Consider the following 56,206-nt stretch of genomic DNA (forward strand, 5'->3'; position numbering starts at 1 on the left):
CCGTCCGGGCGGTCCGCGCCCCAACCCCGGCATGATGCCGGGCCGCACGTCGAGCGGCGTCGGTCGTCCCGGCGAGCGTCCGGCAGGCCCCGGTGGCCGTGGCGGACCCGGCGGTGCCGGTGGCGGTGCCCGCGGCGGCTACGCGGGTCGTCCCGGTGGCGGCGGCGGTGCGCCCGGTGGCGCTCCCGGTGGCGGCGGCGGATTCGCCGGTCGTCCCGGTGGCGGCGGCGGTCGTCCCGGCGGTGCCGGTCGCGGCAGCACGCAGGGTGCCTTCGGTCGTGCGGGCGGTCGTCCCGTCCGTGGCCGCAAGTCGAAGCGTGCGAAGCGTCAAGAGTTCGAGCAGATGCAGGCCCCCTCGCTGGGTGGCGTGCAGGTTCCTCGCGGCAACGGCAAGACCGTCGTCCGCCTGCGCCACGGCTCGTCGCTGAACGACTTCGCCGACAAGATCGACGCCAACCCGGCCGCGCTGGTCACCGTGCTGTTCCACCTCGGTGAGATGGCCACGGCGACGCAGTCGCTGGACGAGGACACGTTCGGCACGCTGGCCGAGGAGCTCGGCTACATCATCGAGATGGTGTCGGCCGAGGAGGAGGACCGCGAGCTGCTCGGGGCCTTCGACATCGACCTGGACGCCGAGCTCGAGGCCGAGGGCGACGACGACCTGACGGCGCGTCCGCCGGTCGTCACTGTCATGGGTCACGTCGACCACGGAAAGACCAAGCTTCTCGACGCCATCCGTCAGACGGACGTCGTCGCGGGCGAGGCCGGCGGGATCACCCAGCACATCGGTGCCTACCAGGTGCACACCACCCACGAGGGCATCGACCGTGCGGTCACGTTCATCGACACCCCGGGCCACGAGGCGTTCACCGCCATGCGTGCCCGTGGTGCGCAGGTGACCGACATCGCGATCCTCGTGGTCGCAGCCGACGACGGCGTGATGCCGCAGACCATCGAGGCGCTCAACCACGCCCAGGCGGCCGGCGTCCCGATCGTGGTCGCGGTCAACAAGGTGGACAAGGAGGGGGCCAACCCCGACAAGATCCGCCAGCAGCTCACCGAGTACAACCTGGTGGCCGAGGAGTACGGCGGCGACACGATGTTCGTCGACGTCTCCGCGAAGCAGAACGTCGGCATCGACCAGCTGCTCGAGGCGGTCCTCCTCACGGCGGACGCGGCCCTCGACCTGCGGGCCAACGCCGACAAGGACGCTCGTGGCGTCGCCATCGAGGCGAACCTCGACAAGGGCCGCGGTGCCGTCGCGACGGTGCTCGTGCAGTCCGGAACGCTGAACGTCGGCGACTCGATCGTCGCCGGTACGGCGTACGGCCGTGTCCGCGCGATGTTCGACGAGCACGGTGAGCCGGTCCTCGTGGCCGGTCCGTCGCGCCCCGTCCAGGTGCTCGGCCTGACCTCGGTGCCCCGCGCCGGCGACACGTTCATCGTGGCTCCGGACGACCGCACCGCACGTCAGATCGGCGAGAAGCGCGAGGCGGCCGAGCGTGCCGCCCTCCTGGCCAAGCGTCGCAAGCGCATCAGCCTCGAGGACTTCACGCAGGCGCTCCAGCAGGGCAAGGTCGAGACCCTCAACCTGGTCCTCAAGGGCGATGTCTCCGGTGCCGTCGAGGCGCTCGAGGACGCCCTGCTCAAGATCGACGTGGGCGAGGAGGTCGAGCTGCGCGTCATCCACCGTGGGGTGGGTGCTATCACGCAGAACGACGTCAACCTGGCCACCGTCGACTCGGCGATCATCATCGGCTTCAACGTCAAGTACGCGGAGCGCGTCGAGGAGCTGGCGGACCGCGAGGGCGTCGACGTGCGCTTCTACTCGGTCATCTACCAGGCGATCGACGACGTCGAGGCGGCCCTCAAGGGCATGCTCAAGCCGGAGTACGAGGAGGTGCAGCTCGGTTCCGCCGAGGTGCGCGAGGTCTTCCGGTCGTCGAAGTTCGGCAACATCGCCGGCTCCATCGTCCGGTCGGGCCTCATCCGACGGAACACGAAGGCGCGCGTCACACGTGGCGGCAAGGTCGTCGGCGACAACCTGACGATCGAGTCGCTCAAGCGGTTCAAGGACGACGCCACGGAGGTCCGCGAGGGCTTCGAGTGCGGTATCGGCCTCGGCTCGTTCAACGACGTCGAGATCGGCGACACCATCGAGACCTGGGAGATGCGCGAGAAGCCTCGCGCCTGACCCAGTGATCAACGCCCGCAGGGCGGGCGAGGAATCCTCCTCGCCCGCCCTGCGGTCTCTCACCCCGAAAGGAACGGCCCGATGGCGGACACCGCCCGCGCCCGCAAGCTCTCCGAGCGCATCCAGCAGGTCGTCGCGCAGATGCTCGACACCCGGATCAAGGACCCTCGGCTGGGCTTCGTCACGGTCACCGACGTGCGCGTCACCGGTGACCTGCAGCACGCCGACGTCTTCTACACGGTGCTGGGCGACGACGCCGCGCGCACCGACACCGCCGCCGCGCTGGAGAGCGCGAAGGGCATCATCCGGTCCGAGGTGGGCAAGCAGACCGGCATCCGGCTGACGCCGTCGCTCGACTTCCACCTCGACGCGCTGCCGGACACGTCCGCGCAGCTCGACGCGGCGCTGCTCGAGGCCGCTCGACGCGACCGCGAGGTCGCCGCGCTGGCCGCGCAGGCGAGCTTCGCCGGGGACGCGGACCCGTACAAGAAGGCGGACGACGACGAGTCGGACGACTGACGCACGCATGACGGCGCCCCCGAGGAGATCTCCTCGGGGGCGCCGTCGTGTCGTCAGGCGGTGACGCGCCCGGTCTCCCGCGGCATCCACAGGAGCACCATGAGCGCGCCCAGGGCCGTGACCGCGGCCGCGACCAGGGCCGCCGGCTGCAGTCCCGCCACGTAGCCGTCCGGAGTGAGGGTCCCGTCGGCCGCGGTGAACACCGCCACCAGTGCCGCGACGCCCAGCGCCCCGCCGATCTCCCGGATCGTGGCGTTCACCGAGCTCGCGGTGCCGTGGTCGTCCGGCGCCATGTCGAAGAGGACGGCCGTGGCGCTCGGCGCGAAGGTCAGTCCCATGCCGATCCCGGCCAGGGCGAGCCCGGGCACCAGGTCGGCGTAGACGAGCCCGTCGGTGCCGACGATCAGACCCTGCCAGGCCAGTCCGGCCGCCTGGAGGGCGAGGCCCGCGGTGAGCAGCGGACGCACCCCGATCCGGGGAGCCAGCATGCCGGCGATCGGTGCGAAGATCATGGGCGCTGCCGTCCACGGCAGCGTCCGGATGCCCGCCTCCAGCGGCGTGAAGCCCATCCCGATCTGCAGGTACTGCGCGAGCAGGAAGACCAGCCCGAACACCCCGAACGAGAAGGCCAGAGCGCTGCCGTTGGCCACGGCGAAGGACCGGACGCGGAACAGGCGCAGCGGCACGAGAGGGTGATCCGTGCGGGACTCGCGCACCAGGAACGCGCCGAGGAGCAGGACGCCGAGGGCAAGCCCGCCGACCACGCGGGTGGAGCCCCAGCCGTCGTCGTTGCCGCGCACGATCGACCAGACCAGCGCGAGGATGCCGGAACCGGCAAGGGCGAGGCCGGCCAGGTCGAGCGGCTGGCGCCGGCCGCGCGACTCGGGCAGGGCCCAGAGCACGAGCGGGATGGCCACCACGGCGACCGGGACGTTGATCCAGAAGATCGCCTCCCACGAGATGCCGTCCACGACCGCGCCGCCGATCACCGGGCCGAGCGCGACACCGAGGCCGGACGTGGCGCCCCAGATCCCGATCGCCATGGCGCGGCGGGAGGCGGGCACGGCGGCGGCGAGCAGGGTGAGGGACAGCGGCATGATCGCCGCTGCGCCGGCGCCCTGCACCGCGCGGGCGGCGATGAGCATCTCGGCGCTCGTGGACAGGGCGGACGCGATCGAGGCGAGGGCGAACACCACGATCCCGGCGACGAACACGCGGCGACGGCCCCATCGGTCGCCGAGCGTGGACGCCGCGATCATCAGGGTCGCGAAGCTGAGCGTGTAGGCGTTCACCATCCACTGCAGCTGCTCGAGCGAGGCCGAGAGCTCGGTGCGCAGGACGGGGAGCGCGGTCGTCATGACCAGGTTGTCGAGCGTGGCCATGAACATCGGGACGGAGGCCGCGATCAGGGCGATCGCGGTGCCCCGGCGGCGCCCGGAGGAGGGCGGCGCGACGGGTACCTGTGGGGGTGCCGGCATCGTGACGGTCACGGGAGCTCCTTGTTGGCATTGATTGATTACTAACAAGAGGAGACCGTAGGCATCGGCTGATAACATGTCAACCATGTCTCTCGACCAGATCGCGGAGCTGGCAGCGAAGAAGCCGACCCAGCGCATGTCCGGTGCCCAGCGACGCGAGGAGATCCTCGTCGCCGCGCGCACGGTGTTCGCCGAGCGCGGCTACGCCGCGAGCACCGACGAGGTGGCGCGCGCGGCAGGCGTGTCGCAGCCCTACGTCGTACGGCTGTTCGGCACCAAGCGCGAGCTGTTCCTCGAGGCCTACAAGGTCGCCAGCGCGCAGATCGTCGAGGCCCTGACAGCCGTCCCCGCGGGGCCCGACGCCGCCATGCGGATGGGCGACGCCTACATCGGCCTGCTCGCGGACCGCGACCTGCTGCGGATGGTCATGCACGGCTTCATCGCCGGTGCGGACGAGGAGGTCGGGCGCGTGGCGCGCCACACGCTCGGGGAGGCGTTCCGGCTGTTCCAGGAGCGTTCGGGCGAGGACGAGCAGGCTGCCCGACTCTTCGTCGCACAGGGCATGCTCATCAACGTGCTGCTCGCCGTCGACGCACCGGCCCACGCCGGCGAGGACGCCGGGCTGGACGCCCTGGTGCAGTGCGTCCAGGACGACATCGCCGACCGGCGCACCGCGTGACGCGCGGCACGGCCGACCGACAGCCACGCGAGAGACGGCCCACCGCCGCGGACGGCGTCGTCGTCGTCGACAAGCCCGCCGACTGGACCAGCCACGACGTCGTCGCCCGCATGCGCCGCCTGGCGAGCACCCGCAAGGTCGGCCACGCCGGGACCCTGGACCCCATGGCGACGGGCGTGCTGGTCATCGGCATCGGTCGGGCGACCCGGCTGCTCACGTACATCGTGGGCGCGGACAAGGAGTACACGGCGACCGTCCGGCTCGGGGTGTCGACCACGACGGACGACGCCGAGGGGGAGACGCTCGCGGTCGTCGACGCCTCCCACCTCACCGCCGCAGACGTCGAGACGGCCGTCGGCGGGCTGACGGGGACGATCCAGCAGGTGCCCAGCGCGGTCTCCGCGATCAAGATCGACGGCCAGCGGGCCTACGCCCGGGTCCGCGCGGGCGAGGACGTCGAGCTCGCCGCGCGCCCGGTGACCGTGAGCCGGTTCGACGTGCACGAGGTGCGGCCGGCACGGACGGACGACGGCTCCCCGGTGCTCGACGTCGACGTCACGGTGGTGGTCTCGTCCGGCACCTACGTCCGCGCGCTCGCCCGCGACCTCGGAGCGACGCTCGGGGTCGGCGGGCACCTCACGGCACTGCGCCGGACCCGTGTCGGCGGCTACGGCCTCGACGTCGCCCGGTCGCTGGACGACCTCGGCGCACTGCCGATGGATGTGCCGATCGACGTCGTCTCCCTGGCGGACTCCGCGCGGGCGACGTTCCCGGTCCGCGAGCTGACGGCCGACGAGGCGAGAGCCCTGTCCTACGGCCAGTCGATCGACCTCGCCGAGCCTCAGCCCGCGGAGACGGTGGCGGGCATCGCGCCGGGCGGGGAGCTGGTCGCCCTGCTCGAGGAGCGCGGCGGCAAGGTGCGTCCGGCGCTGGTGTTCGCACCCGCCTGACCGCACGGTGGCGGGCACGGGGTGGCGGGGATGGCAGGCTTGTCCGTCGGGCCCCGGTCTCGGGACGGGGGACGGACGACGAGGAGCAGGTGTGCAGGTCTGGAGGGAGCTGTCCGAGGTGCCCGCGGACTTCGGTCCGTCGGTGGTCACGATCGGCAACTTCGACGGTGTCCACCGGGGGCACGTGAGCGTGCTGCGCCGGATGTGCGCCGACGCGCGCACCGCGGGGGCCCAGGCCGTCGCGGTGACGTTCAGTCCGCACCCGCAGCAGGTGCACCGGCCCGACACCGCGCCGCCGCTGCTCACCGGTGACGCGGACCGCCTCGAGCTGCTGGAGCAGACCGGGCTCGACGCGGTCCTCCTGCTCGAGTACACGCTCGAGTTCGCCCGGCAGACGCCCGAGGAGTTCGTGCGGCGCTACCTCGTGGAGATCCTGCACGCGCAGACGGTGGTCGTCGGGCGGGACGTGCGCTTCGGCCGGGACAACTCCGGCGACCTGTCGACGATGGTCGAGCTCGGGCGCCAGCACGGGTTCGACGTCGAGGTGATCGAGGACGTGACGCCCGCCGAGTCGGCGGACCCGGGCAGCCCCGAGGACCGGGCGGCGGACCCGCTGCGGCGTCGCTGGTCGTCGACCTGGGTGCGTGAGCTGCTCGACGCGGGCGACGTGGTCCAGGCCGCTCGCGTGCTGGGCCGGCCGCACCGCGTGCGCGGGGTCGTCGTGCACGGCGACGCGCGCGGCCGAGACCTGGGCTTCCCGACCGCGAACCTGAGCCAGGACGCCGAGGGCATGGTGCCCGCCGACGGCGTCTACGCGGGCTGGCTGCGCCGCGTGCTCGGCGCGGACGGCGCCGTCGTGGACGCCGCGGACCCGGATCGCGTGCTCCCGGCAGCCGTGTCCATCGGCACCAACCCCACGTTCGACGGCGTCCAGCGCCGCGTCGAGGCGTACGTGCTCGACCGCACCGACCTCGACCTCTACGACGAGGTCGTGGTGCTCGAGCTGGTCGAACGGCTCCGGCCGACGCTGCGGTTCGACTCGATCGACGAGCTGCTCGTGCAGATGGCGGACGACGTCACCCGGGTGCGCGCGATCCTCGACGGGGCCGGCGTCACGCCGCCCGATGCGGGGAGCGCGCCCGCAGCCTGATAGTCTGTGTGCGCCGTACGAACGGCCGCGGAACGAGAGAGCCCGGGTGGACATGCCCCGGCGCACCGCGCAACGAGACAACCTGGAGAACCGTGCCGCTCGAAAGTGCCGTCAAGCAGTCCATCATGACCGAACACGCCACCCACGAGGGTGACACCGGTTCCCCCGAGGTCCAGATCGCGATGCTCACGCAGCGCATCAAGGACCTCACGGAGCACCTCAAGACCCACAAGCACGACCACCACAGCCGCCGCGGCCTGCTGCTGCTCGTCGGCAAGCGTCGTCGCCTGCTGGGTTACCTCCAGAAGGTCGACATCAACCGCTACCGCAGCCTCATCGAGAAGCTCGGCCTGCGCCGATAACGCCTCGCACCAGCCCGGACCCGCTGATGGGTCCGGGCTGGTGTGTCGTCACGGCACGCTGCCCCACGGCACGACCAGTACGACCAGCACCACACACCGCGTCGGTCCGCTCGGTCCGGTCCTCGGTAGTGGCTTCCGGAAGCTCTTCACGGCGCGTCCGGTGGCCTCGATCGAAGATCGCTCGCGGACGGCCGGCGCCTTCTAGAAAGAGGAGGGCACCCATGGAGGGTCCCGAGATCCAGTTCGCTGAGGCACTGATCGACAACGGTCGCTTCGGCACCCGCACCGTCCGCTTCGAGACCGGCCGCATCGCCAAGCAGGCCGCCGGTGCCGCTGTCGCCTACCTCGACGGCGAGACCACGCTGCTCGCCGCCACCACGGCCGGCAAGCACCCGAAGGAGCAGTTCGACTTCTTCCCCCTGACGATCGACGTCGAGGAGCGGTCGTACGCGGCCGGCAAGATCCCCGGCTCGTTCTTCCGCCGCGAGGGCCGCCCCAGCACCGAGGCCATCCTCGCGTGCCGCCTGATCGACCGCCCGCTGCGCCCCCTGTTCGTCAAGGGCCTGCGCAACGAGGTCCAGGTCGTCATCACCGTCCTGTCGATCCACCCGGACGACTCGTACGACACGCTCGCCATCAACGCCGCGTCCATCTCGACGCAGCTGTCGGGCCTGCCGTTCTCCGGCCCCGTCGCCGGTGTGCGCGTCGCCCTCGTCGAGGGCCAGTGGGTCGCGTTCCCGCGGTACTCCGAGCGCGAGCGCGCGACGTTCGACATGGTCGTCGCCGGCCGCGTCGTGGGTGACGACGTCGCGATCGCCATGATCGAGGCCGAGGCGCCCGAGAAGTCCTGGAACATCATCAAGTTCGAGGGTGGCACCGCCCCCACGGAGGAGATCGTGTCGCAGGGCATCGAGGCGGCGAAGCCCTTCATCAAGGTGCTCGTCCAGGCCCAGCAGGAGCTGGCGTCGAAGGCCGCCAAGGAGACCCAGGCGTTCCCGACGTTCCCGGACTACCAGGACGACGCCTACGCGGCCGTCGAGTCTGCCTCGACGCAGTCGCTGAGCGACGCGCTGGGCATCGCGGACAAGCAGAACCGCGAGAACCGCCTCGACGAGATCAAGGCCGAGGTCGTCGCGCAGCTCTCCGAGCAGTTCGAGGGTCGCGAGAAGGAGCTCTCCGCCGCGTACCGCTCGGTGCAGAAGAAGCTCATCCGCCAGCGCATCCTCACGGACGGCTTCCGCATCGACGGCCGTGGCCTGCGGGACATCCGCACGCTCTCGGCCGAGGTCGAGGTGCTGCCCCGCGTGCACGGCTCGGCGATCTTCGAGCGCGGCGAGACCCAGATCCTGGGCGTCACCACGCTGAACATGCTGCGGATGGAGCAGCAGCTCGACACGCTCTCCCCGGAGACGCGCAAGCGCTACATGCACAACTACAACTTCCCGCCCTACTCCACGGGCGAGACGGGTCGCGTCGGTTCGCCGAAGCGTCGCGAGATCGGTCACGGGGCGCTCGCCGAGCGCGCGCTCATGCCGGTCCTGCCCAGCCGCGAGGAGTTCCCGTACGCCATCCGCCAGGTCTCCGAGGCGCTGAGCTCCAACGGTTCCACGTCCATGGGCTCGGTCTGCGCGTCCACCCTGTCGCTGCTCAACGCCGGTGTGCCGCTGCGCGCGCCGGTCGCCGGCATCGCGATGGGCCTCGTCTCCGACACGGTGAACGGTGAGACGCGCTACGCGGCGCTCACGGACATCCTCGGTGCCGAGGACGCGTTCGGTGACATGGACTTCAAGGTCGCCGGTACCCGCGAGTTCGTCACGGCCATCCAGCTCGACACCAAGCTCGAGGGCATCCCCGCCTCGGTGCTGGCCGGCGCGCTGACGCAGGCCAAGGAGGCTCGCCTGGCGATCCTCGACGTCATCGCCGAGGCGATCGACGTGCCCGACGAGATGAGCCCGTTCGCTCCTCGCGTCATCACGGTGAAGGTCCCCGTCGACAAGATCGGCGAGGTCATCGGGCCGAAGGGCAAGATGATCAACCAGATCCAGGAGGAGACCGGCGCCGACATCTCCATCGAGGACGACGGCACGGTCTACATCGGCGCCACCGACGGTCCGTCGGCGGAGGCCGCGCGTGCGGCGATCAACGCGATCGCCAACCCGCACATGCCCGAGATCGGTGAGCGCTTCGTCGGCACGGTCGTCAAGACCACGACGTTCGGCGCGTTCATCTCGCTCTCGCCGGGCAAGGACGGTCTGCTGCACATCTCGCAGATCCGCAAGCTCGTCGGTGGTCGTCGCGTCGAGAACGTCGAGGACGTCCTGGCCGTGGGCCAGAAGGTCCAGGTCGAGATCGGCGAGATCGACCCGCGCGGCAAGCTGTCGCTGCACGCCGTCATCGAGGGTGAGGAGTCCGAGGCTCCGGCCGAGGGCGCGTCCGAGCCGGTCGACGCCTGACGATGCCGCTGGACCTCCCGCTCGTCCGCCCGGGTCAGCCCGGGGCCGAGCAGTCCGTCGGGCAGGACGGCGACGCCATCGTGCGTCGTTCCGTCCTGCCCGGCGGGGTCCGCGTGCTCACCGAGCACATGCCGGGCCTGCGTTCGGCGACCGTGGGCGCGTGGGTGGGGGTCGGCTCGCGCGACGAGTCCGACGGCCACCACGGCTCGACGCACTTCCTCGAGCACCTGCTGTTCAAGGGCACCGCGCGCCGCACCGCGATGGACATCGCGGAGGCGTTCGACGCCGTCGGTGGTGAGGCCAACGCCGCCACCGGCAAGGAGCACACCTGCTACTACGCGCGGGTGCTCGACACGGACCTCCCGATGGCGGTCGACGTCATCGCGGACATGGTCACCTCCGCGCGCCTCGACACCGACGAGCTCGAGACCGAGCGCGGCGTGATCCTCGAAGAGCTCGCGATGAACGACGACGACCCCAGCGACGTCGTCCACGAGCAGTTCGCCGCCGCGGTGCTGGGCGCCCACGCGCTCGGTCGGCCCATCGGCGGCACCCCCGACACCATCCGCGCCGTCCCGCGCGCCGCGGTGTGGGAGCACTACCGCGAGCACTACCGCCCCTCGACGCTGGTCGTCACGGCCGCCGGGGGAGTCGACCACGACGTGCTGTGCGCGCAGGTCAGCGAGGCGCTCACCACCGGCGGCTGGGCGCTCGACGCCGGTGCCGAGCCGCGCAGCCGGCGCATCCCCACCGACGTCGCGGTGCAGGCCGGCCAGGACGGCATCCCCGCGCAGGGCGTCGAGCTGACGATCCGGCGGCAGACCGAGCAGGCGAACGTCATCATCGGCGGCACCTCGCTCACGGCGACGGACCCGAAGCGGTTCACCCTGTCGGTGCTCAACGCGGTCCTCGGCGGCGGCATGTCGTCGCGGCTGTTCCAGGAGATCCGCGAGCGCCGCGGACTGGCCTACTCCACGTACTCCTTCGCCTCCGGTCACGCCGACACCGGTGTCTTCGGCCTCTACGCCGGCTGCACGCCGGGCAAGGTCGACGAGGTCGTCGCCCTCATGGTCGCGGAGTGGGAGCGGATGGCGGACGCGCCGATCACGCAGGCCGAGCTGGAGCGGTCCATGGGGCAGCTCTCCGGCGGGCTGGTGCTCGGCATGGAGGACTCGGGCTCGCGCATGAGCAGGCTCGGCAAGTCCGAGCTGGTGCACGGGTCGCTGCTGAGCATCGACGAGTCGCTCGACCTGATCCGCTCGGTGACCGTCCAGGACGTGCAGGAGCTGGCCGCCGAGCTGGCGTCACGTCCGCGCTCGGTCGTCCGCGTCGGCCCCTTCGGCGACTGACCCCGGCGCGCTCGCCGGGACCGGCCTGCGCGGAGCGGTGAGCCACTCGATCCCGCGCGCCGTCGGCACGAGGGCGAGCGCGCACCCGACGGCGAAGAACGGCAGGTAGGCCGCCGGTCGCCACAGCAGCGACAGCCCCGTCAGGAGCAGCAGCCCGAGCAGCACCGCGACCGTGCTCGTGCGCCCGCCGCCCGACGCTGCCAGCGCGGCGAGGGCGACGAGCACGAAGGGCAGCCCCGACACGACGAGGGCGTCACCCACCCCGAAAGCCGAGGCCGTGAGCGCGACCGCCGCGAAGGCGAGGCTGACGAGGGGGATGGCGACGAGCGCGCCGGCCTCGAGCAGCGGGGCCGTGGCCGGTGCCGACGAGGGCCGGGCGCCGCGTCGTGCGAGCCAGCAGGTCACCAGCAGCGCCACGCTGACGACGACGGGACCGGACACGCCCCACCACCACGACCGCGCGAACGTCAGGAGGCCTCCGTCCAGCAGACCGACGGGACCTGCCCAGACGAGACCGGGACCGCCGAGGAGCGACGAGGTGAGCGACGCGGCGACGAGGACGAGGCCGACACCGAGCGGGACGTGCACGGCCCGTGACCCCGTGGACGCGAGCCGGCGCGTCGCCGCCCACACGAGCACCAGCCACCCGACGATCTCCAGCGGCCAGCGGGACGCGTACCACCAGAGCTCGCCGGTCCTCGTGGGACGCTGCCCCCAGGCGGCGGCGAGATCGGCCTCCCAGTCGCGCACGGCGAGCAGCCCGAACGCGGAGACGGTGAGCACGACCAGCGCAGCCCAGCAGGCCTGAGCCAGGGCGTGGGGAGGTGGGCGGGTCACGAGAGTCTCATCGGCGCCTGCGGGTACCGGGATGAGACGAGGGCGATGGAGTTCCTCCCGGAGGCGTGCCACGCGCGCGATGATGGGGCATGGCCCCCGACCAGGTCGTCTACCACCGGTACCCGCCTCCGCCGAGCGCGCACGGGATCGTCGAGCACCTCTGGGTGGTGCGCCTGGCCGAGGGCGCCGTGGAGCGCGAGGTGCTGCTGCCGGACGGGCACGGGCTCGTCACGGTGGCGGTCGGCACGCCGGGCGAGCACATCGACCCGCACACGCTCGCCCGGACGCCCGACGGGAGCGGCGTCCGCGGGCTCGCCGACCGGGCGTTCGTCCGCGAGCAGGTCGGCCCCGCCGTCCGGCTCGGTGCCCAGCTGGACCCGGTCGCGCTCGCGCGGATGGGGGTGCGCGCACCGGCCCACGATCCCGTGTCCGTGTCCTCCGTGCTGGGTGCGCGGGTGGAGGAGGAGTGCGTCGCCGCGCTCGAGCAGGGGCGGGACGCCGACGCCGCTGCTCTGCTGGGCGCGGCGGTGGCGGCCCACGCCGTCGTCCCCCTCGTCGGCTCGCCGCTCGACGCGATCGCGCCGGTGCTGCGCAGCGTGATCGCCCAGCGCGGCCTCGTCCGGGCGTCGGACCTCGCGCGGGAGGCCGATCTCGCGGTCGGGGTCCTCTACCGGGAGGTGGAGCAGACGCTCGGCATCACCCCGGAGGCGTTCCTCGCCGCGGTCCGGTTCTCGGCCTTCGTACGGGACGCGGTCGGCCCCGGCCCGGTGCGACCGGGCGACGTGCTCGCGGTCCTGCGGTGGTACCTGCGCGCCGGCTACCCGCCGCGAGAGGTCGAGCGGTTCACGGGGCTGACGCACGTGGAGCTGCGACGCCTGGAGGAAGGGATCGCCGCGGCACTCGGCGTCGCCGCCTGACGTTAGGGTTTCTCCTCGTGAGCGAGCGCATCAGGGTGGCCGTGCTGGGTGCGGCGGGACGCATGGGAGCGACCGTCGTCCGGGCCGTCGAGGACGCCCCCGACCTCGACCTCGTCGCCACCGTCGACGCCGACGGGGACCTGTCCGCCGTGGTCGACGCGGGCGCGCAGGTCGCCGTCGACTTCACGGTCCCTGCCGTCACGGAGGGCAACGTGCACGCGCTCGTCGACGCCGGGGTGCACCTGGTCGTCGGCACCACCGGGTGGGACGACGAGTCGCTCTCGCGCGTGCGGGACCACCTGGCCGACCGCCCGGGCGTCGGCGTGCTGGTGGCCCCGAACTTCGCGCTCGGCGCCGTCCTGGCCATGGCGTTCGCGGCGAAGGCCGCGCGCTGGTTCGAGTCCGCCGAGGTGATCGAGCTGCACCACCCGGACAAGGTCGACGCACCCTCGGGCACCGCGCGGCACACCGCCTCGGCGATCGCGGCGGCACGCGCGGCCGCCGGTCTCGGACCCGTGCCGGACGCCACCACCCAGGCGCTCGAGGGGGCGCGAGGCGCGGACGTCGACGGCGTCCGGGTGCACGCCGTGCGGCTCCGGGGGCTGGTCGCGCACGAGGAGATCCTGCTGGGCAACGCCGGCGAGCAGCTGACCATCCGGCACGACTCGTTCGACCGGGTGAGCTTCATGCCCGGTGTCCTGCTGGCAGTCCGCCAGGTGGGCTCGCGGCCGGGGCTCACCGTCGGGCTCGACCACCTGCTCGACCTGGCCTGATCGTGGCAGCGCGCTCGAGTCGACTCCGCTGGGCGTCCCTCGCCGGTGCCCTGGCCCTCACCGGCCTGCTGGGCCTGTACGTGTGGCTGGTCGCCACCCGGGCGACGGCCCTGATCCAGACCGGGGAGCCGGTCGGGATCGGCCTGGGGATCGCGTTCTGGATCCTGCCGCCGCTGGTGATCTGGCTGGTGGCCCGGGAGTGGCGGCTGGCCATCGACGTCCAGCGGATGGCCGACGAGCTCGCCGCGGCCGACGAGCTGCCGATCGACGACCTGCCGCGCTCACCGGGCGGACGCATCGACCGCGCGGCCGCACGCGAGGCGTTCGAGCCGGCCCGCGAGCTCGCCGAGGCCGAGCCGGACGACTGGCGCTCCTGGTACCACCTGGCGTTCGCGTACGACGCGGCGGGGGACCGGCGCCGCGCGCGCGAGTCGCTGCGCACGGCCAGCCGGCTGCACCGGGGCTAGATCGAGGCCGACCAGCGGTGCTCGGTCACCGTGCGGGTGGAGCCGTCGGGCATCCGCCCGGAGACGAGCTCGCGCGCGACGTCATCAGGTCCGAGGCCGGCCGACGACAGGAACCGGGCGCGAGCCTCGTCACCGTCGAGCACCCAGGTGTGCACCTGGTCAGCGCCGTCCTCGCGGAGCGTGTCGACCGCCGCGGCGAGCAGTCGCGAGCCGTGCCCCACGCGCTGGTGCGCGGGCTCGACCTCGAGCGCGAGGATGGCGCCGCCCGGGGCGTCGAGCGGGCTGCCCTCGGGAGCAGGGACCGGTGCCACCGACACGACGCCCACCACGGTCGGTCCGTCGCACGCGACCAGCACGCGGTAGCCCGCGCCGGGCGGGGCGGTGACCGCGGACGCCCACTGCGCCTCGATCGCCGACGTGTCGAGCTGGTCGAGCGCGCCCTGGCCCAGGACCTCGGCGTGCGACAGCTGCCACGCCTCGACCTGGAGGTGCGCGATCGCGTGCTCGTCCCCCCGGACCGCGGGGCGGACCGAGACGTCGGCGTTCTCGCTGAACAGGGGCATCAGAGCACGCTCACCGGGTCGTGTCGGTCGTCGCTGACCTTGGGCGGGTTCGGGACGGGCCCTCGAACGCTGCTGTCGACCACGGGCACCGCCTTGGGCGGGTGCTTGGCCGAGACCTTGTCGATCCAGGCGAGCGCCACGGCGGACACGATGAACGCGAGGTGGATGGCGGTCTGCCACAGGAGCACGGAGCTGCCGTGCGGCTCCGTCAGGATGCTCTCCGCACGGATGAAGCTGGCCAGCAGGTGGATCGACGAGATGCCGATGATCGACATCGCCAGCTTGGTCTTGAGCACGTTCGCGTTCACGTGCGAGAGCCACTCCGGCTGGTCCGGGTGGTCGTCCAGCTTGATCCGGGACACGAACGTCTCGTAGCCGCCGATGATCACCATGATCAGCAGGTTGGCGATCATCACGACATCGACCAGGCCCAGGACGGCGAGCATGATCGCCGCCTCGTCCATCCCGCCGTGGAAGAACACCTCCGAGAAGATGTGCCCGAGCTCGACCATGAACTGCCACACGTAGATGGCCTGCGCGACGATCAGCCCGAGGTAGAGGGGCACCTGCAGCCAGCGCGACAGGAAGATGAGCGAGCCGAGCGAGCTGCGCTGGGCGGGAGTGGCCACGGGGTCCTCCGAGACGGGTGCGTGCCGGGCGCGCGAACCGCTGCGCCGGCGGGGTGTTCGGACACCCAACGGTCAAGTGTCGCCGATCGTGCCCGCGAGTCTCACGGCATGCCCAGGGCTCGGAGCACGGCTGCGGTGATCGCCGCGAGCAGGACGACGACGATGAACGGCGCCCGCAGGGCCAGCGCGATCGCCGCGACGACGAGCGCGGGGAGGCGGGCGTCCAGCACGAGCTCGTTGCCCCGGGTGGCGGTCTGCACGGCGACGAGCGCGGACAGCAGAGCCACGGTGACCAGGGCGGCGGTGCGCGCGACGCGGGGCTCGGCGAGCCAGTGCTTGGGTGCCAGGTGGCCGGCCAGCTTGAGCGCGAACACGACGGCGCTGGCCGCCAGGAGCGCGATCCACGTCCCGACGGAGCTCATGCGACCGGCTCCGGCTGGCGCGCGACGAGGCCGGCGACGATGGCGACCACGGCGGCGAGCAGCACCGGGATGCCCGCCGGCACCAGGGGGGTGAGCCCCAGGGCGACGACGACCGCGCCCACCGCCACGGTCTGCGCCAGCCCGGACCCGGGGCCGGTGACGCGCGGCCACACCAGGCCGAGGAACGCCGCGGCGGCAGCCGCGTCGAGGCCGTACCGCGCCGGGTCGCCCATCCGGTCGCCCGCGACGGCGCCGACGAGCGTGAACACGTTCCAGAGCACGAACACCCCGACACCGGTCCACCAGAAGCCGAGCTGGGCGGCGTGGGGCGCCTTGTGCGCGGTCGCCACGGCGGTCGACTCGTCGATGGTCAGCTGCGCGGCGAGCGGGCGGCGCCAGCCCCGGGCGTCGATGAGCGGCGCCACCTGCGGCCCGTAGAGCCCGTTGCGCACCCCGAGCAGCCCGGCGGTCGCGATGGCCGCCCCGGCGAGCCCGCCCGCCCCGACGACGCCGATGAACGCGAACTGCGAGCCGCCCGAGAACATGAGCAGGCTGAGGGCCATGGCCTGCGGCACGGACAGCCCGGCGGCGACGGCCAGGGCGCCGAACGAGACCCCGTACAGGCCGGTGGCCAGCGCGACCGAGACGGCCTGCCGGACGGCTGCCCGTCCCTCGTCGTCCCGTGTCACGCGGGCCACTGTGACACAGGCGCCCCCGATTAGATCGCCACGTACACGCTGTCGAGATACTCCTCGAGCCCCGCCTCGCCGCCCTCGCGGCCCAGCCCGGAGGACTTCACGCCGCCGAAGGGTGCGCTCGCGTCCGACACGAGCCCGCGGTTCACGCCCAGCATCCCGGTCTCGACGGACTCCGCCAGCCGCATGACCCGCGCGATGTCCCGTGTGTAGGCGTAGGCCACCAGCCCGAACGGCGTGGAGTTGGCCAGCGCGACCCCCTCCTCCTCCGAGCCGAACGTGACCACGGGGGCGACCGGGCCGAAGGTCTCCTCGGTGATCACGCGCAGGTCGGCGGACACGCGGTCGAGGACGGTCGGCGCGTAGAAGTAGCCGCGCCGGTGCGGCCGGTCACCGCCGATGCGGATGCGCGCCCCGGCGTCGACCGCCTCGGCGACGACCTCCTCGACCCGGTCGACGGCGGAGGCCTCGATCAGCGGACCGACCGTGGTGCCCTCGTCGGCACCGTGCCCGACGACGAGCTTGTCGAACGCCTCGGTGAGCCCCGCGGTGAACTCCTCGGCGACGGACGCGTGCACGAGGAACCGGTTGGCGGCGACGCAGGTCTGCCCGGCGTTGCGCATCTTCGCCTGCACGGCGCCCTGCACCGCGGCGGGGATGTCCGCGTCCTCGAACACCAGGAACGGCGCGTTGCCGCCGAGCTCCATCGACGTGCGCAGGATGTTGTCCGCCGACGCCTTGAGCAGCGCGGCGCCGACCTCCGTCGACCCGGTGAACGACAGCTTGCGCAGCCGCGGGTCCGCCAGCAGGGGGCCGGAGATGGTCCGGGCCGACGCCGACGGCACGACGTTGATCACGCCCGTCGGCAGTCCGCGGCCCTCCAGCTCCTCGCGGATGATCTCGGCGACGTACGCGGTGGTGAGCGGGGTCAGCTGGGCCGGCTTGATGACGACCGTGCAGCCGGCCGCCAGCGCGGGGGCCACCTTGCGCGCGATCATCGCGATCGGGAAGTTCCACGGCGTGATCAGCAGGGCGGGGCCGACCGGGCGCCGCAGGACGAGCTGGTGGTTCGCGCCGGACGGGGCGCGCCGGGCGAGACCGTCGAAGCGGACGGCCTGCTCGGAGTACCACCGGACGTAGTCGGCGCCGTACGCGACCTCCGCGCGGGACTCGGCCAGCGGCTTGCCGCCCTCGGCCGTCACCAGCGCGGCGATGTCCTCGGTGCGCGCGGTGAGCGTCTCGTAGACCGCCCGCAGCAGCTCCGCCCGCACCCGGGGAGCGGTCGCGCGCCACTCGGGGAACGCGCCGTCGGCCGCGGTCAGGGCGTCGAGCGCGTCCTGCTCGCCACCGTCGGCCACGTCGAACAGCGTCTCGGTGGTGGCGGGGTCGGCGACCTCGAACGTCCGGCCGGTGCTCGCGGGGCGCCACGCCCCGTCGATCAGGATCCCGGTGGGGACGTGGGCGGCGACGGTGGGGGGCAGCGACGGCGGCGTCATACCGAGGAGTATCGCGTCCACGCCGCGCTCGCGCACGGATCTCGGTCCGCCCGCGACCTACGATGACGCCATGACGGACGCGCCTGTGCCTTCCCCGTACGAGGACCTCCTGCGGCTCGTGCTCGAGACCGGCACCCCCAAGGCGGACCGCACGGGCACCGGGACCCGCAGCGTGTTCGGTCACCAGATGCGGTTCGACCTGTCGGCCGGGTTCCCCCTGGTCACGACGAAGCGCGTGCACCTGCGCTCGATCGTCCACGAGCTGCTCTGGTTCCTGCGCGGCGAGTCCAACGTGGCCTACCTGCGCGAGAACAACGTGACCATCTGGGACGAGTGGGCGGGCCCGGACGGCGAGCTGGGACCCGTGTACGGCGTGCAGTGGCGGAGCTGGCCGACGCCCGACGGCGGCCACGTCGACCAGATCACCCAGCTGCTGGAGAACCTGCGCCGCGACCCCGACTCGCGCCGGCACATCGTCTCCGCCTGGAACGTCGCGGACATCCCCTCGATGGCGCTCGCGCCGTGCCACGCGTTCTTCCAGTTCTACGTCGCCGACGGCCGGCTCTCCTGCCAGCTGTACCAACGGTCCGCCGACCTGTTCCTCGGGGTCCCGTTCAACATCGCGTCGTACGCGCTGCTCACGCACATGGTCGCCCAGCAGGTCGGGCTCCAGGTCGGCGACTTCGTGTGGACGGGCGGTGACTGCCACATCTACGACAACCACGTGGACCAGGTCCGCGAGCAGCTGAGCCGGACCCCGTACCCCGCGCCGCGGCTCGAGCTGCGCCAGGCCGACTCGCTGTTCGACTACACGTTCGACGACGTGCAGGTGGTCGACTACCAGTACCACCCGGCCATCAAGGCCCCGGTGGCCGTGTGAGCCTGTCGCTCATCTGGGCGCAGACTCCGACCGGCGTCATCGGCCGCGACGGCACCCTGCCCTGGCACGTGCCGGAGGACATGGCGCACTTCCGCGAGCTCACCCGCGGGCATCCCGTGCTCATGGGTCGCGCCACGTGGGCCTCGCTGCCGCCGCGCTTCCGCCCGCTGCCCGGTCGCGACAACATCGTCCTGTCGCGCACCCCGGGGTTCGAGCCGGCCGGCGCGATGGTCGTGCGCGGGATCGACGAGGCGCTGCGGCTGGTGGGCAACCGCGACGCGTGGGTCATCGGCGGGGGAGAGATCTACGCAGCGCTCCTGCCGCGAGCCCAGCGCGTCGAGGTCACGGTCGTGTCCCTCGACGTCGGCGGGGACACCCGTGCGCCGGCGCTCGACCCGTCCACGTGGCGGCGCGCCGGCGTGGACCCCGACCGCGGCTGGCACGTGTCGACCGCCGGCGGCACGCGGTACCGCTTCGAGACGTACCTGCGCGCCTGAGGCGCGGACCCGCACGACGGCGGGCAGGCGTGGGGCGGTACCGTGGCCCCATGCCGCGCACCTCCACGCCCACGCGCCCGTTCGGGTCCGTGCTCACCGCGATGGTCACGCCGATGACGGCGGACGGCGCGGTCGACCTCGGCCGGGCAGTGCAGCTGGCGACGCACCTGGTGGAGCACGGCAACGACGGGCTCGTGCTCAACGGCACCACGGGCGAGGCGTCCACGACGCACGCACCCGAGAAGGCGGAGCTGGTCCAGGCCGTCGTCGAGGCCGTCGGCCGGGACGCGTGGATCATCGCCGGCGCGGGGTCCAACGACACCGCGCACGCGGTGCGGATGGCCGAGCAGGCGGCGGAGGCGGGTGCCCACGGGCTGCTCGTCGTGAGTCCCTACTACTCGCGCCCCTCGCAGGAGGGTGTGCGCCGGCACGTCGAGTCCGTCGCGGACGCGACCGACCTGCCCGTGATGCTCTACGACGTCCCCGGCCGCACGGGTGTGCGGTTCGCGCCCGCCACCATCGAGGCGCTCGCCGGCCACGACCGCGTCGTGGCCATGAAGGACGCCGGGGGCGACTCCTACGCCGCCGCCAAGGCCATCGCCGCCACGGGGCTGGGCTGGTACTCGGGCGACGACAGCGCGCTGCTGTCCCTGCTGGCGCACGGCGCCGCGGGCATCGTCAGCGTCTCCGGGCACGTCGTCGGTCCGCAGCTGGCCGGCATCGTCGCCGCCTTCGACGCCGGCGACCACGCCGAGGCCCTCCGCATCTTCCGATCGATCATCCCCGCGATCGACGCACTCAACGGCGCCGGCTTCCAGGCCGTCGCCGCGAAGGCCGCGCTCCAGGTGCTGGGCGTCCTGCCCGAGCGCTCGGTGCGCCTTCCGCTCGTCCCCGCGTCCGACGACGAGCTCGCGCTGATCCGCGACGGCCTGCGGGCCGCCGGGCTGCTCGGTTTGACGTCGGCTGACCGCATCTGATCCCACCAGGAGCCCCATGAGTCACCCGCATCCCGAGCTCACCCTGCCCCCGGCTCTCGCCGCCGGCGCCCTGCGCGTCGTCGCACTGGGCGGGCTCGGAGAGGTCGGCCGCAACATGGCCGTCCTCGAGCACGACGGCCGCCTGCTCGTCATCGACTGCGGCGTCCTGTTCCCCGAGGACCACCAGCCCGGCGTCGACCTGATCCTGCCCGACTTCGAGTACATCAAGGACCGCCTGGACGACATCGAGGCGATCATCCTCACGCACGGCCACGAGGACCACATCGGCGCGGTCCCGTACCTGCTGCGGCTCCGCAAGAACATCCCGCTCGTCGGTTCCAAGCTCACGCTGGCGTTCATCGACGCCAAGCTCAAGGAGCACCGCATCCAGCCGGTCCTGCGCGAGGTCCGCGAGGGGCAGACGGCGACGTTCGGCGGCTTCGAGTGCGAGTTCATCGCCGTGAACCACTCGATCCCCGACGCGCTCGCGGTCGCGGTGCACACCGGCGCCGGCACGGTCCTGCACACCGGTGACTTCAAGATGGACCAGCTGCCGCTCGACGGCCGGATCACCGACCTGCGGGCATTCGCGCGCCTCGGCGAGAAGGGGGTCGACCTGTTCATGGTCGACTCCACCAACGCCGAGGTGCCCGGGTTCGTCGCGCAGGAGCGCGGGATCGGGCCCGTGCTCGACCAGGTGTTCGCCGACTCGACCAAGCGGATCATCGTCGCGTCGTTCGCGTCCCACGTGCACCGCGTCCAGCAGGTGCTCGACGCGGCGTACACGCACAACCGCCGGGTGGCGCTGGTCGGCCGCTCGATGGTGCGCAACATGGGCATCGCCGCCGACCTGGGCTACCTCAAGGTGCCCGAGGGCGTGCTGATCGACCAGAAGCAGGTCGACACGCTGCGGGACGACGAGATCGTGCTCATGTGCACCGGGTCGCAGGGCGAGCCCATGGCTGCGCTGTCCCGGATCGCCAACAACGACCACAAGGTCTCGGTCGGCCCCGGCGACACCGTGATCATGGCGTCCTCGCTGATCCCCGGGAACGAGAACGCCGTCTTCCGCGTGATCAACGGCCTGACCCGCCTCGGCGCGCGCGTCGTGCACTCCGGCAACGCCAAGGTGCACGTCTCCGGGCACGCCAGCGCCGGCGAGCTCCTGTACTGCTACAACATCCTCAAGCCGCGCAACGTCATGCCCGTGCACGGCGAGATCCGGCACCTCGTGGCCAACGCGGCGCTCGCGGTGCAGACCGGCATCCCCGCCGACCGCGTGGTGCTCGCCGAGGACGGCGTGGTGGTCGACCTGGTCGACGGGCGTGCCCGGATCGTCGGCGCCGTGCCCTGCGGGTACGTGTACGTCGACGGGTCGAGCGTCGGGGAGATCACGGAGGTCGAGCTCAAGGACCGCCGGATCCTCGGGGACGAGGGGTTCATCTCGATCTTCGCGGTGGTCAGCTCCGCCGACGGCAAGGTGCTGGCCGGCCCGCAGATCCACGCTCGCGGGTTCGCCGAGCAGGACGCCGTGTTCGACGACATCCTCCCGGAGCTGACCGCGGCCCTCGAGGAGTCGGCGCGCAACGGGAACTCCGACGCGCACGTGCTGCAGCAGGTCATGCGCCGGGTGGTCGGCCGCTGGGTGTCCAACCGCCTGCGCCGCCGCCCGATGATCATCCCGGTGGTCGTCGAGGCCTGACCGGCCCGATCCGCGCGGCCCCGTCCTGCTCGCCAGGGCGGGGCCGTCGTCGTCGGCGCTCGGCTCAGGTCGGCGTGACGCGGGTGACCTCGTCGGCGGTGACGTTCTCGTCGGGGGGCGGCAGGACGTCCGGCTCGCGGGGCCGCCGCGAGGCTGCGGCGGAGCCGAGGAGGATCAGCGCGGTCGCGCCGAGCACCCCGGCGGTGATCGCCTCGTCGAGCACGAGGGCGCCGAGCGCGACGGCGACGACGGGGTTCAGGTACGCGACGAGGGTGGACCGGGCCGCGCCCACCTCGACGATGAGCCGGAAGAACAGGACGAACGCGAGGGCGGTGCACAGGGCGCCGAGTCCGACGAGTGCGAGCACCGCGTCGACGGGCGGCCAGGGGTGCGGTCCGGTCAGGAGCACCACCGGGGCGTACGCCAGCGCGGTGAGCCCGAGGCAGGTGGCCGTCAGGGGGATCGCGGGGACGTCGCGCAGCGCACGGTCGGCGATGATCGGCGCGGTGGCGTAGCCGAGCGCCGCCAGGAGCACCTGGGTGACCGCCCACGGATCACCCCCGGCAGCTCCCGGTCCGAGCAGCAGGGCCACACCGCCGAGGCCGACGAGCAGGCCGATCCAGCGGATCAGCGCCACGGGACGCCGGTCGCCGACCAGTCGTCCCAGCACCACCGCGGCGATCGGCACGGTTGCGACGAGCAGCCCCGTGGTCGAGCTCGACAGGGTGCGCTCGGCGTTGGACAGCAGGATCCACGGCAGGACGATCTCCAGCACCGCGAAGCCGAGGACGGCACGCCAGCGCCCGCGCAGCACCCGCAGCCCGCCACCGCGCACCGCGAAGGGCAGGAGCAGCAGGGCACCCAGCGCCGTGCGCACGAACACCACCATGACCGGCGTGACGTCCGTGACGGCGATCTTGATGAGCAGGTACGGGATGCCCCAGATGACGCCGACGGCGACCAGGAGGAGCCAGCCGCGGCGGCTCACGTGGGCACCGCGCAGGACCAGGAACGCATGGTGCCACCGTAGGACGGACCCCTGACACGCGGGCGTGAGGTCACCCGGCCAGCGGGACCTGGCGCGTGCTCGGGGGAGGAGACGATCATCCCGGGGTGGCGCCACGGAACGCCGCGAGACGCTCGTGCTCGACCTCCACGGCCTTCCTCGTGCGCGACGACCACGGCACCCACTCGTCCAGCTCGAGCGCGAGCGTCGCGCCCTTCGCGCGCGGCCGCCAGGTGCCGACCACCTCACCGTCCGCCAGGACCGCCCCAGGCCGGCCGATGCTGGGCCAGAGTGCCTTGTGGTGGGTCCTGTCCGGGACCAGGAGCTCGCGGTCGCGACCCTGCAGGAAGAGGTCGTACGGGCCGAGCAGCCGCACGAACGGGTCGCCGGGCGGGTCCTGGAGGGCCGGGAGGTCGTCGTCGAGGATCTCGGCCGGAGTCCCGTCGACGTCCACCTCGACCGCGTCGTCGGGCCATCGGGCGGACACGTCACCGAGCGTCGAGTCGAGGTAGACCGCAGCCTGCTTGCGGGTCAGTGGACCCAGCAGGTGCAGGAGGCCGCGCAGCACGTCGAGCGGGCCGTCGTCGCCGGCGGCGGGCCTGTCGAGCACCCCCACCTGACCGGCCGGCCACCGGGGGATGCGCCTCACGACCGGGGGAGACGTCCCGGGCTCGAGCTCGAGACCGGCGTGCAGGGCGGCGAGCCGGAACGTCATCTCGTACATGTGCGTCGCGCCGCAGCCCTCGCACCAGCGCAGGTAGGGCTCGGGCAGCTCGGCCGTCATCCGGGTGGACAGCGCGCCCTTGGCCATCGGCTCGTCCACGACCTCGTGCATGGTCCGCGAGACGGTGGCGAGCGCGTCGAGCACCTGGATGTCCGCGGCCGCGAGGGAGGCCGAGGCGTTGATCACGCGCTTCGCCGCGTCGGTCTCGGAGTACGGGCGCAGCGCCTTCTCGACGGCCGTCAGGTCCGACCGACGGTAGGCGTGCGGGGCGCCCCGCAGCGTCCACGCCAGCGCGAGCTCGTGCGGCCAGTCGCGTGCCGAGACGGGGACACCACGCACGGCCAGCGCCCACAGCGCGCCGTCCGGACCGGTGTCCTGCACGCCGTGGTCGAGGATCGCGGCGTCGTCGGGGCGTCGTCGGCTGCTGAGCGGGCGGTCCAGCTGCTGCGCGTGCACGCGGTACCGGAGGACCTTCTCTCGGGTCACGGCCATGGCTCCACCGTGGCACGAGGCGCCGACACGAGCAGGTCAGCCGCCGAGGATCCCCGGCCCGGCGGCACGGAGCACGCGGGTGTACCGGTCCGCCGCGCCGTCGGGGAGCATGCCGTCCAGCTCGAGCTCGACGAGCCCGTGCACCAGCGCCCACAGCCCGAGCGCAGGCTCCTGCGCAGCGGGAGGCTCCACCCCCAGCACGCGGGCGACGGCGTCGCGCAGGACGGAGAACGTCGCGCTCGCCGTGGCCGGACCCCGCGTCCCGTCCTGCAGCCCCGCACCGGCGGCGCCGAACATCACGCGGTAGAAGTGCGGACCGTCGAGCGCGTTCGCGCGGTACGCGAGCCCGAGCCCGAGCAGGTCGGCGGCCGCGTCGTCGGTGCGGGGGACCGCGGCGAGCCGCTCGGCGAAGCGCGCGAACGCCTCGTCGCCGACGGCACGCACCAGGTCCTCCCGGCTGCCGAACAGCGAGTAGACCGCGGACGCCGACGTGCCGGCGCGAGCGGCGAGGTCGCGGACGGTGAGCGCACCCGCTCCTGCGGTCGCGACGATCGCACCCGCCTCCTCGAGGAGGCGGGTGCGCAGGGCGTCGTCGTGCACGCGGGGCCGGGCCACCGGGCGAGTCTAGGGGGTTGACGCGGGTTTGTGAACGCTGTTCTATAACACTGTTCACAAACGAGGAGACTCCGATGATCGAGCTGACCGACGCCGCCAGGATCACCGCCGGGGCCGTGGCGCTCTCGGTGGTCGCGATCGAGTCCGGGGGCGCCTTCCTGCTGCGCGTCGCCACCGGGAAGGAGCAGGCGACCGCGTTCCAGAAGAGCTTCTACCGGGCCGGCCACGCGCACGCCGGGGTGCTGGTCACGCTCGGGCTCGTCTGCCTGCTGCTGGGGGAGGCCACGTCGCTGGACGGGTTCTGGCGCTGGCTGGCGCAGACGGGGGTGCTGCTCGCGGCGATCGTGATGTCCGCCGGGTTCTTCCTCTCCGCCCTGGGCCGCGGCCGGGAGACGCCGAACAGGGCCGTGGTGCTCCTCGGGGTGGGGGCCGTGCTGCTCGCTGCGGGGGTCGTGACCCTGGGCGTCGGGCTGCTGCTCGGGTGATCGCGCGGCCGACACGCGCCCCGGCGCGCCCGTCTGGTCGGTCGCCCGGCTACTTTGAGGACCATGGCGACTCGTACGTCCACCCCTCGCGCCCGCTCCGGTGCGCCGGCGACGTCGCGCGCCTCCGGCAAGCCCACCGGCAAGGCGACCGGATCGTCCCGCCCGCAGGGGCGCAGACCCGCTCCGCCGCCGTCCCGGCCGGCCCTGCCGGTGCGCATCGTCAAGGGCGTCTTCATGGGCACCGCGCACCTCGTCGGGGGCACCGCGCGCCGCGTCGGCAAGGGTGCTCGAGACCTGGACCCCTCGCACCGGCGCGACGGCCTGGCGTTCACGCTCCTCGGCCTGGCCATCGTCATCGCCGCGCGTGAGTGGTGGGACCTGTCCGGCACCGCGGGCACGGTCGTGCACAACGTCGTGGCGGGGACCTTCGGCATGGTCGGCGTCGTCGTCCCGCTCGTCCTGCTCGGGCTCGCCATCCGGCTGATGCGCCACCCGGAGCGGGTCGAGGCCAACGGGCGCATCGTGATCGGGCTCGGCGCGATCACGCTCGCGGTGTGCGGGCTCGTGCAGATCGCCGCCAGCCTGCCCAACACGGACGACTTCCCCGCCCTGCGGCTGGCGGGCGGCATGGTCGGATTCCTGGTCGGCACGCCGCTGGCCAGCCTGATCACCCCCGGTGTGGCGGTCGCTCTGCTGATCCTCCTGGCGTTCTTCGGGGTCCTCGTCGTCACCGCGACGCCCGTGCACCAGGTGATCCCGCGGCTGCGCGGCGTCTACGACAAGCTCACCGGCAACCACCGCGACCCTGCCGCGGACGCGGAGGTCGAGGACGACGCGCCCCTCGTCATCAACGCCTTGCACACCGCCGTCCCCGAGATCGAGGCACCGCCGAAGAAGCGCGGGCTGCTCGGGCGCAAGCGTGCGCGGGCGGACCAGGTGGACGAGCCCGAGGACACCCGGCTCGACGGGTACGACGGCGACGAGGCGTTCGCCCGCGCGGCCATCGTCGCGGCCGCGGAGGCCGAGGCGGAGGCGCAGCTCGCGCGCGACGCCGCGCCGGACACGGTGCCCACCACGGTCGTCGCCAAGACCCCGCTCGTCGCACCCGAGACCACGCCCGTGCCGCGCGGTGAGCAGCCGATGCTGGGCGGCGACGTGCTCTACACGCTGCCCGCGGAGGACGCCCTGGCCAAGGGTGCGCCGCACAAGGTGCGCTCGGCCGCCAACGACCGCGTCGTCGAGTCGCTCACCTCCGTGCTCGAGGCGTTCGAGATCGACGCCCAGGTCACAGGCTTCACGCGCGGTCCGACCGTCACGCGGTACGAGGTCGAGCTGGGTCGGTCGGTCAAGGTCGAGCGGGTCACCGCGCTGAGCAAGAACATCGCCTACGCGGTGGCCAGTGCGGACGTGCGCATCCTGTCGCCGATCCCCGGCAAGTCGGCCATCGGCATCGAGATCCCCAACACCGACCGCGAGACCGTGTCGCTGGGTGACGTGCTGCGCTCCAGCGCGGCCAAGCGCACCGAGCACCCGATGGTGATCGGCGTCGGCAAGGACGTCGAGGGCGGGTACGTCACCGCCAACCTGGCCAAGATGCCCCACCTGCTGGTGGCCGGCGCCACCGGCGCGGGCAAGTCCAGCTTCGTCAACTCGATGATCGTCTCGATCCTCATGCGCGCCACGCCCGACGAGGTGCGCATGGTGCTCGTCGACCCCAAGCGCGTCGAGCTGACCGTCTACGAGGGCATCCCGCACCTGATCACCCCGATCATCACGAACCCGAAGAAGGCCGCCGAGGCGCTCGAGTGGGTGGTGCGCGAGATGGAGGCGCGCTACGACGACCTCGCGAACTTCGGCTTCAAGCACATCGACGACTTCAACACCGCCGTCCGCGCGGGCAAGGTCAAGCCGCTGCCGGGGTCCGAGCGCAAGATCGCCACGTACCCGTACCTGCTGGTGGTCGTCGACGAGCTCGCCGACCTGATGATGGTGGCCCCGCGCGACGTCGAGGCCTCCATCCAGCGCATCACGCAGCTGGCCCGTGCAGCCGGCATCCACCTGGTGCTCGCCACGCAGCGCCCGAGCGTGGACGTGGTCACCGGCCTGATCAAGGCGAACGTGCCGTCCCGGCTGGCGTTCGCGACCAGCTCCCTCACCGACTCCCGCGTGGTGCTCGACCAGCCCGGCGCCGAGAAGCTCATCGGGCAGGGTGACGCGCTGTTCCTGCCGATGGGTGCGGCCAAGCCGATGCGTACGCAGGGCGCCTGGGTGTCCGAGTCGGAGATCCACGCGGTCGTCGAGCACGTGAAGAAGCAGCTCAAGCCCTCGTACCGCAAGGACGTCGTCGTCGCGGCGGTGAAGAAGACGGTCGACGAGGACATCGGCGACGACCTCGACCTGCTGCTCCAGGCCGCCGAGCTGGTGGTCACGACGCAGTTCGGGTCGACGTCCATGCTCCAGCGCAAGCTGCGGGTCGGCTTCGCCAAGGCGGGCCGCCTGATGGACCTGCTCGAGTCGCGCGAGATCGTGGGGCCGTCCGAGGGCTCCAAGGCGCGCGAGGTGCTGGTCCAGGCCGACGACCTGCCGGGGACGCTCGCCATGCTGCGGGGCGCGCCCGGCGAGGAGGAGGACGACCGGTACGCCATGGGCGCTGACGGCGCCCTGCCGGGCGAGCCGCCGGTGGCGACCGACTACTTCGACGGTGCGGAGGAGGACGACGCCGGGCAGTGGTCCGGCGGGGGTCGGTGAACGGCCCGTTCTCCGGCCCCTGGGGGGTCGTCAGCACGGTGATCGCGATCGTCGCGATCGCGGCGCTCATCGCCGTCCTCATCCTGCTCGGCAAGCAGCGCGCGCAGGTCCGTCGGGCGAACGAGCTGCTGGAGCTGTCCCGGGAGCTACGGCACCGCTACGACGCCCTGCAGGCCGTGACCAAGGAGGGCGTCCTCGTCCAGTCGTTGTCCGGCCGGGTGCTGGACATCTCGGAGCGCGCGGCGGCGATCCTCGGCATCGACGCCGCCTCGGCCGTGGGTCGCTCGGTGGCCGACCTGCCGGTCGTCCTCGTCAACGAGATGGGTCTGGCCATGAACCCGGCGGCGGTCCTCGGGCACCGCTCGGGCGTCGCGCGCGCGGGGTGGACCGTGGACTCGGAGCTCGTCGGCGTCGCGCTCCCCGGGACCGACACCACGCAGGCGCGCATGGTGCAGGTGGCCAGCCAGCTGGTGCCGGCCGGCGACGGCGACGCCGCGGCGGTGCTGACCACGCTCGTCGACGTCACCGGCAGGCGCGAGGTCGAGGCGGCCCTGTCTCGCAGCGAGATGCAGTTCCGGGTCGCGATGGAGAACGCGCCGATCGGCATGGCGCTCGTCGACGTCGAGTGGCGGATCGTCGAGGCGAACGCCGCGTTCGCCGAGCTGCTGGGCACGAGCGTCGGAGCCCTGCGCGGGTACCGGATGGAGGACCTCAGCACGCCCGAGGGCCGCCCCGCCGAGCGCCTCGAGGTCGACCGGCTGCTCGGCGGCGGGCAGCACCGGTTCTCGCTCGAGAAGCGCTACCAGCGGGCCGACGGGCACGAGGTCTGGGTCGCGCTCGACGCCGCACTGGTGCGGACACCCACCGGGGCCCCCGACCACTTCGTCGTCCAGGTGCGGGACTCCACCGAGTCGCGGCTGCAGGCCGAGATGCTCACCCACCGCGCCATGCACGACCCCCTGACCGGGCTGGCCAACCGCACGCTGCTCCAGGAGGTGCTGCAGGCGGTGCTGGAGCAGCCGGGGGTGGTCGACCGCGTGGCGGTGCTGGCCTGCGACCTGGACGGGTTCAAGGAGATCAACGACCGGTACGGGCACGCGGCGGGCGACGAGGTGCTGGTGCACGTCGCCGGCGTGCTGCGCGCCGCGACCGCCCGACGCGGCACGGTCGCGCGGCTCGGTGGCGACGAGTTCGTGGTCGTCGTGCAGGACCTCGACGGTCCACGGGCGGTGTTCGAGGTGGCTTCCGCCATCCATGCCGGGCTGCAGGAGGCGGTCCGGGTGGGCCGGCGCCGGCTGAACGTGGCCGCGAGCATCGGCATCGCGATCGCGGACCCCGACTCGATCGAGGGTGGCGCGCCGGGCCTGCTGGCCGCCGCGGACGCCGCCCTCTACCGCGCCAAGGGCTCGGGCCGCGGTCGCACGGAGGTCTACGAGTCCTCGATGACGATGGGGTCGGCCTCCGACCTGCACCGCGAGCTCGCGGCGGCGATCGCCGAGGACCAGCTGGTGGTCCACTACCAGCCGATCGTCGACCTCTCCGACGCGCGCGTCGTCGGCTACGAGGCCTTGGTGCGGTGGGAGCACCCGCAGCGGGGTCTCCTGCTGCCGGCCTCGTTCCTCTCGCTCATCCAGGAGGCGGGGATGTCGGTCGCGCTCGGGCAGCTGGTGGCCACGCGCGTCGTCGAGTTCGTCGCCTCCATCCACGACCGCACGCGCTGGGTGTCCGTGAACGTCTCGGCGGACCAGCTGGGCGACGGGGAGTTCGCGACGACCCTGCTGGCGGAGATCTCCCGGCACCGGCTCACCGCGGGCCGGATCGTCGTGGAGCTCACCGAGTCCTCGCTCGTCGCGTCCGGCACGCGCATCCGCCACGAGCTCACGCAGCTGTCCGCGGCGGGCGTGCCCATCCTGCTCGACGACTTCGGCACCGGCGTCTCACCGCTCTCGTACCTGCGGGACCTTCCGGTGGCGGGCGTGAAGCTCGACATGTCGTTCACGTCCGGGATCCCCGAGGACCCCACCGCCGGCAAGGTCGCGCGGGCGCTCGGTGCGCTGGCGCGCGAGCTGGCGATGGTGACCATCGCCGAGGGCATCGAGCACGAGGAGCAGGCCGAGTACCTGCACCGCAACGGCTGGCGCTACGGGCAGGGCTGGCTGTACGGCAGCGCCCAGCCGGGCGACATCAGCCGCTGACGCGAGGGACCACGTACGGCACGACGCCGGTGGGCGTGAGCGGGGTGACGCGCTGCGGTGCTCCAGTGCCCGCCGCCTCGACGACCGCCGCGGTCCGGTCCGCCACCTGCGCGGCGCTCAGCGTGCTGGTCCCACCGGCGATGTCGACGAGCGCGTGCACCTGGTGGCCACCCAGTCGGTCGACGGTGATGGGGGTCCACTCCACCCCGGTGACCCGCGCCGGGCCGGCGGGCCGCCCTTCGGCCGGGAACGCGCCGGTGGCTTCGACGTGCGCCGTGAGCAGCAGGCCCGAGGACGTCTTCGGCGAGCAGCACTCGCCGTCCTGGTTCGAGACGTAGTTGCCGAGGCCGTACGCCACCCACATGCCCTCGCCGCGGGGTCCGCCGGTCAGGTGCGCCACCGGCTGCGGGACGTGCGCGTGGTGGCCGATGACCAGGTCGAACACCCCGGAGTCGGCCAGCTGCTGGTCGATCGCCACCTGCTCGGGCGTCGGCTCCGTCTGGTACTCGACGCAGCAGTGGACGCTGGCGATCACCAGGTCGGCACCCGCCGCACGCGCCGCGGTCGCCTGCGCCACCATCGCCGGCACGTCGACGAGGTTCACCGACCACGGCTTGTCGGCGTCGACCGGCATACCGTTGGTCCCGTAGGTCGCGGCGATCTGGGCGACCGTGATCGTGCGACCGCCGCGGTCGAGCCGGTAGAGCTGCGGCTGGGACTGCTCGACCGCGTTCCGCGCGGTGCCGACGTGCCCCAGACCCGCCGCGTCGAGCGCGTCCAGCGTGGCCGTCACCCCGGCGAACCCGCGGTCGACCGAGTGGTTCGACGCCGTCGAGCACCCGTCCCACCCCTGGGCCTTCAGCGAGCTCGCGATCTGCGGGGGCGTGCCGAACAGCGGGTAGCCGCTCGGCGTGGTGCCGGGGGGCGTGACGGCGACCTCGAGATGGCACAGCGCGAGATCGGCGCCCTGGATCCACGGGTTCATCGGGCCGAGCACGGGGCCGAAGTCGTAGCCCGAGGCGGTGCGGGCGCTCGAGAGCACCGGCAGGTGGGGGAGCACGTCTCCGGCGGCGACGATCGAGAACGCGGCGTCGGGGTCGGGGGTGGGCGTCGGCGTGGGCGTCGGCGAGCCGTCGGGGCTCTGCGACGGCGCGGCGGTGGTCGCTGCGATGACCGGCGGGCGCGAGGGGTGCAGTGCGGCCGCCACCGCTCCGAGACTCACGAGGAGCAGCAGGAGGAGTGCGAGGCCTGCGACGAGGGGACGCCGACGTCCGGCGCGGGCGTGGCGAGTCACACGCGGACTCTATGCGGTGAACGGGGCATGACCTGCGCCCCTCTAGGCTGTCCGGGTGGTCGACGCCGTACCCTCCGCCTGGAACCTGGCGAACGTAGTCACGGTGCTGCGCATCGCGCTGGTGCCGTTCTTCGCCTGGGCTCTCCTGGTCGACGGCGGGCACACCACCACCGGCCGGCTGATCGCGACCGCGCTGTTCGTGGTGGCGGCCGCGACCGACCGCGTCGACGGCTGGCTCGCTCGCCGCTCTGGCCAGGTCACCGACCTCGGCAAGATGCTCGACCCCATCGCGGACAAGGTGCTCATCGGCACCGCCCTCGTCCTGCTGTCGTGGCTCGGCGACCTGCCGTGGTGGGTGACCGTGGTCATCCTCGTGCGCGAGCTCGGCATCACGGCGATGCGGTTCTTCCTCCTGCGGTTCGTGGTGCTCCCGGCCTCCCGCGGCGGCAAGCTGAAGACGGTGCTGCAGTCGGTGGCGATCGGGCTCTACCTCCTGCCGCTGGACGTGCTGCCCGGGTTCGTCGAGGTCGTCGCCGCGATCGTCATGGGTGCGGCGCTGGTGGTGACCGTGGTGACCGGCCTGGACTACGCGCGGACGGGCCTGCAGATCCGCCGGACCGCCAGCCACCCACCCGCCGCAGGGCTGTGACGTGTCGCTCGCGGCCGACCTCCTCGCGGCCCTCGGCGCCCGCGGCTGGTCGCTGGGCGTCGCCGAGTCGCTGACCGGTGGGCTCGTGTCCGCCGCCCTCGTCGACGTGCCCGGGGCCTCGACGGTCCTGCGTGGGGCTGTCGTGGCCTACGCGACCGATCTCAAAGGCGCTCTGCTCGACGTGGACCGCGCGCTGCTGGCGGCCAGGGGCGCCGTCGACCCGGACGTCGCCCGCGCCATGGCGGCGGGGGCACGCCGGCGGCTCGGGGCGGACGTCGGACTGGCGACCACCGGCGTCGCCGGGCCTGATCCGCAGGACGGGCACCCGCCCGGAACGGTCCACGTCGCGGTCGCGACACCGGAGGGAACCCGCGTGGAGTCGCTCCAGCTCGTCGGGTCCCGAGCAGCCGTCAGGGCGCAGACGGTGGACGCCGTCCTGGCGCTGGGGGTGGAGTTCGTGCGGCGTTCGGGGTGAATCTGGGCGCGGCGACGGGCCGTGGGTCTCCGGAGCGGGAACACTCCGAGGTGTCGCATCGTTGGAACGTCCGTGATGAGCACTCGACCCCCGGCACGACGCATGCCGTCGCGTGTCGGCGGTGCAAGGTACGGTGGAATCCTCCCGGCGAAGGTTTCTGGGGTTCCAGTGGTCCCGGGTCCCCAGCGGATCCCGGTTCCCGGCAAGGATGTGGCACGTGACGCGAGAGGGGGAGCCCGGATGGTTGTACTCCGTCGAGAGATCGGCGATGTGCTGCGGGATGCGCGACAGCGCCAGGGGCGCACCCTGCGCGAGGTGTCGTCGGCAGCCCGCGTCTCGCTCGGGTATCTGAGCGAGGTGGAGCGGGGCCAGAAGGAGGCGTCCTCGGAGCTGCTCAACAGCATCTGCGAGGCGCTCGACGTCCCGATGTCGCTCGTCCTGCGCGAGGTCAGTGACCGCGTGGCCGTCGCCGAGGGTCTGCTGATCCCCGACACGGTGCCCGCGGACCTCGCGGCGTCGGTGGCCAGCGCCACCGACTTCGGGTGGGCGCGGTCGCGGTCGGAGCTCGCCGCCATCAGCTGAGGTAGTTCGTGGATGATCGGGCGGGTTCCCCGTCCGGTCGACGGGTCGTCTTCGGGCGCCCGCGACGACGGACAGCGATGTCCGTTCGTCCACCTGCACGGTCCGTGGGCCCCCGCCCGCGGGCCGTTGCGCGTTCCGGGGTCAGCCAGGGTTCGCCTGGCACCGCGGGCAGTAGAAGATCGGGCGCTCCATCGGCGGCCTGCGCGCCTGCCCGACGGCGATCGGCCTCCCGCAGCGGTGGCACGGCTGTCGCGCCCTGCCGTGCACGTGCCCGGGTGGCCTGCCGTCGGCGACCGCCCGTTGCAGCTGCCGGCGAGCGACCGACAGCAGCCGACCCGGCTCCTCGACCTCGTCGGCAGGCGTCCACGGCCAGAGCCGCTCCGCGAACAGGGACTCGGCCGCGAAGATCGTGCCGATGCCCGCGGCGACGGTCTGGTCCAGCAGCACCTCCGCCGCGGGGGTCGACCCGCGGGCCGCCCACCGCCGCAGCGCCTCGTCCAGGTCGAACGCCTCCGCCAGCATGTCCGGCCCCAGGTGCCCGATCAGGGTGTGCTCGTCGCGGGTGCGCACCACGTCGAGCATGCCCAGGTGGTACCCGACCGTGGTCCAGTCCGCGGTGGCCAGCACCGCGCGGACCTGGGGGGACCGGGCGGCCGCCTCGGGTGAGCCGGTGCGGGCGATGCGCCAGTACCCCTCCATGCGCAGGTGCGTGTGCAGGGTGCGGCCGTCGTCGAACCGGGTGAGCAGGTGCTTGCCGTACGACCGGGTCTCGAGAACGGTGCGGCCGACGAGGTCCACGGTCGCGGCGGTCGGCCAGCGCAGGTCGGACCGCACCAGCTGCTGTCCGCCGAGCGCGAGCTGGAACCGGTCGGCGGTCCGGCGCAGGATGTCGCCCTCAGGCACGGCGCCTCACGACTGGCGCAGCCGCAGGCCGCGCGGGGTGGTGGCGAACCCGGCGGCGCCGAGCGCCTTCCCGAGCGGGCTGTGCAGGGCGCCCTCGAGGACGTCGACGCCGTCGACCCGCACGATCGTGAGCCGGCCGGTGTGCCGGGTCCGGACCGTCGTCGCGAGCCCCTCGGCGGCGGCCTCCAGGACGCCGGCGTCGGACGTGAACGACAGCGCGGTCCGTCCGCCGCGCTCCAGGTAGAGCACGAGCGCGCCGTCGACGAGCACCACGAGCGCGCCTGCCTTGCGACCGGGTCGGTGCCGACCTGCGCCGTTGTCGGTGGTGTCGGGACCGGCGACCGGCCACGGCAGCGACGCGCCGTACGGGTTCGCGGGGTCCGTCGCTGCGAGCACGACGACCTGGAGATCGGTGGGGCCGTCCTCGTCGGCGGAGCGCTCGACCACCTGGGCGTCGACCCGCAGGCGGTCGACCGCCCCCGGTAGCGCGAACTGGGAGCCGCCGAGCCGTTCGACGAAGTAGCCGCGGCGCACCTGTCCGCCCTGCTCCAGCGCCGAGAGCACGCGATAGACGTCGGCGAACCGGGCGCCGATCCCCTCGGCCGGGGCGACCGCGCGGGTGAGGATGCCGTGCCGGTCGAGCAGCTGTGCGGCCAGGGCGTGCGCGCGGAGGGTCGGGTCGGACTCGCGCGCGGGCAGGAGCGACCAGCGTCCGCCGCTCGCGGCTCCGTTGAGCCCGAGCGCGCTGGACCGTGTGCCGGGGTCGCCGGCGAGCTGGACGGCCGCGCGCAGGCCGAGCCGGGGGCGCAGCGGCCGCCCGCGCGGAGTGGCGGACTTGGTGCGGTGGGCCGTGCTCCCGGTGCCCAGCCAGGCGCGCAGTGGTGCGAGGCCGTCGTTGGTCACGTGGCCGGTCCAGACGAGGTCCCACACCGCGTTCGCCACGTCGGCCTGCGACGGCGACGCCTCGTCGGGGCGCAGCTGGCGGACGCGCTCGGCCAGCGCACCGAGGAACCAGGCGCCACCGCCACCGAGCGCCTCGAGGATCGCGGCGTGCAGGGGGGAGTCGGGCGCGGCCTCCGCGGCGGGGAGCGTGAGGTCGGCGACCGCGGCGGGATGCACCGAGACCAGCCCGTCGTGTCCGGCGAGCGACCCGTGACCGGCCCAGATGACCTCTCCCGCGGCGGTGAGCTCGTCGAGCATCGCCGGGCTGTAGTCGATCACGCGCGCCGGCAGGACGTGGGTCTCGAGCGCCGACGCCGGCAGGACCGCGCCGGCGAGCTGTTCGACCACGCGCGCGACGCCGTCCACGCCCCGCAGCGTGCCGGTGGCCGAGCCGCGGCCGGACCGACCGACGGGCTGGACGCCCTGCCAGCGCGGGAGGAACACCCCGAGGGCCTGCGGATCGACCGGCTCGACCTCGGCCCGCAGCGCGGCGAGCGACCGGCGCCGCAGCGTCCGCAGCACGTCGGCGTCGCAGAACTCGTCGCCGGTACCCCCGAGCACGTCCGGCCGCAGCCTGCCCTGGACCAGGACGCCGAGGCCTTCGAGCCGGCGCAGCGTCTCGGCGACGACCGCGACACCCCACCCGAACCGCGTGGCCGCCTGGGCCGCCGTGAACGGCCCGTGCGTCCGGGCGTGGCGGCGCAGGAGGTCGCCCACGGGGTCCGGCACCACCTCGGTGAACACCTCGGGCACCCCGACCGGCAGGGCGACCCCGAGCGCGTCGCGCAGCCGACCGGCGTCCTCGACGGCCGCCCACTGCTCCGCCCGCTCGGGTGCCACGCCACCGAGCCGCACGCGGATCAGGCGTCGCGCACCCTCGAGGTCGGTCAACCACGCCGGCACCTGCTCGCGGACCTCCGGCTTCGTGCGCTCGGCCAGCTCGCCGGCGGTGAGCGGTCCGTGCCGCCGGACGGCGTCGGCCAGCTGCTCGAGCGTGCCCGCCTGCCGGTCCGGCGCGCGGCCGCTGAGCTCGGCCTCGGTGCGCAGGACGGCGTCCGGGTCGAGGAGATCGGCCAGCTGGGACTCGCCGCCCTGGCCCAGCAGCTCGGCGAGCAGCGTGGGGTCGAGCGTGAGGGCGGCGGCGCGACGCTCGGCCAGGGGCGCGTCGCCGTCGTACAGGAACTGGGCGGTGTACCCGAACAGCAGGGACTGCGCGAAGGGCGACGGCTGGGTGGTGGTCACCTCGACCACCCGGATCTTGCGGGACGCGACGTCCCGCATGAGCGTGGTGAGCGCCTCCGTGTCGAAGTCGTCCTGGAGGCACTCCCGGACCGCCTCGAGCAGGATCGGGAAGTCGGGGTAGGCGGAGGCGACGGAGAGCAGCTGCGCCGAGCGCTGCCGCTGCTGCCAGAGCGGCTGGCGGCGGTCGGGGCGGCGCCGGGGGAGCAGCAGGGCGCGGCTCGCGGCCTCGCGGAAGCGCGCGCCGAACATGGCCGACGAGCCGAGCTCGGCCTGCACCGAGTCGAGCACCTCGTCGGGGTCGAGGAAGAGCGATGCCAGGTCGATCGCCGGACCGGTCTGCTCGGCCCAGGGGTCGTCGACGCCGAACCCCGCGTCCAGCCCCCCGTCCAGCATGTCGGGCAGGCGCAGGACGATCCCGTCGTCCGAGTGCATCGCGGCCGCGTCGACGCCGTACCGCTCGCGCAGCCGCGCACCGATGACGATCGCCCACGGGGCGTGCACCCGCGCGCCGTACGGCGAGTGCAGGACCACCCGCCAGTCGCCCAGCTCGTCGCGGAACCGCTCGACCACGAGCACGACGTCGGTGGGGACCTCGCCGGTCGCCTCACGCTGCTCGCGCAGGTAGGTGAGCAGGTTGTCGGCCGCCCACGGGTCCAGCCCGGCCGCCTCGACGCGCGCGCGGGCGTCGTCGTCGGAGAGCGCGCCGAGCTCGCGGACCCAGCCCCCCATCGCCTGCCCCAGCTCGGCGGGCCGGCCCTGCGAGTCGCCCTTCCAGAACGGCAGCCGGCCCGGGACGCCGGGCGCCGGCGTGACCAGCACCCGGTCCGGGGTGATGTCGTCGATCCGCCAGGTGCTGGAGCCCAGGGTGAACATGTCGCCGACCCGCGACTCGTAGACCATCTCCTCGTCGAGCTCGCCGACGCGCTTGCCGCCGCGCACCGTGCCGCCCGAGCGCTCGGCATCGACCGGGACGTCGCTGGTGGTCGCACCGCTGGCCAGGAACACGCCGAACAGGCCGCGGTCGGGGATGGTGCCGCCGCTGGTGACCGCGAGCCGCAGCGCGCCCGGTCGGCCGCTGAGGACGTCGCGCACCCGGTCCCACACCAGCCGGGGCCGCAGCTCCGCGAACTCCTCGCTCGGGTACCGCCCGGCCAGCATGTCGAGCACCGCGCGCAGGGTCGCGTCGCCGAGCCCGGAGAACGGGGACGCCCGCCGCACCACGACCGCCAGCTCCTCGAGCGACCAGTCCTCGACCGCCACCATCGCCACGATCTGCTGCGCGAGCACGTCGAGCGGGTTGCGCGGGATCCGCATCGTCTCGAGAGCCCCGTCCCGCATCCGCTGCGCCGTGACCGCCGCCGGGACCAGCTCGCCCCGGAACGTCGGGAACACGATCCCGCGGGAGACGGCACCCACCTGGTGCCCGGCCCGGCCGACGCGCTGCAGCCCGCTGGCCACCGACGGCGGCGAGCCCACCTGCACCACCAGGTCGATGGCGCCCATGTCGATCCCGAGCTCCAGCGAGCTCGTCGCGACGACGGCGGGCAGGAGCCCGGCCTTGAGCTCGGACTCGGTCCGGGTCCGCTCCGCGCGGCTCATCGAGCCGTGGTGCGCCCGCGCGAGGATCGTCGTGGCGTCCCGGGTGTCGACGCCGACCGCCGTCCCCGACTGCGCCGGCACCGCGGCCGCGCGCAGCGTCGCGGGGTCCGGTACGTCCTCGCCCGAGCGCTCGGCCCAGACCTCGTTCATCCGTGCCGTCAGCCGCTCGGCGCCGCGTCGCGAGTTGGTGAACACGAGGGTGGACCGGTGCTGGGCCACGAGGTCGACGACGCGCTCCTCGACGTGCGGCCAGATCGACGGGCGGGGCAGCGGTCCGGCCGCCGCGCCGGACAGGTCGAGGTCCGGCGTCACCTCGGTGCCGCGCAGGTCCGACAGGTCCGGCACGGGCACGACGACGTCGACCACGATCTTCTTGGTCGACGGCGGCTGCACCACGACGACCGGCCGGCCCCGGTCGGCGGTCGAGCGCGCGCCGCCGAGGAACTCCGCGACCGCGTCGACGGGGCGGACGGTGGCCGACAGGCCGATGCGCTGCACCGGCCCGGGACCCCCGGGGTGGTCGAGCAGGGCATCGAGCCGTTCCAGCGAGAGGGCGAGGTGCGCACCACGCTTGGTGCCGGCGACCGCGTGGATCTCGTCGACGATCACCGTCCGCACCCCGGCGAGCCCCGCCCGAGCGCCCGACGTGAGCACCAGGTAAAGCGACTCGGGGGTGGTGATGAGGATGTCCGGCGGCTTCGTCGCGAAGGCCCGGCGCTCGTTCGGTGGTGTGTCGCCGGTGCGGATGCCGACGGTGACGTCCGGGAGCTCGAGGCCCAGCCGGGTCGCTGCCTGCCGGATGCCGACCAGGGGGGAGCGCAGGTTGCGCTCGACGTCCGTGGCGAGCGCCTTGAGCGGGGAGACGTACAGCACGCGGCACCGCTCGACGGGATCGTCGGACCGCTCGCCCGTCAGGAGCCCGTCCAGCGCCCACAGGAACGCGGCGAGCGTCTTGCCGGACCCCGTGGGGGCGACGACCAGGGCGTGGTCGCCGCCGGCCACCGCCGTCCACGCCCCGAGCTGCGCGGTCGTGGGCTCGGCGAACGCACCCGTGAACCAGGTCCTGGTCGGGTCGGAGAAGCGGTCGAGCACCACCCGGCCATTGTGTCGGCCCCCACCGACACCCGCGCGCCTCGCGGGGTGGCAGGCTGTCACCCGTGAGGCTTCGAGAGTTCTGGCTGCTGGTGGACGAGGTCCTCGGCAGCGCGCACGGCCGCGAGCTGACGCGTGAGCTCGTGCTCCGCGGGCTCGACCAACGCACGGCGATGCAGGCGCTCGACGACAACGTCGAGCCGCGCACCGTCTGGCACGCGCTCTGCGACGAGCTCGAGATCTCGGAGAACGACCGCTGGGGAGCGGACGCCCGCCGCCCGGCGCCCCCTCGGGCCTAGGAGAGAGCCTCATGACGTCCCGGACCGGCACGGCCCCCACCAGCTGGGCGCCCAGCGTGCGCGACGTCGGCGAGGCGGTCCTGACCCTCGTCGCCACCGGCGTCGGCCTCGCCGTCGCCGTCGCGCTCAGCCGCGGTGTCCGGGCCGACGACGTCGCGGCCATCGCCCTCGCCGCCCTCGTGGTGGCGGTCGGCGACCTCCTGCTCCGGGCCCCGCTGCGGTTCCTCGCCCGCACGGGCAGCGCCGTGCTCGCCCTCGGCCTCGGGCTGCTCGCGCAGGTCGCCGTGCTGTGGTTGGCGCTCACCGTGGTGCCGGGCTTCACGGTGGACAACGTCTGGTCCGTGCTCGTGGTGCTCGTGCTCACCGCGATCGTCATGGCGGTCGGGCGGTGGCTGATCGGCGCGAGCAACAGCGACTACGTCGTGTCGGACCTCGTGCGCCGCGCGCGCAGGCAGGCCCGTCGCGAGGGGATCCGGCCGCGGGTGGCCGGCGAGGCGCGCGAGGCCGGGCTGCTCGTCGTGCAGCTCGACGGTGTCGCGGCCCCCGTCCTGCGCGAGGCGATCGAGGCGGGACTGGCGCCGACCGTGCAGCGGTGGATGACCACGGGGAGCCACAGCCTGGAGTCCTGGTGGGCCCGGATCCCGTCGACGACGCCGGCGAGCCAGGCGGGCCTGCTGCACGGCGACTCCTCCCAGATCCCCGCGTTCCGGTGGTGGGACCGGGACCTCGGTCGGCTGGTCGTCACCAACCACCCCGAGGACGCCGCGCTGGTGGAGCAGCGGCTCACCACGGGCAAGGGGTTACTCGCGGGCGGGGGCACGGCGATCTCGACGATGTTCTCCGGCGACGCCGCCACCAGCTTCGTGGTGATGAGCAAGTCCCGCACCAAGGGTCCGGACGGGGGGCTCGGACCGGGTCCCGCGTACGTGCGCTTCTTCGCCAGCCCGTTCGTGCTGGCCCGCGCCGTGAGCGTGTCGGCGGGGGAGATGATCAAGGAGCTCTACCAGGCGCACCGCCAGCGGGTGCGCGACGTGGAGCCGCGGATCTCCCGCGGAGGCTGGTACGTGGTCCTGCGCGGGATCACCAACGTGCTCCTGCGCGACCTGAACACGTCCCTGGTCGCCGAGGCACTGCTCCGCGGCGACCCCTCGATCTACGTCGACCTCGTGGACTACGACGAGATCGCGCACCACGCCGGTCCCACCCGGCCCGAGTCGCTGCGCTCGCTGGAGGGTCTCGACCGCGTGCTCGGCACGCTCGAACGCGTGGCGGCGGTGGCGCCGCGCGACTACGAGATCGTGGTCCTCTCCGACCACGGTCAGGCGCTCGGGGCCACGTACGAGCAGCTCGGCGGCGAGACGTTGCTCGACTCGGTGCGCGCGCACATGGCGGAGCCGGCCGCCGACGGCGTCGAGAGCAGCACGGGCGAGGACTGGGGTCAGCTGAACGCCCTGGTCAACAGCGCGCTGAACCTGTCGCGAGGCTCGGCCGTCCTGGGTCCCGACCAGGGTCGTCCCAAGCACCCGGCGACCGGTGCCGACGTGCCCGACGTGGTGACCGTCGGCTCCGGCAACCTCGGGCTCGTCTGGTTCCCGCAGGTGCCGCACAGGCTGTCGCTCGAGGAGCTGCAGGAGCGCTGGCCCGGCATGGTGACCGGGCTCGCGGCCCGGCCCGGTGTCGGGGTCGTCGTCGTGGACACGCAGGCGCGCGGTCTCGTCGCGATCGGACCGCGCGGCCTCGTCCTGCTCGAGCAGGACGACGCGGAGCCGGAGGGGGAGGACCCGCTCGTCCCGTACGGACCGCGCGGGCGTGCCGACCTGCTGCGCGCGGCCCGGCTCCCGCACACCGGCGACCTGCTGCTGGTCTCCACGGTCACGGACCGCGGGCACATCCACGCCTTCGAGGGGCAGGTGGGCTCGCACGGCGGGATCGGTGGCGCGCAGAACCACGCCTTCCTGCTGCACCCGACGCGCTGGCAGGTCGCCGACGAGCTCCGGGAGACCGTCGGGGACGACGAGATCCTGGTGGGCGCCGAGGCGGTGCACGAGCAGCTGGTCCGCTGGGCCGACGCCGCGGGGCTGCGACCATGACCGTGCACGTCCGGTGGCTGGGCCATGCGAGCGCCGTGCTCGACGTCGACGGCGTCAGGCTGCTCACGGACCCGCTGCTGCTCCGGCACGCCGGGCTGCTGCGCCGCCGGGGGGCCGCGCCACGCCTCGAGGACTGGCAGGGCGCCGACGCGGTCCTGCTCTCGCACCTGCACCACGACCATGCCGAGCTGGGCTCGTTGCGCCTGGTCGGCGACATCCCGGTGCTCAGCGCGCCGGCGAACGCCCGCTGGCTGCGCGGTCACGGGGTGCCGTCGGCGCGCGGGCTCACCGACCTCGAGTGGTGGACGGTGCCGGGCTCGGACGTCCGTGTGCGGCTCGTCCCGGCCGTCCACGAGCACCGTCAGATGCCGCACCGCCCGAACTCGACGCACGGGTTCGTCGTGGCGACCGACGACTTCCGCATCTGGTTCGCGGGCGACACGGCGCCGTACGCGAGCATGTCGATCCTCCCGGTGCTCGCGGGCGGCCCCGTCGACCTGGCGCTCGTGCCCGTCGGCGGGTGGGGGCCGCGCCTGTCGGGCGGGCACATGGACCCGTCCCAGGCCGCGCGGGCGTGCCGGGCCGTCGGTGCTCGCGAGGCCGTGCCGATCCACTGGGGCACGTTGCACGCCCCCGTCTCGCGGCGCCTGCCCCCGGGCTGGATGGACCGCGCCGGGCCGGCGTTCGCGCGCGCCGCGGCCCGCCTGGCTCCCGGGGTCCGCGTGCACGTCCTGGCGCCGGGGGAGCAGCTCGCGGTGACCCCGACACGCTGACGGCGTGTCGCGCACATCGAACACCTGTTCGGCTAGGGTGGTTCTGCGGGTGAGCGACCGAGCCTCCCACAGCCCCCTCCGGCCGATGCCGGGTCCCGGGGGGCCGGGGTGGCCCGGTCGGTATGTCGGTGGTCGGACATAGCGTCGCTCGCAACAAGACCAGCCCCCGTACCGCAGCAGCAGCTGCTCGAGACAGACGAGGTCGACATGCCCGCACCGAAGGATCGCGAGAAGGCCCTCGAGGCCGCGCTCAGCCAGATCGACCGCCAGTTCGGCAAGGGGTCGATCATGCGACTCGGCGACGACGGCCGCGCCCCCGTCGAGGTCATCCCCACGGGCTCGATCGCCCTGGACGTCGCGCTCGGCATCGGCGGGCTGCCGCGCGGCCGCGTCGTGGAGATCTACGGCCCGGAGTCCTCGGGCAAGACCACGCTCGCGCTGCACGCGGTCGCCAACGCGCAGAAGGCCGGCGGCATCGCCGCCTTCATCGACGCCGAGCACGCGCTGGACCCCGAGTACGCCAAGAAGCTCGGCGTGGACACCGACGCGCTCCTCGTCTCCCAGCCGGACACCGGCGAGCAGGCGCTGGAGATCATGGACATGCTGATCCGCTCCGGCGCCATCGACGTCGTCGTCGTCGACTCGGTCGCCGCGCTCGTGCCCAAGGCCGAGATCGAGGGCGAGATGGGTGACAGCCACGTCGGCCTGCAGGCCCGGCTCATGTCCCAGGCGCTGCGCAAGATCACCGGCGCGCTCAACTCCTCCGGCACCACGGCCATCTTCATCAACCAGCTCCGCGAGAAGATCGGCGTGATGTTCGGGTCGCCCGAGACGACCACGGGTGGCAAGGCGCTGAAGTTCTACGCGTCGGTGCGCCTGGACATCCGCCGCATCGAGACCCTCAAGGAGGGCACCGAGGCGGTCGGCAACCGGACCCGCGTGAAGGTCGTCAAGAACAAGATGGCTCCGCCCTTCAAGCAGGCGGAGTTCGACATCCTCTACGGGGTCGGCATCTCCCGCGAGGGCAGCCTGATCGACATGGGCGTGGAGCACGGCTTCGTGCGCAAGTCCGGCGCCTGGTACACGTACGAGGGCGACCAGCTGGGACAGGGCAAGGAGAACGCCCGCGCCTTCCTGCGGGACAACCCGGACCTGGCCGTCGAGCTCGACAAGAAGATCAAGGAGAAGCTCGGCATCGGCGCCCGGGTCGACGCACCGGCCGACGCCGTGCCGGTCGTCGACTTCTGAGCAGTCGCATGACCAGCAGCAACCGACGTCGAGGGCGGTTCGGGACCGAGCCGCCCTCGACGGGCACGGCTGCGCAGGACGTCGAGCCGGACCAGGAGTCCGTGGCGCGCGCGATCGCGCTGCGGCTCCTGACTTCCTCGGCGCGCAGCCGGGGACAGCTCGCCGAGGCGCTGGCCCGCAAGGGCGTCCCCGACGACGTCGCGGACCGGGTGCTCGACAGGTTCACCGAGGTCGGGCTGATCGACGATGCCGAGTACGCGCGGATGCTCGTCCGGACGCGGCACGCGGAGCGTGGGCTCTCGCGGCGGGCGATCGCCGTGGAGCTGCGCCGCCGCGGGATCGACGACGAGACCGCCGGCGACGCGCTCGAGCAGGTCGACTCGGACGACGAGGACGAGGCTGCGCGCCGGCTCGTGCGGCGCAAGCTGGCCTCGACGTCCGGCCTGGACGCGCCGACGCGGTCTCGGCGCACGCTCGCGGCCCTGGGGCGCAAGGGGTACCCGCCCGGCCTGGTGGCTCGGCTGATGCGCGAGGAGCTCGCCCAGCAGGGCGCCGAGGGCGCGGACGAGCTCGACGGGTTCGACCCGGGTCCGTGACGTTCGGCACAGCTGTGCACACTCGGGCGCGCGCCGGGGTGGCGAAGGGCCCGGACGCGGCCGGGTGTGAGCGACAATGGCCCAGACCCGCGCACCGGTACCGGTGCGCGTCGCGCGTGGCCCGACCAGGAGGATGACGTGGACGCAGGCGCCATCGCCACGATCGTGGGGCTGCTCGGCGCCTGTCTCGTCGCCCTCGTGCTCGTCCTGGTCGCCCGCCGCGAGGCCGGGGTCCAGCGGGCCAGGGCCGCGGAGGACGTCGCCTCGATCAAGGACGACGCGCGGGCGATGCTCGCCGACGTCGAGCGCCGAGAGCGCCGGCTGACCGAGCGGGAGCACAGCCTCGCGGCCGACCGCACCGAGGTCGACGAGCTCGAACGTCGCGCCCGTGCCGACGCCGAGAACGCGGCCGAGGCCAAGCGGTCCGGTGCGCGCACCCTCGAGGACGCCGAGCGCGCCGCCGCACAGCGCGCGACGGACGCCGAGCGCGCGGCCCTCGCCGAGCTCGAGGCAGTCACCGGGCTGACGGCCGAGGACGCGCGCGCCGAGCTGACCCGGCGGCTCGTCGAGCAGGCCCAGAACGACGCCGCGGCGCAGGTCCGCCGCGCGGAGGCCCAGGCTCGGCGGACCGCGGAGGCTCGCGCGCGACGGATCGTCACCACGGCCGTGCAGCGACTCGCCGTCCCGACCAGCACGCAGTCGCCGCTCACGGTGCTGCCCCTCCCGTCGGATGAGATGAAGGGCCGGATCATCGGCAAGGAGGGCCGGAACATCCGGTCCTTCGAGGCGCTGACCGGGGTGAACGTGCTGGTCGACGACCAGCCGGACGCCGTCGTCCTCTCGTGCTTCGACACCGAGCGCCGGGAGGTCGCCCAGGTGGCCCTCGAGGCACTGATGGCGGACGGCCGCATCCACCCGCAGCGCATCGAGCAGGCGTACGCGGAGGCACTGGCCGGTGCGGACGAGCGGACCGACGCCGCGGGCCACGACGCTGCCGAGCGTGCCGGTGTGGGCGCGCTGCACCCGACCCTCGTCCGCACTCTCGGACGGCTGCGCCTGCGGACGTCCTACGGGCAGAACGTGCTCGAGCACCTCGTCGAGACCGCCCAGCTCGCCGCCGCCCTCGCCGCCGAGATCGGCGCCGACGTGGAGGTGAGTCGCCGGGGCGCGTTCCTGCACGACCTCGGCAAGGCGCTCACCGCGGAGGTGCCCGGCACGCACGCCGCGGTCGGAGCGGACCTGGCCCGTCGCCACGGCGAGTCGGCGACCGTGGTCAACGCCATCGCCGCGCACCACGACGAGGTCCCCGCCGAGACGGTCGAGGCCGTGCTCGTCCAGGTGTCGGACGCGATCTCCGCCGCCCGACCGGGCGCCCGCCGCGAAGAGCTGGACCAGTACGTGGAGCGGATCGACAAGCTCGAGCAGCTGGTCGCCGCGCACGCAGGGGTGCGTCGTGCGCTGGCCATGTCCGCGGGCCGTGAGGTGCGGGTGGTGGTCGAGCCGTCCGAGGTCGACGACTACGCGCTGCCGCAGCTGGCCGTGGCCATCGCGCGCCACATCGAGGCCGACCTGGCCTACCCCGGCGAGATCACCGTGACGGTCGTCCGAGAGATCCGGGCGAGCGCGACCGCCGGCTAGTCCTTCCCGATCGCGGTCACCAGCGTCGGCGCCTCGGCCTGCGGCTTGCCGGCGGTCCGACGCCCGACCCGTCCGGCGAGCATCTCCGCCAGCTTGGTGAGCCCGTAGTTGATGACGATGAAGATGAGCGCCGCCACGACCAGCGACTGCAGGATGTTGCCGTTGCCGGAGCCGTACCGGCGCGCGGCATCGAGCAGCTCCGGGTACGTGATGATCACGCCGAGCGCGGTGTCCTTGAGGATGACGACCAGCTGGCTGGCGATCGCGGGCAGCATCGCGATGACCGCCTGGGGGACCTCGATGAGCCGCAGCGACTGGACGTCCCGGAGCCCGACGGCGAGCGCGGCCTCCCGCTGACCCTTCGGCAGGCCGTGCACGCCGGACCGGATCAGCTCCGCGAAGACGGAGCCGTTGTAGAACGTGAGGCCCAGGACGACGGCGACCAGGGGGACGTCGGACGGCTCGATGATCCGCAGCTGCCCGAGACCGAGGTAGAAGAAGATCATCATGAGCAGCACGGGCACTGCCCGGAAGAACTCGACGACGCCGCCGCTCAGAGTCCGCACGATCTTCGACGACGACAGCCGCCCGAGGCCGAACACGAACCCGTAGACCGCACTGGTGACGATCGAGATCCCGGCAGCCTTGAGGGTCTCCACGAGGCCGGGGATCAGGTAGTTGGTCCAGGGGTTGGCGGTCAGGAACGGCTTCCAGAGGGCGGCGTCGAGCTGACCCTTGGCGCCCAGGCGCGCCAGCACCCAGACGCCGATGCCTGCCACGACGACGGTCGCGGCGATGTTCACCCAGACCATGCGTCGGCGAGCGACGGGACCGGGGACGTCGAACAGGGTGCTCATCGGGACACCGCCAGTCGTCGGGAGAGCGAGGTCGTGGCCAGGCCGATCGGCACGACGATGAGGACGAAGCCGAGCGCGAAGGTCAGGAAGATCGCGAGGATCACGTCGGGGCGGAACTCGATCATGGTCTTCATCAGGCCGGACGCCTCCGCCACGGACGCGGCGGCCGCGACGGTGGAGTTCTTGGTCAGGGCGATGAGCACGTTGCCCAGCGGAGCGACGGACCCGCGGAACGCCTGCGGGAGGATGATCAGCCGCGCGGCGGGCCAGAACGACAGGCCGATGGCCCGGGCGGCCTCCGCCTGACCGACGGGCACGGTGTTCACACCGGAGCGCAGCGCCTCGCACACGAAGGCGGCGTGGTAGACGCTCAGACCCAGCACGGCGAGGCGGAAGAAGTTCGTCTGGAAGTCGGGCGAGAGCGTGAGGCCCAGCTGCCCCCAGAGCCCGAGCACGCAGAAGACCATGATGATCGTCAGGGGCGTGTTGCGCAGCAGCGTCACGTACGTCGAGCCGGCCCAGCGCAGGCTCGGCACGGGCGAGATCCGCATGATCGCCAGGACCGTGCCCAGGACCAGCGCGAGGATCGCGGCGTAGAAGGTCAGCTGGATGTTGACCCAGAACGCCGCGAGCACGTCGAACTCGTCGAACAGTGACAGGAACTGCTGGAGGAAACCGTCGTCCACCGACGCTCCTAGCTCTTGGAGGGACCGGGGGCCCGCGCGGTGACCGCGCGAGCCCCCGGAACGTCAGCGGGTCAGGCGCAGGCGGCGGGCGTCGGGGGGTTGAGGTCCTCGTTCGCCTTGTAGCCGGAGGCGCCGACGTTCTTGTCGAGCAGCTCCTGCCACGTGCCGTCGTCGATCATCTTGGTGATGGCCTCGTTGATGGCCTCGCACTTGTCGGACTCCTTGGGGATGCCGACGCCGTAGTTCTCCTCGGAGAACGGGTTGCCGACGACCTTGACCTTGCCCTCGTTCGCGGGCACGGCCGCGAGACCGGCCAGGATGATGTCGTCCGTCGTGACGGCGTCGACCGTGCCGGCGGTCAGGGCGGTGACGCACTCGGCGTACCCGGGCTGCTCGAGCAGGTTGGTCCCCGCCGCGTACTCGTCCTTGATGCGCTGCGCCGACGTGGAGCCGGTGACGGAGCAGAGGTTCTTGCCCTCGAGGTCCTGCGGGCCGGTGATCGAGTCGTCGTCCGCGGCGACCAGCAGGTCCTGGCCGGCGACGAAGTACGGACCGGCGAAGGAGACGACCTCCTTGCGCTTGTCGGTGATGGAGTAGGTGGCGAAGATCATGTCCACCTGGCCGTTCTGCAGCAGCGTCTCGCGCTGGGCCGAGGGGGACTGGACCCACTCGATCTGGTCCTCGCCGTAGCCGAGCTCGCCCGCGACGAACTTCGCCACGTCGACGTCGAAGCCGGTGTACTCGCTGCCGTCCTGGAAGCCCAGGCCGGGCTGGTCGAACTTGATGCCGATCTTGATGGTGCCCTCGGCGCCACCGGAGGCCTCGGTCTCCTCGCTCGTCGCGCCCGCGTCGGTGTCCGTGTCGTCGCCGCCGTCGCTCGAACAGCCTGCGAGCGTGAGCGTGGCCGCTGCGGCGAGTGCCAGTACCAGTCGTCCTCTGCGCATGGTGTGTCCCCTTCGTGTGGTGTGCGGTGTCGGTTCGGTTGTGGTGGGGGTGAGTCAGTGGGTGAGGATCTTCGACAGGAAGTCGCGGGCCCGGTCGCTCGTCGGAGCGGTGAAGAACGTCTCCGGGTCGGCCTCCTCGACGATCTGGCCGCCGTCCATGAACACCACGCGGTTGGCCGCCTTGCGGGCGAAGCCCATCTCGTGGGTGACGACGATCATCGTCATGCCGTCGCGGGCGAGGCCGACCATGACGTCGAGGACCTCGTTGATCATCTCGGGGTCGAGCGCGGAGGTCGGCTCGTCGAAGAGCATGACCTTGGGCTGCATGGCGAGCGCCCGGGCGATCGCCACACGCTGCTGCTGCCCGCCCGAGAGCTGCGCGGGGAGCTTGTCAGCCTGGTTGCGCACCCCCACGCGGTCGAGGAGGTCGAGCGCGATCTCGCGGGCCTTGGCGGGCTTGACGCCCTTGGCCTTGATCTGGCCGAGCGTGACGTTCTCGAGGACTGTCTTGTGGGCGAACAGGTTGAACGACTGGAACACCATGCCGACGTCGGCCCGCAGCCGCGCCAGGGCGCGACCCTCGGCGGGCAGCGGCTGGCCGTCCAGCGCGATGGTGCCGGAGTCGATGGTCTCCAGCCGGTTGATCGTCCGGCACAGGGTCGACTTCCCACTCCCGGACGGGCCGATGATGACGACGACCTCGCCGCGGTGCACGGTGAGGTTGATGTCCTGCAGGACGTGCAGGGGGCCGAAGTGCTTGTCGACGCCCCGGAGCTCCACGAGGGCGTCGGACGTCTGGTCGGTCGGGGCGGGCGGTGCGGCTGAGGTGTCCACCATTGGATGAACCTACGGGGGGTTTGCCCGATCTGGCGAGCCACGAGGGTCACGGTTCGGCAACGCACCCGTCAAGCACAACCCCAGGTGAGGGGCTCAGGGCGAGCGGCCGTACCCTTGTCGGTGATGTCCACGACCCTGCCTGCCGTCCTGTCGGACCTGTCGACGGCGACCCCCACGGCGCCCCCGCGCACCTATCTGGTCAAGACCCTCGGCTGCCAGATGAACGTGCACGACTCCGAGCACATGGCGGGCATGCTCGAGCAGGCCGGCTACGTGGCCGCGAGCCCGGTGGAGGCCGCCGCGGAGGACGCCGACGTCATCGTGATCAACACGTGTGCGGTCCGCGAGAACGCCGCCGACAAGCTGTACGGGAACCTGGGCCGGCTCGCCGGCACCAAGCGCGCGCGTCCGGGGATGCAGATCGCTGTCGGCGGCTGTCTCGCGCAGAAGGACCGCGCGGGGATCGTCGAGCGCGCGCCCTGGGTGGACGTCGTGTTCGGGACGCACAACCTCGACGTCCTGCCGGTCCTGCTGGAGCGCGCCCGCCACAACGCGGAGGCGCAGGTCGAGATCGAGGAGTCGCTGCAGGTCTTCCCCAGCACGCTGCCGACCCGTCGCGAGTCGGTGTTCGCCGGGTGGGTGTCCATCAGCGTGGGCTGCAACAACACGTGCACCTTCTGCATCGTCCCGCACCTGCGCGGCAAGGAGCGCGACCGCCGGCCGGGGGAGATCCTGGCGGAGGTCCAGGCGCTGGTCTCGCAGGGCGCGATCGAGGTGACGCTGCTGGGCCAGAACGTGAACTCGTACGGCGTGGAGTTCGGCGACCGGGGCGCGTTCGCCTCGCTGCTGCGCGCGGCAGGTGCGATCGAGGGCCTCGAGCGGCTGCGGTTCACGTCCCCGCACCCGGCGGCGTTCACCGACGACGTCATCGCGGCGATGGCCGAGACGCCGACCGTCATGCCGCAGCTGCACATGCCGCTGCAGTCGGGCTCCGACCGCATCCTGCGGGCCATGCGCCGCTCGTACCGGTCGGACAAGTTCCTGGGCATCCTCGACCGGGTCCGGGCCGCGATGCCCGACGCGGCGATCACCACCGACATCATCGTCGGCTTCCCCGGGGAGACCGAGGAGGACTTCGCGGAGACCCTCCGCGTCGTCGAGGCGTCGCGGTTCGCGTCCGCGTTCACGTTCCAGTACTCGCCGCGCCCCGGCACCGCCGCGTTCGACCTGCCGGACCAGCTGCCGAAGAGCGTCGTGCAGGAGCGCTACCTGCGGCTCACGGCCCTGCAGGACCGGATCTCGCAGGAGGAGAACCAGGCGCAGGTCGGCCGCACCGTGCAGGTGCTCGTCGCCGAGGCCGAGGGCCGCAAGGACGAGGCGACGCACCGGGTCACCGGTCGCGCCGCCGACAACCGGCTCGTCCACCTCGCTGTGCCCGCGGAGGCCGCGGCCGCACCCCGGCCGGGTGACCTCGTGACCGTCACGGTGACGCACGCGGCTCCGTACCACCTGGTCGCCGACTCCGCGGCGACGGGCGGGACGTTCGAGGTCCGCCGTACGGCCGCGGGCGACGCGTGGGAGCGGCGGCAGGCCGGCGGCGACGAGCACAGCCACGGCGGCGCCGCCGACGCGTGCGGCACGCCGGGTCCCACGGGCCCGGTCTCGCTCGGGCTGCCGACCCTGGTGCGGCGCTGACCGCCTAGTTGTCGGGCACGTCCGGTGGGGGAGCGTCGTCGCGCGGGAGCACGGCCTCCATGGCCGAGAACATCTGCACCCCCGTGCCCAGCCCGCAGGCGAGCAGCTGCGCGAGCTGCGGGTCGGTGACCCCGGGCTCGAAGTCGGCGGACACCTCGCTGTAGAGCGCGAGGACGCCCTCCTCCTCGCGCAGGTACGCCTTGGGCCAGATCCGCTCGCGGTTCCAGTCGTTGATCGCCATGGCTGCGGCCTCACGCTGGTCGAGCTGCAGCCCGCGGTGCCACCGGCCGCGCACCTGGAGGATCTCCTGCTGCTCGCCGAGCAGGAGGAACCAGAAGCGGCTGCCGTCCCACGTGCCGGTCAGGTCGCCGTCGTCGTCGACCACGAACCGGTAGCCGCGGCCGACCAGGTAGTCCGCGATCCGCTCACGGGTCAGCGGAGCCGGCGGCTCGTCGTCGGGCGTCGGCCGCTTGGTGGGCTTGGGCAGGCCACCGAGCACCCGCAGGAGCCAGCCGGGCCCGCTCACGGCGCGACTCCCGCCGGGTCCGGGTACCGCTCGTCCAGGGCGTCGAAGAACATGCTCCCCGTCGACAGGCCGCAGAACAGCATCTGGCTCAGCTGCGCGTCGGTCGCGCCGTGCTCCAGGTCCGTGGCCACCTCCGAGACGACGTGCACGCGGCCGTTGTCGCGGACGCGGATGTACGCCTTGGGCCAGATGCGGTCGGCGTTCCACTCGTTGCAGACGTCGAGCACCTCCTCCAGACGCTCGATCGCGACCTCGCGGTGCCACTGGCCGCGCACCTGGAGGATCTCCGACTTCTCGCCGAACAGGAAGAAGTAGAAGAGCCGGCCGCGCCACAGGCCGCCGAGGTCACCGTCGTTGTCCACGAAGTAGCTGAACTGGTTGTTGGTCATCCAGGCGGCGATGCGGGCGGGCGTCACGTCCGTCGGCAGGTCAGCGGCCGGCTCGGCGACACCGAGCTCGCGCGCGAGCAGCTGGGCGACGCGGTCGTGCAGCTCGTCGTCGTCGGCCTCGAGGGCGGGCGTGGCGTCCGAGGCGTTCGAGGGCAGGGAGCGCCCCCGCCACCAGCGCCGTGCACGATCCCCGAGCGACCCCATAGGCAGGACAGTACCGGCGGTGACCCACACCGGGGTGCCGTCGTTCGGGTGCCGTGCAGGCTCCCGTAGGTTCGGGTCATGCTCGTCGTCGCCGCGCTCGTCCCTGACACCGTGCTCCTGGTCCCGGGGGCCGGCGGCACGGCGGACCCCTCCGCCGGGCTGCGCGAGGCGGCGTTGCGTGCGGTCGGCGAGGTCATCGCCTCGGGGGTCCGGTCGATCGTCGTCGTGGCCCCCGGCCGGGTCGATGGCGTGATCGCCGGGACAGTCCGGACCACGCTCGGTGCCGCGGGGATCCCGGACGGTCTGCTCGGCTGGCCGGTGGTCGAGGTCCAGGTCGACGGCGTCGGGTCCGACGCCCCGGGTGCGCCCGTCGTCCTCGCGCTCCACCTGCTCGCCCGGACAGGGTGGCGTGGTGCCCTGCGCGCCGTCGAGGTCACGTCGGCGACAGCCGCAGACCGGCTCGCCGCGCTCGGCAGCGAGCTCGTCGGGGGAGAGCCCACAGGCCTGGTCGTCGTCGGGTCGGGGAGCGGACGCCACGGACCGGACGCCCCGCTGGCCGACGACGCCCGAGCCCCCGCCCACGACGCGCGGGTGCTGGCCGACCTCGCAGACGCCGGCCCCGCCGCACGAGCCCGGCTCGCCGCTGACGACCCGGTGCTGGCCGACGCGCTGGCCGTCCGCGGCTGGGCGCCGTGGCAGGTCCTGGTGGGCGCGGCCGGCGATGCGACCGTCCGGGCGCGCACCCTCGCCGCATCGACGGACCTGGGCGCGCAGCACGCGGTCCTGCTCTGGGACGCCCGGTAAGGTCTCGCTGTCCGTCCCCGACACGCCGAGGTCCCGATGTCATCCCCCGAGCACGAGCACACCCTCCCGCCGCTGACCATCGAGCGCGTCGCGCAGCGGCTCGACGCGCGGGGCTCGGTCTACGGCCGGGACACGGACGGCGACCTGGTGGGCCGCTGGGACAGCCACCCGTTCTGGTTCATCACGATGGGCCGCACCAAGGAGTACCTCCAGGTCCGTGGCCGCTGGGCGCGGCAGGTGCCCGGCACGGAGCTCGGCACCATCCTGCTGGGCGCCAACAAGTGGTCCGAGACCATGGTCTGGCCCAAGATCTACGTGCGGATCGAGGACGAGCAGGTGGCCGTGTACACGGAGCACACCGTCGACTACCAGAGCGGCGTCAGCGACGAGCAGCTGGACCTGCACCTGACCGGCGGGATCGCCAGCGCCCTGCGCTTCTTCGCGGAGCTCGACGAGCGCTACCCCGACGCGGCCCCGACCGCGCCCGTGGCCCGTCAGCCGGAGCCCCCGGTCGCCTACCACGACCCCGCGCGACCGACCGTGGAGTGAGGGCGTGACCCTCGTGGTCGCGCTCGTCGGCCCGACGGCGACGGGCAAGTCCGACCTCGGGCTCGCGCTCGCCCACGCGCTCGGCGGCGAGATCGTCAACGCGGACGCGATGCAGCTGTACCGCGGCATGGACATCGGCACGGCCAAGCTGACCGTCGACGAGCGCCAGGGAGTGCCGCATCACCTCCTCGACGTGCTCGACGTCCACGAGGACGCGTCGGTCGCCGACTACCAGGCGCGCGCGCGGTCGGCGCTCGACGCGATCGAGCGTGCCGGTCGTCGGGCCGTCGCCGTCGGCGGTTCGGGCCTCTACGTCCGCGCCCTGCTCGACCACATGGAGTTCCCCGGTACCGACGAGGCGCTGCGCGCGCGGCTCGAGGCCCGCGTGGAGGCCGAGGGGGCTCGCGCGCTGCATGCCGAGCTCGCCGCCGCGGACCCCCTCGCCGCCGACGGCATCGGCCCGCGCAACGCGCGCCGGATCGTGCGGGCGCTGGAGGTCATCGCGCTCACCGGTCGGCCGTACTCTGCGAGCCTCCCGCAGCACGTCTACGAGGTGCCGGCCGTGCAGATCGGGCTGGACTGCGACCGTGCGGTCCTCGACGAGCGGATCACCGAGCGGGTCGCGCGGATGTGGGCGCGTGGTCTCGTGGCGGAGGTGGAGCACCTGCTCGAGCACGGGCTGGGCCGGACGGCGTCGCGCGCCGTGGGGTATGCCGAGGTGCTCGCGATGCTGCGCGGCGACCTCACCCCGGACGAGGCACAGGCCGCGATCGCCGCCGGGACGCGCCGGCTGGCCCGCAAGCAGATGGGCTGGTTCGGTCGCGACCCGCGGGTGCACTGGCTCGACGCGCGCGACCCCGACCTCGTCGCGAAGGCGCTCGCGCTCGTCGCTGCGGCCGACGCGGGAGAGCTGGGGCTCGCCACGGACGACCCGGCACCACGACGTAGCCTGGGCTCATGACCGTGGTGGCCGCCCCGACCCTGCACGTGACCAAGGGTCACGGCACGCAGAACGACTTCGTGCTCCTCGACGACCGCGAGGCCCGGATCGACCTGTCCGCGACGCTCGTCCGCGAGCTCGCGGACCGGCGCGCCGGCGTGGGCGGCGACGGCGTGATCCGGGTGGTCGCCAGCGAGCTCGTGCCCGAGGGCGTGGCCGCCCTGGCCGAGGACCCGTCGGCGCGCTGGTTCATGGACTACCGCAACGGCGACGGGTCGGTCGCGGAGATGTGCGGCAACGGCGTGCGCGTGTTCGCGGCCTACCTCGAGCGGCTCGGCCTGTGGGACGCGGCCGACGGCGAGCTGGCCCTGGGCACGCGGGCCGGCGTGCGGCGCGTGCGGCGGGTCCCGGTCCCCGCGGGGATCGGCGACGACGTCTGGTACGCCGTCGACATGGGTCGCTGGCACCTGCCCGGCGGCGCCGACGCGGTGCGTGCCGGTGCGGACGCGGAGGTGGCGGTCGCCGGGCTGGACGTGGCGCGGGCCGGGCTGAGCGTGGACGTCGGCAACCCGCACGTCGTCCTCGCGCTGGGTGACGAGGACGAGCTGACGGCCGCCGACCTCACGCGTGCGCCGGAGGTCACCCCGGTGCCGCCGCACGGCACCAACGTCGAGCTCGTCGTGCCCCTCGGCGAGGACGAGGCGGTGGACGGTTCGCTCGTCGGACGGCTCCGCATGCGGGTGCACGAGCGGGGGGTCGGCGAGACCCGGTCCTGCGGCACCGGTGCGTGCGCGGCGGCGCTGGCGGTCCGCACCTGGGCCGGCGTGGGTGCCCCCGACGTCTGGCTGGTCGACGTCCCGGGCGGCACGGTCCGCGTGAGCGTCCTGCCGGACGGGCACGTCGAGCTCGCCGGACCGGCGGTGCTCGTCGCCGCGGCCGACGTGGACCTCGCGGCGCTGACCGCCGGACGTTGACCGCCGTGCGTCTGACGCCCGACGACCTGGGTGCGCCGCTGGGCGAGCGCGCCACCGTGGTCCAGTTCTCGAGCACGTTCTGCGCGCCCTGCCGCTCCACGCGGTACGTCGCCGAGCGTGCCGTCGCGACCACCGACGGCGTGGCCTACGCCGATCTCGACATCGCGGACCACCTGGCGCTCGGCGAGCGGCTCGCCATCGACGTCACGCCGACCGTCCTCGTGCTCGACGCCCGCGGCGACGTCGTGCGCCGCGCCTCCGGGGTGCCGACGCTCGCTCAGCTGCGCAGCGCCCTCGCAGCCGCGTCGTCGGTCGAGTCCTCCGCCTGAGGTCGCCCGGCTCCGACGCGGGGGCCGACCAGCGCAGCGCCGACGGCGAAGAGCGCGGCGACCGCCAGGGCGGCGGTGAAGGGGGCGTCGGGGCTGCGGTCCGCGGCGGCGAACGCCAGCGCCGTGAGCGAGAGGGCGAGGGCCGCGCCGATCGAGTCCGCGATCGAGAGCGCCGAGCTGTTGACCCCCTGGCTGCCCGGGGCGGAGTACGCGAGCACCAGGACGGTCAGCCGGGAGTACACCAGGCCCATCCCGGCGCCGGCGACCGTCCAGAAGGAGATCGCGACCACGGCCGGGAGGTGCAGGGCCGCCGTCCCGAGGACACCGACGACGGCTACGACGACCAGCGCGGAGCCGACGACGACCGCCGTGCGGTGCGGGAGCCGGTCGCCGAGCCGTCCCTGCAGCCACGACGTCGCCGCCCACGCCACGCCGGCGAACGTCAGCGCGATCCCCGCCGTCGTGGGGGAGAAGGCGTACCGCTCGGTGAGCAGGTACGGGAGGTAGACCTCCGCCCCGAGGAACGCCCCCGACACGAGCCCGCGGGTCGCGATGACGCTGGGCAGCCCGCGGGCCGCGCGCATCGTGCCCGCCGGCACCACCGCGCGGAGCGCGACGAGGGCGAGCACCCCCGTGCCCACCGCGACCACCACGGACCACGGGCGGGGCACCTGGGCCGCCAGGTTGAGCCCGAGCACGGCCGCCGCGGCGAGCGCCGCCCACGCGAACCGGCCGCGAGCCGCCACCTCGGCGACCGTCTCGGGCGGCCCGATCTTGAGCAGCGCCGGGACGAGCG

General features: G+C 73.3%; 53 protein-coding genes (2 of these 53 cut by a window edge). 33 read left to right on the forward strand and 20 right to left on the reverse strand.

Going from position 1 to position 56,206, the window contains the following annotated elements; genetic code table 11:
- Together infB and rbfA are read left to right on the forward strand one after the other, a co-directional pair.
- Positions 1-2,194, forward strand: partial view of a translation initiation factor IF-2 gene (infB, locus tag ASD18_RS14300; protein ID WP_056093191.1) — the 3' portion only. The gene continues 674 nt to the left of window position 1, outside the view; the window shows 2,194 of its 2,868 coding nt (coding positions 675-2,868); the start codon falls outside the window, past its left edge; the stop codon is at positions 2,192-2,194.
- An 81-nt stretch (positions 2,195-2,275) separates the two neighbouring features.
- Positions 2,276-2,713 (forward strand): 30S ribosome-binding factor RbfA, encoded by a 438-nt coding sequence (rbfA, locus tag ASD18_RS14305; protein ID WP_056093194.1) that lies wholly within the window; start codon positions 2,276-2,278, stop codon positions 2,711-2,713.
- A gap of 53 nt (positions 2,714-2,766) precedes the next feature.
- On the opposite strand, the gene ASD18_RS14310 is transcribed toward rbfA, so the two are convergent.
- The gene (locus ASD18_RS14310) at positions 2,767-4,203 is read right to left on the reverse strand and encodes an MFS transporter (protein WP_235522403.1); all 1,437 of its coding nucleotides are present in this window, start codon (positions 4,201-4,203) and stop codon (positions 2,767-2,769) included.
- A 73-nt stretch (positions 4,204-4,276) separates the two neighbouring features.
- On the opposite strand from ASD18_RS14310, the gene ASD18_RS14315 reads away from it, so the two are divergent.
- From ASD18_RS14315 to ASD18_RS14340, 6 genes are all read left to right on the forward strand, one after another.
- Entirely contained in the window at positions 4,277-4,870 is a 594-nt protein-coding gene (locus ASD18_RS14315; RefSeq protein ID WP_235522404.1) for a TetR/AcrR family transcriptional regulator, read from the forward strand.
- Positions 4,867-5,820 carry a tRNA pseudouridine(55) synthase TruB gene (gene truB / locus ASD18_RS14320; protein ID WP_056093198.1) on the forward strand — a complete coding sequence of 318 codons (954 nt, stop codon included), beginning with the start codon at positions 4,867-4,869 and terminating at the stop codon, positions 5,818-5,820. The genes ASD18_RS14315 and truB overlap by 4 nt, the downstream gene beginning before the upstream one ends.
- A 91-nt stretch (positions 5,821-5,911) precedes the next feature.
- A complete protein-coding gene (locus ASD18_RS14325) occupies positions 5,912-6,970 on the forward strand; it encodes a bifunctional riboflavin kinase/FAD synthetase (RefSeq protein WP_056093203.1) in 1,059 nt (352 codons plus the stop codon).
- Positions 6,971-7,062: 92 nt separating this feature from the next.
- Entirely contained in the window at positions 7,063-7,332 is a 270-nt protein-coding gene (gene rpsO, locus ASD18_RS14330; protein ID WP_055922151.1) for a 30S ribosomal protein S15, read from the forward strand.
- Between the two features lie 221 nt (positions 7,333-7,553).
- A complete protein-coding gene (locus ASD18_RS14335; RefSeq protein ID WP_056093206.1) occupies positions 7,554-9,785 on the forward strand; it encodes a polyribonucleotide nucleotidyltransferase in 2,232 nt (743 codons plus the stop codon).
- A 2-nt stretch (positions 9,786-9,787) separates the two neighbouring features.
- Entirely contained in the window at positions 9,788-11,134 is a 1,347-nt protein-coding gene (locus ASD18_RS14340; RefSeq protein WP_082574062.1) for a pitrilysin family protein, read from the forward strand.
- On the opposite strand, the gene ASD18_RS14345 is transcribed toward ASD18_RS14340, so the two are convergent.
- A complete protein-coding gene (locus tag ASD18_RS14345) occupies positions 11,090-11,971 on the reverse strand; it encodes a hypothetical protein (protein WP_056093211.1) in 882 nt (293 codons plus the stop codon). The two genes, ASD18_RS14340 and ASD18_RS14345, sit on opposite strands and share 45 nt — an antisense overlap.
- A gap of 89 nt (positions 11,972-12,060) precedes the next feature.
- Between ASD18_RS14345 and ASD18_RS14350 the strand changes: the two genes are divergently transcribed.
- The 3 genes from ASD18_RS14350 to ASD18_RS14360 are packed head-to-tail and all read left to right on the forward strand — an operon-like array spanning position 12,061 to position 14,128.
- Positions 12,061-12,888: a hypothetical protein gene (locus tag ASD18_RS14350; RefSeq protein ID WP_056093216.1), complete on the forward strand. Its 828-nt coding sequence runs from the start codon at positions 12,061-12,063 to the stop codon at positions 12,886-12,888.
- Positions 12,889-12,905: 17 nt separating this feature from the next.
- Positions 12,906-13,661: a 4-hydroxy-tetrahydrodipicolinate reductase gene (gene dapB, locus ASD18_RS14355; protein WP_082574063.1), complete on the forward strand. Its 756-nt coding sequence runs from the start codon at positions 12,906-12,908 to the stop codon at positions 13,659-13,661.
- A 2-nt stretch (positions 13,662-13,663) separates the two neighbouring features.
- Positions 13,664-14,128: a hypothetical protein gene (locus tag ASD18_RS14360; protein WP_056093219.1), complete on the forward strand. Its 465-nt coding sequence runs from the start codon at positions 13,664-13,666 to the stop codon at positions 14,126-14,128.
- Here the strand turns inward: ASD18_RS14360 and ASD18_RS14365 are convergent.
- From ASD18_RS14365 to ASD18_RS14385, 5 genes are all read right to left on the reverse strand, one after another.
- Positions 14,125-14,691, reverse strand: a complete 567-nt coding sequence (locus ASD18_RS14365) for a GNAT family N-acetyltransferase (RefSeq protein WP_056093222.1) — start codon at positions 14,689-14,691, stop codon at positions 14,125-14,127. The two genes, ASD18_RS14360 and ASD18_RS14365, sit on opposite strands and share 4 nt — an antisense overlap.
- The gene (locus tag ASD18_RS14370; RefSeq protein WP_156388019.1) at positions 14,691-15,320 is read right to left on the reverse strand and encodes a TIGR00645 family protein; all 630 of its coding nucleotides are present in this window, start codon (positions 15,318-15,320) and stop codon (positions 14,691-14,693) included. Before ASD18_RS14370 ends, ASD18_RS14365 begins: the two co-directional genes overlap by 1 nt.
- 101 nt (positions 15,321-15,421) lie before the next feature.
- Positions 15,422-15,742, reverse strand: a complete 321-nt coding sequence (locus ASD18_RS14375; RefSeq protein WP_056093227.1) for an AzlD domain-containing protein — start codon at positions 15,740-15,742, stop codon at positions 15,422-15,424.
- Positions 15,739-16,431: an AzlC family ABC transporter permease gene (locus ASD18_RS14380; protein WP_082574106.1), complete on the reverse strand. Its 693-nt coding sequence runs from the start codon at positions 16,429-16,431 to the stop codon at positions 15,739-15,741. The genes ASD18_RS14375 and ASD18_RS14380 overlap by 4 nt, the downstream gene beginning before the upstream one ends.
- Before the next feature lie 29 nt (positions 16,432-16,460).
- Complete coding sequence (locus ASD18_RS14385; protein WP_056093233.1) at positions 16,461-17,933, reverse strand: NAD-dependent succinate-semialdehyde dehydrogenase; 1,473 nt, start codon at positions 17,931-17,933, stop codon at positions 16,461-16,463.
- 70 nt (positions 17,934-18,003) lie between these two features.
- On the opposite strand from ASD18_RS14385, the gene ASD18_RS14390 reads away from it, so the two are divergent.
- From ASD18_RS14390 to ASD18_RS14405, 4 genes are read left to right on the forward strand one after another with little or no spacing between them, the layout of a single operon-like run.
- Positions 18,004-18,813: a thymidylate synthase gene (locus ASD18_RS14390; RefSeq protein ID WP_056093724.1), complete on the forward strand. Its 810-nt coding sequence runs from the start codon at positions 18,004-18,006 to the stop codon at positions 18,811-18,813.
- Entirely contained in the window at positions 18,810-19,310 is a 501-nt protein-coding gene (locus ASD18_RS14395; protein WP_056093236.1) for a dihydrofolate reductase, read from the forward strand. The genes ASD18_RS14390 and ASD18_RS14395 overlap by 4 nt, the downstream gene beginning before the upstream one ends.
- A 50-nt stretch (positions 19,311-19,360) precedes the next feature.
- On the forward strand, positions 19,361-20,287 hold the full coding sequence (dapA, locus tag ASD18_RS14400) for a 4-hydroxy-tetrahydrodipicolinate synthase (protein ID WP_056093239.1): 927 nt from the start codon (positions 19,361-19,363) through the stop codon (positions 20,285-20,287).
- 16 nt (positions 20,288-20,303) lie between these two features.
- Positions 20,304-21,989 (forward strand): ribonuclease J, encoded by a 1,686-nt coding sequence (locus tag ASD18_RS14405; protein WP_056093242.1) that lies wholly within the window; start codon positions 20,304-20,306, stop codon positions 21,987-21,989.
- 64 nt (positions 21,990-22,053) lie between these two features.
- Here the strand turns inward: ASD18_RS14405 and ASD18_RS14410 are convergent, their stop codons facing one another.
- The 3 genes from ASD18_RS14410 to ASD18_RS14420 form a co-directional block, all read right to left on the reverse strand.
- Positions 22,054-22,977, reverse strand: a complete 924-nt coding sequence (locus ASD18_RS14410) for a DMT family transporter (protein WP_082574065.1) — start codon at positions 22,975-22,977, stop codon at positions 22,054-22,056.
- Between the two features lie 115 nt (positions 22,978-23,092).
- A complete protein-coding gene (locus ASD18_RS14415; protein ID WP_056093245.1) occupies positions 23,093-24,211 on the reverse strand; it encodes a winged helix DNA-binding domain-containing protein in 1,119 nt (372 codons plus the stop codon).
- Positions 24,212-24,247: 36 nt separating this feature from the next.
- Positions 24,248-24,826 carry a TetR/AcrR family transcriptional regulator gene (locus ASD18_RS14420; protein WP_056093250.1) on the reverse strand — a complete coding sequence of 193 codons (579 nt, stop codon included), beginning with the start codon at positions 24,824-24,826 and terminating at the stop codon, positions 24,248-24,250.
- A 74-nt stretch (positions 24,827-24,900) separates the two neighbouring features.
- Here ASD18_RS14420 and ASD18_RS14425 point away from each other — a divergent pair, with 74 nt between their 5' ends.
- From ASD18_RS14425 to ASD18_RS14435, 3 genes are all read left to right on the forward strand, one after another.
- Positions 24,901-25,311, forward strand: coding sequence for a hypothetical protein (locus ASD18_RS14425; protein ID WP_056093256.1), 411 nt, complete (start codon positions 24,901-24,903; stop codon positions 25,309-25,311).
- Between the two features lie 63 nt (positions 25,312-25,374).
- Complete coding sequence (locus tag ASD18_RS14430) at positions 25,375-28,059, forward strand: DNA translocase FtsK (protein ID WP_082574066.1); 2,685 nt, start codon at positions 25,375-25,377, stop codon at positions 28,057-28,059.
- On the forward strand, positions 28,056-30,254 hold the full coding sequence (locus ASD18_RS14435) for a bifunctional diguanylate cyclase/phosphodiesterase (protein ID WP_056093730.1): 2,199 nt from the start codon (positions 28,056-28,058) through the stop codon (positions 30,252-30,254). Before ASD18_RS14430 ends, ASD18_RS14435 begins: the two co-directional genes overlap by 4 nt.
- On the opposite strand, the gene ASD18_RS14440 is transcribed toward ASD18_RS14435, so the two are convergent.
- A complete protein-coding gene (locus ASD18_RS14440; RefSeq protein ID WP_056093258.1) occupies positions 30,244-31,548 on the reverse strand; it encodes a CapA family protein in 1,305 nt (434 codons plus the stop codon). The two genes, ASD18_RS14435 and ASD18_RS14440, sit on opposite strands and share 11 nt — an antisense overlap.
- 55 nt (positions 31,549-31,603) lie before the next feature.
- On the opposite strand from ASD18_RS14440, the gene pgsA reads away from it, so the two are divergent.
- The 3 genes from pgsA to ASD18_RS14455 all read left to right on the forward strand — a co-directional run bounded on the left by pgsA (position 31,604) and on the right by ASD18_RS14455 (position 33,254).
- Positions 31,604-32,197, forward strand: coding sequence for a CDP-diacylglycerol--glycerol-3-phosphate 3-phosphatidyltransferase (gene pgsA, locus ASD18_RS14445; RefSeq protein ID WP_056093262.1), 594 nt, complete (start codon positions 31,604-31,606; stop codon positions 32,195-32,197).
- A gap of 1 nt (position 32,198) precedes the next feature.
- On the forward strand, positions 32,199-32,672 hold the full coding sequence (locus tag ASD18_RS14450) for a CinA family protein (RefSeq protein ID WP_056093264.1): 474 nt from the start codon (positions 32,199-32,201) through the stop codon (positions 32,670-32,672).
- Positions 32,673-32,912: 240 nt separating this feature from the next.
- Positions 32,913-33,254: a helix-turn-helix domain-containing protein gene (locus ASD18_RS14455; RefSeq protein WP_056093268.1), complete on the forward strand. Its 342-nt coding sequence runs from the start codon at positions 32,913-32,915 to the stop codon at positions 33,252-33,254.
- A 141-nt stretch (positions 33,255-33,395) separates the two neighbouring features.
- Here ASD18_RS14455 and ASD18_RS14460 read toward each other — a convergent pair whose 3' ends face one another.
- Positions 33,396-34,157, reverse strand: a complete 762-nt coding sequence (locus tag ASD18_RS14460) for an Fpg/Nei family DNA glycosylase (protein ID WP_056093270.1) — start codon at positions 34,155-34,157, stop codon at positions 33,396-33,398.
- A gap of 6 nt (positions 34,158-34,163) precedes the next feature.
- Positions 34,164-39,035: an ATP-dependent helicase gene (locus ASD18_RS14465; protein WP_056093273.1), complete on the reverse strand. Its 4,872-nt coding sequence runs from the start codon at positions 39,033-39,035 to the stop codon at positions 34,164-34,166.
- 62 nt (positions 39,036-39,097) lie between these two features.
- On the opposite strand from ASD18_RS14465, the gene ASD18_RS14470 reads away from it, so the two are divergent.
- From ASD18_RS14470 to rny, 6 genes are all read left to right on the forward strand, one after another.
- Positions 39,098-39,331 (forward strand): DUF3046 domain-containing protein, encoded by a 234-nt coding sequence (locus ASD18_RS14470; protein ID WP_056093278.1) that lies wholly within the window; start codon positions 39,098-39,100, stop codon positions 39,329-39,331.
- An 11-nt stretch (positions 39,332-39,342) separates the two neighbouring features.
- Positions 39,343-41,421, forward strand: a complete 2,079-nt coding sequence (locus ASD18_RS14475; protein WP_056093281.1) for an alkaline phosphatase family protein — start codon at positions 39,343-39,345, stop codon at positions 41,419-41,421.
- On the forward strand, positions 41,418-42,194 hold the full coding sequence (locus ASD18_RS14480) for an MBL fold metallo-hydrolase (RefSeq protein WP_056093284.1): 777 nt from the start codon (positions 41,418-41,420) through the stop codon (positions 42,192-42,194). The genes ASD18_RS14475 and ASD18_RS14480 overlap by 4 nt, the downstream gene beginning before the upstream one ends.
- Before the next feature lie 207 nt (positions 42,195-42,401).
- On the forward strand, positions 42,402-43,442 hold the full coding sequence (gene recA / locus ASD18_RS14485; RefSeq protein WP_056093287.1) for a recombinase RecA: 1,041 nt from the start codon (positions 42,402-42,404) through the stop codon (positions 43,440-43,442).
- Positions 43,443-43,450: 8 nt separating this feature from the next.
- Complete coding sequence (locus ASD18_RS14490; protein WP_056093289.1) at positions 43,451-44,038, forward strand: regulatory protein RecX; 588 nt, start codon at positions 43,451-43,453, stop codon at positions 44,036-44,038.
- A 138-nt stretch (positions 44,039-44,176) separates the two neighbouring features.
- Positions 44,177-45,676, forward strand: a complete 1,500-nt coding sequence (gene rny / locus ASD18_RS14495) for a ribonuclease Y (RefSeq protein WP_056093292.1) — start codon at positions 44,177-44,179, stop codon at positions 45,674-45,676.
- On the opposite strand, the gene ASD18_RS14500 is transcribed toward rny, so the two are convergent.
- The 4 genes from ASD18_RS14500 to ASD18_RS14515 all read right to left on the reverse strand — a co-directional run bounded on the left by ASD18_RS14500 (position 45,673) and on the right by ASD18_RS14515 (position 49,000).
- Positions 45,673-46,533 (reverse strand): amino acid ABC transporter permease, encoded by an 861-nt coding sequence (locus ASD18_RS14500; RefSeq protein ID WP_056093295.1) that lies wholly within the window; start codon positions 46,531-46,533, stop codon positions 45,673-45,675. The genes rny and ASD18_RS14500 overlap by 4 nt on opposite strands.
- The gene (locus ASD18_RS14505) at positions 46,530-47,219 is read right to left on the reverse strand and encodes an amino acid ABC transporter permease (RefSeq protein WP_056093297.1); all 690 of its coding nucleotides are present in this window, start codon (positions 47,217-47,219) and stop codon (positions 46,530-46,532) included. Before ASD18_RS14505 ends, ASD18_RS14500 begins: the two co-directional genes overlap by 4 nt.
- Positions 47,220-47,290: 71 nt before the next feature.
- The gene (locus tag ASD18_RS14510) at positions 47,291-48,163 is read right to left on the reverse strand and encodes a glutamate ABC transporter substrate-binding protein (RefSeq protein ID WP_056093301.1); all 873 of its coding nucleotides are present in this window, start codon (positions 48,161-48,163) and stop codon (positions 47,291-47,293) included.
- A gap of 54 nt (positions 48,164-48,217) precedes the next feature.
- On the reverse strand, positions 48,218-49,000 hold the full coding sequence (locus ASD18_RS14515; RefSeq protein ID WP_056093304.1) for an amino acid ABC transporter ATP-binding protein: 783 nt from the start codon (positions 48,998-49,000) through the stop codon (positions 48,218-48,220).
- A gap of 123 nt (positions 49,001-49,123) precedes the next feature.
- Between ASD18_RS14515 and miaB the strand changes: the two genes are divergently transcribed.
- Positions 49,124-50,695, forward strand: coding sequence for a tRNA (N6-isopentenyl adenosine(37)-C2)-methylthiotransferase MiaB (gene miaB, locus ASD18_RS14520; RefSeq protein ID WP_056093307.1), 1,572 nt, complete (start codon positions 49,124-49,126; stop codon positions 50,693-50,695).
- Between the two features lie 4 nt (positions 50,696-50,699).
- Here the strand turns inward: miaB and ASD18_RS14525 are convergent, their stop codons facing one another.
- Positions 50,700-51,221 carry a YbjN domain-containing protein gene (locus ASD18_RS14525; RefSeq protein ID WP_056093310.1) on the reverse strand — a complete coding sequence of 174 codons (522 nt, stop codon included), beginning with the start codon at positions 51,219-51,221 and terminating at the stop codon, positions 50,700-50,702.
- Positions 51,218-51,814 carry a YbjN domain-containing protein gene (locus ASD18_RS14530; RefSeq protein ID WP_056093312.1) on the reverse strand — a complete coding sequence of 199 codons (597 nt, stop codon included), beginning with the start codon at positions 51,812-51,814 and terminating at the stop codon, positions 51,218-51,220. The genes ASD18_RS14525 and ASD18_RS14530 overlap by 4 nt, the downstream gene beginning before the upstream one ends.
- A gap of 78 nt (positions 51,815-51,892) precedes the next feature.
- Between ASD18_RS14530 and ASD18_RS14535 the strand changes: the two genes are divergently transcribed.
- The 5 genes from ASD18_RS14535 to ASD18_RS14555 are packed head-to-tail and all read left to right on the forward strand — an operon-like array spanning position 51,893 to position 55,410.
- The gene (locus ASD18_RS14535) at positions 51,893-52,618 is read left to right on the forward strand and encodes a hypothetical protein (protein WP_056093315.1); all 726 of its coding nucleotides are present in this window, start codon (positions 51,893-51,895) and stop codon (positions 52,616-52,618) included.
- 36 nt (positions 52,619-52,654) lie between these two features.
- Positions 52,655-53,167 (forward strand): YbjN domain-containing protein, encoded by a 513-nt coding sequence (locus tag ASD18_RS14540; RefSeq protein WP_056093318.1) that lies wholly within the window; start codon positions 52,655-52,657, stop codon positions 53,165-53,167.
- A 4-nt stretch (positions 53,168-53,171) separates the two neighbouring features.
- Complete coding sequence (miaA, locus tag ASD18_RS14545; protein WP_056093321.1) at positions 53,172-54,128, forward strand: tRNA (adenosine(37)-N6)-dimethylallyltransferase MiaA; 957 nt, start codon at positions 53,172-53,174, stop codon at positions 54,126-54,128.
- A complete protein-coding gene (dapF, locus tag ASD18_RS14550; protein ID WP_056093324.1) occupies positions 54,125-55,081 on the forward strand; it encodes a diaminopimelate epimerase in 957 nt (318 codons plus the stop codon). Before miaA ends, dapF begins: the two co-directional genes overlap by 4 nt.
- A 5-nt stretch (positions 55,082-55,086) precedes the next feature.
- Positions 55,087-55,410: a thioredoxin family protein gene (locus tag ASD18_RS14555; RefSeq protein ID WP_235522405.1), complete on the forward strand. Its 324-nt coding sequence runs from the start codon at positions 55,087-55,089 to the stop codon at positions 55,408-55,410.
- Here the strand turns inward: ASD18_RS14555 and ASD18_RS14560 are convergent.
- Positions 55,359-56,206, reverse strand: partial view of an MFS transporter gene (locus tag ASD18_RS14560; protein ID WP_056093329.1) — the 3' portion only. It continues 532 nt past the right edge of the window; only the last 848 of its 1,380 coding nucleotides appear in the window; its start codon lies beyond the right edge, outside the window — the gene reads right to left on this strand; it ends in the stop codon at positions 55,359-55,361. The genes ASD18_RS14555 and ASD18_RS14560 overlap by 52 nt on opposite strands.

Source organism: Cellulomonas sp. Root137 (genome assembly GCF_001426725.1).
Classification (GTDB): Bacteria; Actinomycetota; Actinomycetes; order Actinomycetales; family Cellulomonadaceae; genus Cellulomonas.

What these genes read in the sequence shown, in the direction of transcription:
- ASD18_RS14475 (WP_056093281.1), top strand. Translation starts at nt 39,343, where the DNA reads ATGACGTCCCGGACCGGCACGGCCCCCACCAGCTGGGCGCCCAGCGTG.
- ASD18_RS14405 (WP_056093242.1), top strand. Translation starts at nt 20,304, where the DNA reads ATGAGTCACCCGCATCCCGAGCTCACCCTGCCCCCGGCTCTCGCCGCC.
- ASD18_RS14430 (WP_082574066.1), top strand. Translation starts at nt 25,375, where the DNA reads ATGGCGACTCGTACGTCCACCCCTCGCGCCCGCTCCGGTGCGCCGGCG.
- ASD18_RS14455 (WP_056093268.1), top strand. Translation starts at nt 32,913, where the DNA reads ATGGTTGTACTCCGTCGAGAGATCGGCGATGTGCTGCGGGATGCGCGA.
- rbfA (WP_056093194.1), top strand. Translation starts at nt 2,276, where the DNA reads ATGGCGGACACCGCCCGCGCCCGCAAGCTCTCCGAGCGCATCCAGCAG.
- ASD18_RS14425 (WP_056093256.1), top strand. Translation starts at nt 24,901, where the DNA reads ATGATCGAGCTGACCGACGCCGCCAGGATCACCGCCGGGGCCGTGGCG.
- miaB (WP_056093307.1), top strand. Translation starts at nt 49,124, where the DNA reads ATGTCCACGACCCTGCCTGCCGTCCTGTCGGACCTGTCGACGGCGACC.
- ASD18_RS14500 (WP_056093295.1), bottom strand. Translation starts at nt 46,533, where the DNA reads ATGAGCACCCTGTTCGACGTCCCCGGTCCCGTCGCTCGCCGACGCATG.
- ASD18_RS14415 (WP_056093245.1), bottom strand. Translation starts at nt 24,211, where the DNA reads ATGGCCGTGACCCGAGAGAAGGTCCTCCGGTACCGCGTGCACGCGCAG.
- ASD18_RS14385 (WP_056093233.1), bottom strand. Translation starts at nt 17,933, where the DNA reads ATGACGCCGCCGTCGCTGCCCCCCACCGTCGCCGCCCACGTCCCCACC.
- ASD18_RS14540 (WP_056093318.1), top strand. Translation starts at nt 52,655, where the DNA reads ATGTCATCCCCCGAGCACGAGCACACCCTCCCGCCGCTGACCATCGAG.
- dapA (WP_056093239.1), top strand. Translation starts at nt 19,361, where the DNA reads ATGCCGCGCACCTCCACGCCCACGCGCCCGTTCGGGTCCGTGCTCACC.
- ASD18_RS14335 (WP_056093206.1), top strand. Translation starts at nt 7,554, where the DNA reads ATGGAGGGTCCCGAGATCCAGTTCGCTGAGGCACTGATCGACAACGGT.
- ASD18_RS14510 (WP_056093301.1), bottom strand. Translation starts at nt 48,163, where the DNA reads ATGCGCAGAGGACGACTGGTACTGGCACTCGCCGCAGCGGCCACGCTC.
- recA (WP_056093287.1), top strand. Translation starts at nt 42,402, where the DNA reads ATGCCCGCACCGAAGGATCGCGAGAAGGCCCTCGAGGCCGCGCTCAGC.
- ASD18_RS14340 (WP_082574062.1), top strand. Translation starts at nt 9,788, where the DNA reads ATGCCGCTGGACCTCCCGCTCGTCCGCCCGGGTCAGCCCGGGGCCGAG.
- ASD18_RS14375 (WP_056093227.1), bottom strand. Translation starts at nt 15,742, where the DNA reads ATGAGCTCCGTCGGGACGTGGATCGCGCTCCTGGCGGCCAGCGCCGTC.
- ASD18_RS14315 (WP_235522404.1), top strand. Translation starts at nt 4,277, where the DNA reads ATGTCTCTCGACCAGATCGCGGAGCTGGCAGCGAAGAAGCCGACCCAG.
- ASD18_RS14365 (WP_056093222.1), bottom strand. Translation starts at nt 14,691, where the DNA reads ATGCCCCTGTTCAGCGAGAACGCCGACGTCTCGGTCCGCCCCGCGGTC.
- dapF (WP_056093324.1), top strand. Translation starts at nt 54,125, where the DNA reads ATGACCGTGGTGGCCGCCCCGACCCTGCACGTGACCAAGGGTCACGGC.
- ASD18_RS14515 (WP_056093304.1), bottom strand. Translation starts at nt 49,000, where the DNA reads ATGGTGGACACCTCAGCCGCACCGCCCGCCCCGACCGACCAGACGTCC.
- ASD18_RS14535 (WP_056093315.1), top strand. Translation starts at nt 51,893, where the DNA reads ATGCTCGTCGTCGCCGCGCTCGTCCCTGACACCGTGCTCCTGGTCCCG.
- ASD18_RS14390 (WP_056093724.1), top strand. Translation starts at nt 18,004, where the DNA reads ATGACGGACGCGCCTGTGCCTTCCCCGTACGAGGACCTCCTGCGGCTC.
- ASD18_RS14490 (WP_056093289.1), top strand. Translation starts at nt 43,451, where the DNA reads ATGACCAGCAGCAACCGACGTCGAGGGCGGTTCGGGACCGAGCCGCCC.
- ASD18_RS14480 (WP_056093284.1), top strand. Translation starts at nt 41,418, where the DNA reads ATGACCGTGCACGTCCGGTGGCTGGGCCATGCGAGCGCCGTGCTCGAC.
- ASD18_RS14350 (WP_056093216.1), top strand. Translation starts at nt 12,061, where the DNA reads ATGGCCCCCGACCAGGTCGTCTACCACCGGTACCCGCCTCCGCCGAGC.
- ASD18_RS14530 (WP_056093312.1), bottom strand. Translation starts at nt 51,814, where the DNA reads ATGGGGTCGCTCGGGGATCGTGCACGGCGCTGGTGGCGGGGGCGCTCC.